This is a genomic window from Neobacillus sp. PVCKKU3, from assembly GCF_058323225.1.
Window position 1 is genome coordinate 1 of the sequence record NZ_JBLVQN010000011.1, and the last position, 56202, is coordinate 56202.

Sequence of the window (56202 nt, forward strand, 5' to 3'; positions counted from 1 at the left end):
GAGCCTGCTAATTAACAGACTCACTTAATTCGCGATTATTGAATTCTCTTATTTTTGATTCCAGCTCGTCAATCATCGTAATCAGACGGTCAATATCGTCTAAATCGGTATCTTCCGGGTCAATGGCTTCGAGAATGTCGAGAAACATATTAAGACGATGCTTTAAAAAGTCTAATTGGGAATTTTTATCATGAGTGGGACTGCCCATCGTAAATTCGCTCCTTTTTTTCAATTGCTTTTTTCATCCTAACCAAATTTCAGTGGTTTTGCAATCTTCTTTTTTTAAATGAAAACTCGCGATTGGCGAGTCCGTTAGTACGAAATTTCCTATTAGCTAAAAAAGCTCCTACCGAAAACATTGGCAGGAGCTTGTTCAAAATTAATTTAGCGTGGACGTTCGGAAGCGAGAAATCCAAAGGAAACATAGTCCTGCACAGGAATCCATGCACCAATTCCCTGTGAGGTGACGTTTTTGATGACGATGAATTTGCGGTTTCCTTTTAACATTAAGTAGACTTCACCATACGTTACTTTTCCTTTTTCATTCACGGCAGGCGCATAAGCATAAAGGTAACCAAGCCGGTTTGAAGGAATGTTATAAATGTGATCATTCTTTGTACCGGCACCGATAATTGTATCAAATGAGAGTGGCAGATTCGTTTTTTGCATTGCCTTTAAAAGAATCATTTTCTTCACGTCTTCGGCATTTGGAATTTTGGCCGTTAAACCGCCTCTGACAATTTTCTGCGCTTCCTGAACATATTTAATTTGATATGGAGCGTTGCCGCCGCGGTTATCAAAGTAATTCGTATTGATTTTTTGATACTCCCAATTCGTCGAGGTTTCCAAAGACTCATAGTTCAACGGCCACTGGCCAAGATAAATGATGGCGCGGTAGCCGACAGCAAAGGGTGTGCCGTTTATGCTTGATTCGTTAAGCATACGAATAAGGTCAGGGTTTTCAATTTTGACCTTTGAAGAATTTATAAGTTTTTTTGTCAAATCACTTGGCTGCAGAAAAGGCAAATCCTGAGTGGAATTAGGATATGTATTTTCCTTTGTGATATTCCTAACCGAGGATGGAATTTGGGTCTTTATCGGTTCCTTTTTTACAGCAGTTTTTTCAGAGAAAACAGACGGTATGAAAGAAATCATTAAAACAAAAATTAAAAGACCCGAGGCAATTTTTTTCAAAAGAAAAACTCCTTTCGCAAATAGCAAAAATAATCTGCTAGTAGTTTCTTCGGAGTTGGGCCATATTATCCATTGGCAAGTACTGCTTTTGCAAATTTTCTCAGTGTCCTAATTCTGTATCTATTTGCGCGGTCGAAAAGTAATAAAAATGTAATAATCTGAACATTTACAAAATTCTAATTAACAGTTATAATAAACTTAACTTTCAAAAAGGAGGGCTGCAATCAATCGGCATAGCTTACTTAGTTTTTAATTATTATTAAGGAGGTTGGGATACTCTTTTATATGCATTCAACAGTCGTGTTTTTCCTAAACTAAACATGAAGGTTGGTGGTTGATGGTCCCAAGTAAAAGCGATTGATGAAATACCCTATATGAAAGAATGATTGGTCCAAAACATAAGAATTACCCCGTATAATAAGAAAGACTCTAAGCCAATCGGCTTGGAGTCTTTTTAGTGCAAATGATTATATTAGGTAAAATCCAATCCCCATAATGACATAGGCGGCAAGTAAGGTCAGACCTTCGAACCAGTTAGTTTCACCATCGTTGGAAATGACAACCATCAATAATACCGATGAAACCATCGCGATTAGTTCCTGCCAGCTGAATAGTAACGGCATAGATTTTTCGTATAACAAGGAAATTAATACTAAAACCGGGGCAACAAACATCGCAACCTGCAAAGTGGAGCCAATGGCGATTTCCACAGCTACGTCCATTTTATTTTTAAAGGCCATTAACACCGCTGAGGCATGCTCTGCCGCGTTTCCGACGATCGCCACAATGATAATCCCAATAAACAGCTCCGACCAGCCAAAGGATTCCGCCACAAATTCGAAGGTATGAACGAGATTCTCGGAAATGTAGGCAACCGCAAGCGTTGCTATAAGCAACACCAGGATGGCTCTTCCTTTCCCCCACTCTGGCTCTTCATCATGATGCTGGGCCTCGTTATCACTTTGATAAACCCCACGATGCGTAACAAGCTTAAAAAATAAAGCTGCGAGGTAAAGCAGGATTAAAATAACCGAAATGCCGACACTCAGAGATAATTTCTTAGTATCATTCATATCCATTGAAAAAACCTCTGGAATAACAAATGCAATCATCACCGCAAACATTAGCAATCCGGAATTATGGCGGGCGTCATAGACATTAAACTTCTGCCGTTTGTATTTTAAGCCGCCGACAAAGAAAGACAGACCTGCCACGAGCAGCAAATTACCGAGCACCGAACCTGTCAACGATGCAAGGACAACCCCGACAAGCCCCGCTTTTAAGGCAAATACGGAGATAATCAGTTCGACAGCATTTCCAAAAGTGGCGTTCAACAGTCCGCCGATGCGCGGCCCAGCCACAATGGCCAAGCTTTCCGTTGCCCGCCCCATATAGCTTGATAATGCAATGATTGTTAAACAGTAAATAATAAATAGGATAATACTTGGCCAATGCATCAGTGTCCCAATAACTGAAACGGGGACCCCGATAAATGTCAGCAGCATGAAAATTTTATTTGTCACCGATTTCCCTCCATATATGTATATTTTAATCGCTTCTCTTTTTTATCTTTCTTTCCATTATGCCCAAATTTTTCAAACTAAAGATTACCATTTCAAGGAATGAACTTGCAACATTTTTCTTGCAAATAAAGCATAATCTGATTTACCATCATTAGGAAGAACGTCTGAAGTAGAGGAACATTCAATGAAAAATAATTATCGGTTTACAATCCTAGTCAGCATTGTGGCCATCTCGGGGTTCTCGCAGGGAATGCTGTTGCCGCTGATTGCTGTTATTTTTGAAAAAGGCGGGGTGTCTTCCTCATTAAATGGACTTAACGCAACCGCTCTTTACATCGGAATATTGTGTGTGGCTCCTTTTATGGAAATGCCATTACGAAAATATGGCTATAAACCAATCATTATTGTGGGTGGCGGGCTTGTGTTTACCGCGCTTGCTTTATTTCCGTTATGGAAGGCCTTTTGGTTTTGGTTTTTCCTAAGGCTGATGATTGGAATTGGCGATCACGCCCTGCATTTTGCAACCCAGACCTGGATTACCTCCTTTTCGCCGCCGGATAAACTAGGAAGAAACGTTTCCTTGTACGGCCTTTTCTTTGGCATTGGTTTTGCCGCCGGTCCCCTGATGACACCGCTGGTCAATCTAAATGAAGCTCTGCCATTTATAGTATCTTCCATTCTTTGCTTGGTCGGATGGGGATTTGTCTTTGTGCTAAAAAATGAATTTCCTGAACAGGAAGTCAAAATTAATTCTTTTTTTTCGACGGTCAAACAGTTTACAAAAGCCTTAAAATACGGCTGGGTTGCTTTTTTGCCTACGTTTGTTTATGGCTTCCTGGAAGCTTCTTTGAACGGAAGCTTTCCGATCTACGCCTTACGAATGGATTTAGCAGTATCGAGCGTATCCCTTGTTTTATCGGGATTTGCCATTGGCAGCATCATTACTCAGCTGCCATTAGGACTGTTAAGTGACCAATATGGGCGAAGGAAAGTTTTAATGACAGTTCTTTTTCTCGGCTTTTGCAGTTTTACAGCCGCCAGTTTTGTCGAGCATTCGTCATTTGGCTTATTCCTGACCTTCCTTGTCTCCGGCATGCTCGTCGGGTCTACTTTCTCATTGGGAATCAGCTTCATGGCCGATTTGGTACCGAGAAATTTGCTGCCGACCGGAAATTTACTATGCGGCATCTTTTACAGCCTTGGAAGCTTAGCCGGCCCTGTTATCGGCGGTCTATTCATTAAGTATTTTCAAAACGTCAGCTTCTTCTATATTATTAGTACGCTGTTGTTGTTTGTCTCCTTCACCATCTTTATGTTTGGAAAAAGAAACGTCTTTATTCCCCACCAAGAAAATTCTTAGCGCAAAACCGTATCCATCACATAAAATGTATGGTACAATGAAAATAAATAAGAATAATTCTAATTAGTAAGTTCTGCTGTCATCGCTTGATGACAGCTTTCGTGTTTTTTAGGGGTTGTGATTTTGATTATTTTTCTCAATTAGAATTCATTAAAGGAGGGTGAAAAAAATGGTTTCCGAAACAAAAGTTCTTACGAAGGTAATTCCAAAGACCAGTTTTTTAGAAAAAATAAAACCTCATGCAGAATTGATTGCTGCCGGGTTAAGTGGTGTCTTCATCCTTGCAGGCTGGCTACTCGATAAAAACGGGCAAGAAGCAGAATCAATTGTTGCTTATCTGCTCGCATTCGTCATTGGCGGCTTTGCCAAAGCAAAAGAAGGCATTGAGGCAACCTATGAAAACAAAGAATTAAACGTTGAAATGCTGATGATTTTTGCCGCGATTGGTTCTGCCATTATCGGCTATTGGACAGAGGGGGCTATCCTCATCTTTATTTTTGCTGTCAGCGGGGCAATGGAAACCTACACGATGAATAAAAGCCATAAGGAAATTTCCTCACTTATGGAGCTGCAGCCTGGAGAGGCCGTTCTGATCTCCGGCGGTTTAGAAAAGCTGGTATCGGTATCTGAACTTCGGGTCGGCGACCTGATTCTCATTAAACCGGGTGAACGGGTTCCGGCCGATGGAATGATTGTCAAAGGGCATACAAATATCGACGAAGCAGCGATTACTGGTGAGTCAATGCCTGTGTCCAAAGGCGAACAGGAAGAGGTGTTTGCCGGAACTGTAAATCTGTCCGGTGCTATTACTGTCAATGTTTCAAAGGAAAGCAGCGATACTCTTTTTCAAAAAATCATTCAGCTCGTGCAATCCGCCCAAAGTGAAAAGTCGCCGTCACAGCTTTTCATCGAGCGCTTTGAGGGAACATATGTTAAGGTCGTCCTGCTAGTAGTATTGGCGATGTTCTTCGTACCACACTTTTTGCTTGGCTGGGACTGGCACGAATCCTTTTACCGGGCGATGATTTTATTGGTGGTAGCCTCCCCATGTGCGCTGGTGGCCTCGATTATGCCTGCCACTTTATCGGCTATTTCCAATGGAGCAAGGCACGGAATATTGGTAAAGGGCGGGGTCCATTTGGAAAACCTCAGCCATTTGGGAGCCATTGCTTTCGATAAAACCGGTACTCTTACAAAAGGCAAACCGGTTGTGACAGAAGTGATCGTCAAGGATGGGCTTGATAAAGACAGCCTGATTTGGAAGGCTGCTTCGATTGAAAGTCACTCCAATCATCCGCTTGCACAGGCAATTGTGAAATATGCGAAGAAAAACGTTTCTAAGGAGTTATTTCACCCTGACAGCCTGGAGGACGTCCCTGGCTGGGGAGTTAAAGCTGTAGTAAATGGGGAACGGTGGAAGATTGGTAAAGCTGCGTTTGTCGGGAAAGAACTAACAGAGAAATTCGCAGACGGTCTTGCAAAAGATCTTGCGAGCCAGGGCAATACCCTTGTTTATGTGGAAATTGACGGAGAATTAAGTGCCGCAATTGGCTTAAAAGATGTTGTTCGCGAAGAAACAAAGCTTGCTATTGACCACTTAAAAAAACAAGGTATTCATACGATTATGCTAACCGGTGACAGTGAAAAAACGGCGAAGGCGATTGCCGCAGAAAGCCACGTATCGGAATACTTCGCCGAATGCCTGCCAGAAACAAAAGTGGAGTATTTGAAAAAGTTAAAAGACAAATATAAAAATGTGGCAATGGTCGGCGACGGTATCAACGATGCTCCGGCACTTGCCATCGCCAATGTCGGGATTGCCATGGGAGAAGGATCGGATGTGGCCCTGGAAACAGCAGATATTGTTCTTATGAAAAACGACCTGCCAAGGATTTCAGAAGCCATTCGGTTGTCACAGCGAATGAACCGGATCATTAAGCAAAATGTTGTTTTCTCGATTGCGGTCATCATGGTGTTGATTTCGTCCAACTTCTTTCAGATTATCGACCTGCCGTTTGGCGTCATCGGCCATGAGGGCAGCACGATACTGGTCATTTTAAATAGTTTACGGCTTTTAAAATAAGAATGCGGGCGCACTTCGCAAGTTAGGGCGCGTTAGCCGCAAGTGGGAGCCAGCCATCCACAAGTTGGGAGCCGTTATCCGCAAGCGACTTTCCGAAAATAGTCAAACATTAAGGACCGGGTACAAAAGTACCCGGTCCTTTTCTATAACTATAACCATTAATGGTATCCGTTTGACCCATTAGCGGATCCAGATGTTTTATTTCCTTTGCTGCCCTTGCCTTTTTGTTTCGTGCCGCCGTCTTTTTTTGTATGTTTTGTCATCGTCCAAACCTCCCTAGTAATGAAGTAGTCCCCAATCCTAGTTTGGACAGATAAACGGTTTTCATTAAGGTAAGTATTAGCAGTTAGAACGGTTTTCTTCACTGAAAAATGCATTTATTTCGCCGCCTAAAATGATGATAAAGGCAGAAATGTACAGCCAAAGCATCAACACAATAATTGCTCCAATACTACCGTAGGTAACCGAATAATTGCCGAAATTCCCCACATAGTAAGATAAACCAAGCGAGGAAATGATCCAGCCGACAGTCGCAAAGGCGGCACCCGGAAAGGCACTCCGGCAGCGCAGTTTAACATTTGGAGCTACCCAGTATAGTCCTGTAAAAATTAGAAATAAAATAATCGCGCTAACAGCCAGACTTAATGTATTCCAAAGTTTTAGAAATTCACTTGAATAGCCAAATTGCGAAAATAAAAACAGGCCTATTTCCCTGCCAAACACCGGCAATACGATGGCGACAATAAAAACGATTACCATTCCGAACGTCAGCAAAATGGCCATGCCACGCGAAACAATAAACGGGCGGCTCTCCTCAACATTATATGCCTTGTTAAAAGCCCTCATAATCGCATGAATTCCATTAGAGGACGACCAAATCGTCCCAATTACCCCGAAAGAAAGCAATCCGCCATTCCGGTTACTCATGATTTCACTTATATTTTTTTCAATCAATTTCATAGCATCTTCCGGTGCAAAGCCGCTTATGATCCCTAAAACATCATGTTCGTGAAAAGGGAGATAGGGCATTAGGGTAAAAATTACAATTAAAAGCGGAAACAGTGAAAGAAGAAAATAATAGGCTAACTGCGCACTCATTCCCGGAAGATCATCCTCGTCAATCCGGTGCCAAAGCAAGCGGATTAACGAAGAGCGAACATTTCCTTTGCCCTTCATTATCACTTCTCCTTTATTTATTTAAATTCTTTTTCATCAAAGATTTCCTCAACAAAGTCGGTATCCACATCATCTCTGAAAGTTTTCTTTGTCTCCCTGATTGTCTCGGTCACTTTAGGTGTCAAGTCGCGAAGCTCATCCACCTTATCCATGATATAGGAAATATCTTCCCCCGCCTGCTCGACGGTATCCATAATTTTCTCTGCCGTGTCCTTTACCTTCCCGACCATTTCACCCGGATGTCGGACAACATAAGACACCTTTCCGGAAACTTTGCAGGCGTGCTCCTTCATGATTTGACGGGTTTGTTTGTCGAAGAGACTAATCGCTCCGCCAGCAATGGCTCCAATCAGCATTCCCTGCCAAAATTTATTTTTTGTCATCTTAACCTCTCCTTGCTTAATCATAAAAATGAATGAAAATTATTCCAATGAATTTTCCTATCATTTATTTTGCTTTATCTAGAAAGGGTATGCAAGTCTGGCCCTAATTTTTCTGTGTTGACATCATTCAGTGAACATGAAAAGATGGACATATGAATTTCCGAAAGGGTGACCGAAAATGGATTTATCGTTGAAGTCGGTAGAAAATGTTGAATATATGATTGAGCAAATTAAAGAGAAGTTAAAGGTTTTGAATCTAGGCGCAATTAAACCTTCCCATTTTGATGAGGAAATGTATGAAGAGTTGAAAGAGATTTATGAAATGGTAATGAAAAAGAATTCCTTCAGCCCTAATGAAATGCAGGCTCTAGTTGAAGAATTGGGAAACTTGCGTAAAAAATAAAAACAGACCTCGTATGAGATCTGTTTTTTATTTTTTAATCTTGATCAGTTAAAATGATCACGCCATCTCTGGTGACGGCGATTGTGTGCTCATATTGGGCGGAATAGGTGCTATCAACGGTCCTTGCTGTCCATCCGTTTGAATCCATTTTGGTGAATAATAATCCGATATTAACCATTGGCTCAATCGTAAAGACCATTCCTTCTTTAATTCTTGGGCCTTTACCTGGCAAACCGTAATGCGGTACATCCGGCTTTTCATGAATCACTGCTCCAATCCCATGTCCGATAAAGTCGCGGACAACCGAGAGTCCTTCACTTTCCACATAAGTCTGAATGGCATGACCGATATCGCCAATCCGGTTGCCTGGAACCGCTTGTTCAATTCCCTTGTACAAGGCTTCCTTTGTGACTTTTAATAAATGCTTAGTCTCTTCGGAAACCTCGCCAACTGCGTATGACCATGCTGAATCAGCCAAGGCTCCGTTGTAATTAACAACCATATCGATTGTGACAATATCCCCTTCCTGCAGTGGTTCTTTTCTTGGGAAGCCATGGCAGATTTCATCGTTAATACTTGCGCATGTTGCGTATTCGTAGCCCTTATAACCTTTTTGTTCCGGAGTGGCATTATGCTTTTTTAAAAATCCCTCTACAAACTGATCAATTTCCCAAGTGGTAATCCCTGGCTTAATCATTTTGGCAATTTCTTTGTGACAGGCAGCGAGGATTTCCCCTGCCTTTTTCATTGCTTCGATTTCTCGTTGTGACTTTAAGACAATCATGTAATGTTCCCCTGCCTTTTTGAATAAATTTTTTGTCTGGAGACTTATTTGTGGGAATCCTGGTATATAAAAACGATTACTTTATGACATTTTTGGCAACACTTTAATATTAACGCTAACGGACTTATTTTTCAAAACTACTTTCTCAATATAAAAATTAATTATGCAAATTTCGATAATTTGCCATATTCCTTTGTTCTTAATATGGTACTCTCAAATTCTTTTTGATAGAATGATGTTATAAATTATTTTTAGGTGTGTGAGAATCCATGATAGGTGACCGCGTAAAGAAATTCCGCCAAGAGAAGAAGATGTCACTTTCTGAATTAGCAGAGCAGGCAGGAGTTGCAAAATCCTATTTAAGCTCGCTTGAGAGAAACCTTCAAAAAAATCCGTCCATACAGTTTCTTGAAAAGATTGCCGGAGTATTAAACATTCCAGTTGAGCATTTAATACATGAGCAGATTGACAAGACGGAATTGGACAACGATTGGATGAATTTGGTAAAAGAAGCCATGACCTCCGGTGTTTCAAAAGATCAATTCCGCGAGTTCTTGGAATTTAATAAATGGCGGAACAATCAAAATAACTAATATGAGCAAAAATAAAGCACCCTACAGAATGATTAATTCTTGTAGGATGCTTTTTGCTTTTGATATGTATGAAACTGTTCAGATTTGTTGTTACCGCTAAGGAAATTTCGTATTTCTTCTACCGACAATCCAATTTTCTTAGCTTCCATAATTAGTGTCAGCCATTCTCTGTCAATCTTTTCCATTTGCTGCTCTATTTCCATTTTCATTTTAACATCCTCCTAAAATACATAACCGTATTTCAGGTAGCCCGGCCATCATAGCTTCTCTCTATTTCCACCGTAGATCCTCGGCTTTGCGTCCCTGACTTTCACCAGGTTTGCCTTTTCTGAAATTTCCTATTTTTTATTAGTCCTTAAATTATAGGTCTAAATTCACATTATTATTTAGTAAGTTCATTATATCTAGTCCTTTTTTAACATAGTGTTAGTTTTTGTCAGCGTTTTTCATATTCTGAACTTCCTTGTTAGACAAATTTAGTCAAGTTTCCACAACTTTTCCTTCAATTTCCATTCCTTAAAAACGGAATATAAAAATAACAGAGCATTTGAAGTCGAATATTCTCCTAATTTGTGGGAAGAAAATTTTTCCTTCTTTATTTTTTCCCTGATTTTATGACGAAAACATTTGTCTAATTTGTGACGATTAGCATATAATATTAACAATGTAATAATACACAGAATATTGTTAATATTCAAAATAAAAAAATAGAGGTGATAGGCATTGACCATTGTTCATGTGTTAAACTTTTCAATCCCCATTGCTTTTATGGTATTTGCAGGTTATTTCTTAGACCGCATGTGCAAGCCTGCTAAATTAGAAGAAAAAGCTGGTGAAGAGGAATTGTAAAAATTCTCTCCTCGCCAGCTTTTTTTTTGCTAATCAGAATTTATTTAAACCGTTTTTCTACCTTTTGTTCGTAATTTTTGAAAATGGACGAATTTGTTTTCGCCCCGCGTTTTGACATCAATTGATTAAAGCGAAGTAGCTTTTCATTTAACCTTTTTTGCAAATCTTCTTTCTCACCGCTGTCGTCACATTTTTTGATGAGATCCTCGATGGTCATCATCTCTTTGCGTAAATGGTTTTCCTCTTCTGAAAAGCCTGCATTTTTCATGATTTTGTAAGCCATGCGCAGTTCTTCTGGAATACCTGATAAATCTTCAAGCTTCAGGGGTTTTCCATATCCAGGAAGATTATCAAATTCCCCATCATTGTATGCTTTTTTAATCCGATCTTCTGAGACAATATGAAACATATCCATGTTATTGCCCTCCTTTTTAGCATACTCACTATATTTATTATAACAAAGGTCCATTTTGGTTGAAAAATAAATCGGTAATGATTTCAGCTTTATTGGGGCATGCTACAAGCGATAACGAAAGGAGTGTTAGACTTGGCACGTGGAGAACATTTTAATCATAAAAACAAAAACCATCCGGGTGAATTCCCCAAGAACACCATGACCGAGAGTCATGCTGAGCAGGCAATTGGGGATGAAGAATTTATTGTCACCCAGGAGGCCTTTAAAAATAGAATTGAGGAAGAGGACACGCGGCAGGATACCGCCCGCCTGCTTCCTGAGCAGACAGAGTAAAAGGCGTGAAGAGTTTTCACGCCTTTTTACTCTGTTTATTTTTCGAAGCTTAATTTCTTCATAAACTGAGAAAACTCCACAGTTTTCAGCCATTCTGCCAGTCTTTCGATATCCTTCGAGAAGATGCGGTCCTGCTTAATGGATGCCACCTGCTCCCGGCCTTTTTCATAGAAGTTCTTCGTATGGGTCGCCATTTTCTCTATACCGCGATATTCGACGGCCTGCATGGCGCAAATCATCTCAATCGCAAGGACCCTGCGAGTGTTTTGGATGATTTGATGGGCATGCCTTGATGCTATCGTCCCCATGCTGACATGATCCTCTTGGTTTGCCGATGATGGAATGGAATCCACACTTGCTGGATGTGCCAAAGTTTTATTTTCTGAAACAAGTGCAGCCGCTGCATACTGCATAATCATTGCCCCTGATTGCAGGCCTGGCTGCGGGCTTAAAAACGGCGGCAGATCGCTTAATTGTGGATTAACTAACCGTTCCACACGACGTTCCGAAATATTAGCAAGCTCTGCTACTGCGATTTTCATAAAGTCCATTGCAAATGCAATTGGCTGCCCGTGGAAGTTTCCCCCGGAGATGACCTTTTCCCCATCATCAAAAATTAGTGGATTGTCAGTCGCCGCGTTCATTTCAATTTCCAGCTTTTCTTTTACATAATCAAGCGCCTGCCAGGAAGCACCTTGAACCTGCGGGATACAGCGAAGCGAGTAAGCATCCTGAACCCTCAGTTCTCCCTGCATCGTTGTTAATAAGCTGTCACTCAAATAGCGGCGGATTCTTGCTGCTGTATCAATCTGCTGCTGGTAGCCTCTGGCCACTTGAACCTCTTCTGCAAAAGCATCGAGAATTCCATTTAACCCTTCAATCGTCATGGAAGCAATCAGTTCGCTTTCAAAAGCAAGCTGCTCTGCTTCTAGGTATCCGACGACCCCCATAGCTGTCATGGCTTGCGTTCCGTTAATGAGAGCAAGACCTTCTTTAGCCTCAAGTGTTAGCGGGAAAAGACCTTCCTGCTGAAGTGCAATGCTTGCTTCCACACGCTCGCCCTTATAGAATACTTCGCCTTCACCTACAACAACTAATGCCAAATGGGATAAAGGCGCCAAATCCCCGCTAGCACCTAATGAACCCTGCTGCGGAATAACCGGAATAATGTCTTTGTTAGCCAGCTCAATCAGTCTTTCAATGACTACCGGACGAATGCCTGAGTAACCTTTTAATAGGGCATTGGCACGAAGAACGACCATTGCTTTTGACACCACTTCTGGGAATGGCTCCCCTACTCCACAGGCATGCGAGCGGATTAGATTCAACTGCAGATCCTGCACATGTTCTTTATCGATAAGTACATCGCTGAACTTTCCAAACCCGGTATTGATTCCATAAACCACTCTACGCTCAGAAACAATTCTTTCTACCGCTTCCCTGCTCTTGGCTGCTGCCTCCATGCTTTGTCCCGAAGCGCCAACCTTTTGGCCACGGTACAATACTTCCTTCATTTGCTCCAATGTTAGACTGTTACCTGTTAATGTGATCATTTCTCTCCACTCCTCTATTACTTTAGTAAGATAAAGAAAGAGGCTGGATTCCATTTCTGATTAGATTTGGAATCCAGCCTCTTTAATAAACGTTATAAAATTTTGAACGGCTCTTCGGCGCTGCCTCATGAATTTCCACCCATTCTAAAAATTATTATTAGTTTGATAATATTTTATGTGACAGATACCTTGCCTGTCAACTAAATTTTCTGAATTTTAGCACATTATCACTTTAGCAGGATAATGAATGAAAGAGGCTATTCACAAAGAAATTTAATCTTCTTGAATAGCCCCTTAAGTATGGTGTTAATCAAACTTCAACCCTTTTAACGCGTCAGCCAACGCACTATTCAAAGGTTCTTCCTCTTTGTGCTGGTTTTTTAAATATTTTTGTACTGTTCGTTTATCCACTTTCCCGACGGATTCTTTTTTCCGGCGTTCTTGGAAAACAGAAAGTTTTTCACGATATCCACATTTACATGCGAAGGTTTGGCCCTCACCCTCGCCACGCAGCTCAAGTTTTTTATGGCATTGTGGACAGCGTGCGTTTGTAACACGTGAGACATTTTTACGATGCCCGCATTCCCGATCTTGGCAAACGAGCATTTTTCCCTTTTTGCCATTCACTTCAAGCATTGGTTTTCCACAGTCAGGACAATTTTTTGTAGAAATATTATCATGCTTATATTTTTTATTACTTGCTTTAATTTCAGCCACGATTTCTTTCGTGTAGTTTTTCATTTGGCTGATAAACACTTCTTTTTTCAACTTGCCATGCGCAATTTGATCAAGCTTTTGTTCCCACTCCGCTGTTAAAGCAGGGGATTTTAGCTCTTCCGGCACTAAATCCAGCAACTGCCGGCCTTTGGAAGTAATATGAATGTCTTTGCCTCGTTTTTCGATTAAGAACGAGTTGAATAGCTTTTCAATAATGTCAGCTCGTGTTGCAACAGTTCCCAGTCCACCCGTAGATTTTAATGTTTCTGCGAGCTGTTTATTGTTTGTTTCCATGTACTTTACAGGGTTTTCCATTGCCGAAAGTAATGTCGCCTCATTGAATCGAGCTGGCGGATTTGTTTGTCCAGCCGTTTGTGCGATAAGTTTCACCATTAATGTATCGCCTTTTTCGATGCGAGGTAAAATCTGTTCTTTCAAATCATCTGACGCATCGTCATCTTCAAAGCGGTTATTGTAAACTTCTTTCCAGCCACTTGAAATAATCGTTTTTCCGCGAGCAACGAAGTTCTCATCACCGATTTTGGCCCGCAGCGTTAACTGCTCGTACTCGAATGCCGGGAACAATACTGCTAAGAAACGTTTTACGACTAAATCATAAATTTTACGCTCTTTATCTGTGAAGGCTGAGAAGTTTACATAGCTTTCTGTTGGTATGATCGCATGATGATCTGATACTTTGCTGTCATCAACATAAGCCTTAGAAGTTTTTATAGGCTTACTTAAGACCTTATTAGCTAATGGACGATATTCACCTATTGCACATGCTTTCAACCGTTCAGGGAGTGTTCCGACAATGTCAGAAGAAATGTAGCGCGAATCAGTACGAGGATACGTTAGAACTTTATGCTGCTCGTACAGCTTTTGCATAATGTTTAACGTTTCCTTAGCAGAGTAGCCAAAGATTTTATTCGCATCGCGCTGCAATTCTGTTAAGTCATAAAGACCCGGAGAAAAAGATTTCTTAGGCTTTTTCTCAATTTCCGTTACAATAGCGTTTTGTTTGCCAAGCTTTTTGACAATGGCCTCAATTTTTTCTTTATCGAAGCTTCGGCTGTTTCCTTTTGCATCCTGCCAAGTCAGCTTTAGTTGGTTGGATGTTTGGGCTTCAATGCCGTAATAGGATTGTGCTTTGAAGTTTTTAATTTCGTCCTCACGTGCTGCAATTATCGCAACAGTAGGTGTTTGTACACGTCCGCAGTTTAGTTGAGCATTGAACCTGGTCGTTAAAGCACGTGTTGCATTCAGCCCAATATACCAGTCAGCTTCTGAACGTGCGACAGCTGAAGCATATAAATTGTCATAAGACTTACCAGGCTTCAGGTTTGCAAAACCATCTTTAATCGCTTTATCAGTAACAGATGAGATCCATAGACGTTTTATAGGTTTATTGACTTTGACTTTATCAATAATCCAACGTGCAACTAATTCTCCCTCTCTCCCTGCATCCGTGGCCACGACTATTTCGTTGACATCATTTCTAGTCAGTTGACTCTTAACGGCATTAAATTGTTTCCCGGTCTGCCTAATGACTGTTAACTTCATACGTTCAGGCAGCATTGGCAGGTCTTCTAATTTCCATGTTTTATATTTCACATCATAATCTTCTGGGTCAGCAAGCGTGACAAGGTGTCCTAGTGCCCAGGTAACGATATATTTCTCGCCTTCTAGATACCCATTTCCTTTTTTATTACAATTAAGCACTCGTGCAATATCACGTGCGACAGAAGGTTTTTCAGCAATTACAACACTTTTTGCCATATTTAAAACATCCTTTCGAATTACAGTAAGTTAAATATAGCATACGTCTCTAATGGATTCAGTAATTCCGAAACTTCAATTACATTAATGGTAAGCAATGATGGGAAAGCTGTCTCTTTTTTTCTTGTATTCCCTTCCACTTGAATAGTATGATAAATTGGCACGATTTTTGGAAATGGAGATTTTTGAATGCGGATTAGAGATTGGGATATGAATTTGAAGGTTCGCCTGTTCGGTGAGGCGGCCATGAATATTACTTATTGGATGTTCTTTCCGTTTTTGTCGATTTATTTTGCAGAGGAATTCGGCAAGAGCAAAGCTGGTTTGTTATTGGTTTTTTCACAAATATTTGCGGTGGCAGCTAACCTGTTGGGCGGCTACTGTGCCGACCGATTTGGGCGGAAACGAATGATGGTTCTCTCTGCCATTGGGCAAGGATTTTCATTTTTAGCTTTTTCAGCAGCCAGTTCTCCCTGGTTTCAGTCCCCAATACTTGGATTCGCAGCATTTGCGGCGGCCGGTGTTTTCGGCTCCTTTTATTGGCCAGCAAGCCAGGCCATGGTTGCTGACTTAGTGGAGGAAAAACATCGCAGCCAGGTATTCGCCATATTTTATACATCTATCAATATCGCAGTAGTCATCGGCCCTATTTTAGGCGGGATTTTTTATGCTCATTACCGCTTTCAGTTATTGCTTGCTGCTGCGATTGTTTGTATGATGCTTGGCATTATTTTAGCAAAATTAACAAAAGAAACAGTGCCCGTTCAAAAAACTTCAGCTTTATCCGTCGACGGAAAATGGTACTATTTTTTAATCAATCAATTTCGGGACTATGCAATAATTGTACGGGATAAAACATTTCTCCTGTTTATCGTGGCGGGGGTTTTAGCCGGCCAAACGTTTATGCAGTTGGACCTATTGTTTCCAGTGTATATGAAGGATGTTGTTCACAATCAAAATCTACTTTCTTTTGGGGATTGGTCATTTAAGGTTGGCGGTGAGCAGGCCTTTGGAATGGTGCTTGCCGAGAATGGCCTGCTGGTTGCGTTATTAACTGTCATCGTGACCAAATGGACAGCTAATTTTAATGAAAGAAATATTTTCGTATTATCATCGGTTGTATACGGAGTTTCATTGATTCTGTTTAGCCAAACGCAGTGGATTTGGGGATTGATGTTGGCAATGGCGGTATTTACCTTTGCAGAATTGATGGGTGCAGGTCTCCAGCAAAGCTTTGTGTCCAAACTTGCCCCCGAACATATGCGGGGCCAGTACTTTGCGGCAGCGAGTCTGCGGTATACCATCAGTCGAACTATCGCCCCGTTGTCCATCCCGATGACCGTTTGGATTGGATACAACTGGACATTTTTTGTATTACTTTTGCTTACACTCCTTAGCGCCTTCTTTTATTGGCTGATGTTTTATTCATTTGAAAAAGAATCTATTAAACTGGGATCCTAGCTTAGCAGGGTCCCTTTAATTATTGTTCAAAATTCAGACAAAAAATTGTACTAAATTATTCACAATTACCCCTTTTAGTATTATACTTAGAGTGTAAACATTACATATTTCAAAGGCGGTGGACAAAGTGGAATTGTCAACATTTATGGCTCCCACTTCATTGTCAGGCATTATTACATTTATCGTTTTATTTTCCGCAGGGGTATATTTTAATATAAAAGTTTATGGCAGCAAACTGCAGTAGGAACACTATTCCTGCTGTTTTTTTTTGCTTAAAACACTGCCCCTCTATCATTTTCTTTTTCAAAATAAAAACGCTACAATAAAGGAAGATTCTGATAAAGGAGATTATACATATATGAGTCATTTTCAAACTAACCTTGAAAAATACGCGGAGCTTGCAGTTAAGGTCGGCGTCAATATTCAAAAAAATCAAAGCCTATTGGTCAACGCTTCCTTAGACGCAGTCGAGTTTGTCCGCTTAATCGTTAAAAAGGCTTATGAAGCGGGCGCCCGCAATGTCATTATCAACTGGGCCGATGATGTGGTTACAAGAACCAAATATGAACTGGCACCAGATGAGGCATTCAACGAATACCCGCAGTGGCGGGCTAAGGAAATGGAAGAATTGGTTGAGCAGGGTGCTGCCTTTATGTCAGTGGTGTCTTCAAGCCCAGACTTGCTAAAAGGAGTTGACCCGCAGAGAATTGCCAACTTCCAAAAGGCTGCCGGAAAAGCAATGACTAAGCATCGTCAAGCGATTCAATCAGACAAGGTCAGCTGGACTGTCGTTGCCGCAGCGTCCCCTGCCTGGGCTGCCAAAGTGTTTCCGAGCGAACCTGCCGAAAAGCAGGTTGAAAAGCTTTGGGATGCTATTTTTAAAGCAGTCCGTGTGGATGCTGAAAACCCGGTCGAAGCTTGGAAAAAGCATGATGAAACCCTTCATGAAAAAGTCACATACCTCAACGAAAAACGATATTCAAAGCTTCATTACAAAGCACCTGGCACAGACTTAACAATTGAGCTGCCGAAAAATCATCTGTGGGTTGGCGCAGGCAGTGTCAATGAAAACGGTGTAGAATTTATGGCCAACATGCCAACAGAAGAGGTCTTTACGGTTCCATTAAAAACTGGTGTAAACGGCACCGTCACAAGCACGAAGCCGCTCAGCTACAGCGGAAATATCATTGACCGTTTTTCAATTACCTTTGAAAACGGCAGAATTGTCGGGGTAAAAGCTGAGGAAGGCGAAGAAGTTCTGAAGCATCTTGTGGAAACCGATGAAGGCTCCCACTATCTTGGTGAAGTGGCACTAGTTCCGTATAACTCGCCAATCTCCCAATCTAACATTCTTTTCTTCAACACATTGTTTGATGAAAATGCCTCAAACCATCTTGCCATCGGAATGGCATATTCTTTCTGTATCGAAGGCGGCAAGAAAATGTCTGCCGATGAATTAAAGGAAAACGGGCTAAACGAGAGCATTACTCACGTTGATTTCATGATTGGATCGGCTGAAATGGACATCGATGGCATCACCGCAGATGGACAGACAGAACCTATTTTTAAAGCAGGAAATTGGGCGTTTTAATCCAATCAAAAATCAAAAATGAAAGAGCAGGCACTCTAAGGCCTGCTCTTTCTCTATTGACTATAAATAACCGTACCATCCGGCTTTTTCATAATCTCATCACGCATTTTGGTTAGCTTCGAAACAGGATCATTCGGAATCAGTATTCCCAGCAACTTTGAAATTCCTAGTGTGTTCAATAAGCTTTCTTCTATTTTTACCAATTGGTTAGTCAGAGTCGTGTCTGCCGGACATACCTGATTTAGGTCGACCTTTTTCGTTAATGCCTCATCGATTAATTGCAAGCCCAGTTCCTTCGTGATCACACCGTTTGCAGACTGAAGCTTTGAACAAACCGTCTGCACCGTTTGATTTGCCGTATTAACCGTACCGTTTACAACCGGTTCTAGCGGTTTGATGACAGGTTCCAACTGCTGCACGACCGGATCAAGCGGTTTTAGTGCAGGCTTAAGTGGATTTAAAGCTGGTTCCAGCGGCTGCAATACTGGATCCAAGACGGTCTCTACAGGTTTCAAAACCGGGTCTAGTACATTAACAATCGGGTCCAGCGGTTTTAAAACCGGCTCTAATGGCTTTGTCACTGGACTTAGCGGGTCCGTGATTCCACCAATTACGTCCTGAAGCGGGTCAGTAAATTTTCCAACCAGATCCTCTGAAGCCCCAGCAGTGTTACTATCAGCACAGGTAAGCGGCAGGTGTCCCGACATGATTTTTTCAATTTCCTTTTTCAATTGCTCCAAAGGAAGCATGCTTAAATCTTGAAGGATTTGCAGCTGACCCGGCTTTTCAGGGCCAGCTTTCCCTGAAACCGTTTTTAGTGTCAATTGATTGATGACGCTGTCATCTGATTCCATAAAGTGAGCCACCATCGTAACATTTTCCATCCCTAGCTGCGGGACTGTTTCTGCCGCATGAATACAGGCTCCTTTAAAGGAAATGGCCGAGATATCAACTGTCATTCCATATACGGTAACTGGTCCTTTTGCATTTAAGACAATGCTTATTGGTCCGTTGCCGGAATTAACCCACTTTGTTAATTTCATTCCATATATCGTGGCCGATTTATATTTAATTTGCAGCATTGGCTTTTTGTCGGTTGCGGATGTTTCTCGCTCTACAATGGAAGCTGACATCCCAGTCCCAACCACTTGGTCTGCCTCAATGATAAAGCCTTCCATATCGGTTGTTGTTTCTGCCCTAGCACCGTAACTAAAAGAGAAGAACGAGAAAAACATGATCGCAACACTGCAGCTTATCAAGAAAAATTTGTTTTTCCACCACATAATTTGGTCTCCTTTAGAAGGTGAAGGTGTGTTGAACGGTTTCTTCGACACCGCTTGACCTTGTAGACTTCACTTTAGCCGGTCCCAAGTGCCATGCTGTCAAGAGCGAACCTCCGATAATTCCAAAGATTGTTCCAAAGAGAAACCCGCCTAACGCTCCAATTACAGATAATATCGATAGGAATATTGTAAAAATCCCTAGAATTCGTGACGCATTAGGGAAAAATAAGGAAATGATTCCGATTAACGTTATCATCCCGCCAAATAATAAACCAATAACGGCAATCGACCCAGGAAGGAAGGTACTTAAATATAAGTTTAACGGTACCCATAAAATCATCAGCCCGCTTATAATTGTTAGCATGGCACCCCAAAACGGCCGCTGTTTTCGCCATTTTTTCATACTAATTCCCTCCTTATTTTTTAATTCTTTCTACAGTCAGCTTCATACCGTTCATATTTATCGTTTTCTGAAATAGATAATGAGTTTTTAATTTGGCATGCTCTAATGTGATAGTGGATGATTTTTGCAGGAATTGCTTTTGCCAGTCATCACTGTGATTCTCCTCGAGAACTAGGTTCTGGAACTTGGCATCTGCTTCAATTAGGCCGGCATCGTGCTGCAGTCCACTGATTTGAACTGGCTTGGAAGCCTGAATTTTGACTCGTATCCACTCACTGCCTACCTTAAAATCCTTGTATAATTGCAAATTGGTAATCGTTAAATTTTCAATAAGGTTTGTTCCTTGCGGTGCAGAATCCTCTGAGCTTGTTTCCCCCATCTTTGGATAGAAGGTATACCCTGTGCCTTCTAATTTATCAAACTCAACATAGAAATCACCTACACCCGCAATTGGCACTGCATAAGCGACACCAGAAATGCCGAATGACACTAACAGCAGACCGAGAGCTAAAAACCCCGCTGTCAATGCTGACCAGAAAGCTTTCTTACTAATTGTCCCTTCAAGTTGAACTGGATTCTCCATAAAAACCCTCCTACAATTCCGAATATTTAAATAATAATCACTTACTTTACCTTACACTTCTTTTTAGACAACTACAATCACTGAAAATATCGGAAATTTATAAGGACCCCCGTCAAATGTCGGGTGAATACTACTAAGGGCGTATTGGAAATTTTTCCAATCCATATTATTATATAAATATAGATTGTCCGGAGGTGGAATCTTTATGGAAGAAAAAGTGGAGCGGCTCTTATTAAAAGGACTTTCCATTCTTTTCGAGCTAAGTTCACCCTTTTTAAAAGAGTGGAAGATACTTATGCCTTCATTAAAATATCGCAATCAAAGTTTAGTTGATGAAATTGATGTCATTATTCAGTTTGCTATTAAAGATGTATTTCAAAATAAAAGCCATAATGCTGATTCTTTTATCCTATCCTTGCTTGCCGAATGGCAAAAGCGTTTTTCTAGCAAGTATGATGAATATGAAGCCCTTTCTCTTGTCACAACCATTGAAAATATGTTTCACAAGCTTCTGGACAGAAATCCAGAGTCCACATTTCTTGACCATCAGGCTATCCAAGCTTTTTTCATTAGAATACTAGACCAGGCACTTCTCAGTCAGGATATGGAATCCCGAAATGACAACAGCGCAAAAATCATTATTGAAACTAATGTACTCCCTATGAAGTGGGTTGCCATTGTAAAAAAAGACAAAGAAGAGTATGCCATCGATAGCGTTGTCTGTTCCGATGAGAATCCAGTAGACGGTCATTTGCTTGAAATGTGTAAAAGCTTAAAGGCTCGGAAAATTGGCCACCTATCCATTGCAATTGAAAGATTAATAGGCCAAAACTCGGGTGATTCCCCCCTTATCCAAATTCCTTGCTTAAATGACACCCTGCTTATTTGCCTTGAGAATGAGAGTTTTCAAGTAAAAGAACAGCAAATTGATTTTATTAGGGAAATGTATCTTCATCAGCTAAAGCTTTACCATTTGGAAAGCAAAATTGATTGGAAAAATACTTCGCTTTTATTTTTACAGCACCTGCTTCTTTCCCGCAGTGCAGGCGATGCTGTTAATGCAATTACGACAGGCCTGGTTGAATATATGCCGTTCGAACGCTGTGCCTTATTTTTATACAATCAATATGAAGAAAAAGGGATTGGTGTTTCCGGACATAATGTCAGCACGTCGTCTGTTCAGCAAATAAGGGAGGAGATTTTTAAACTTCCCCTAATTAAAAAGTATATAAATTCGTTAACTCATTCACAGCCTCTCTATTTTTCCAATGCCGCAGAAGTGCTGCCAGAAAAATATATTCATGAATTTAAACTTCGCTCGTTAGTTGTGCTGCCTATTTTTGTTCCGACAAAAAACAAACTGATTGGAATCGCCATCCTGGACCAAGGGGAATATTCTGATTTTCTTGTGTCAAATCAAACCTTAACCACACTGATTAAATTTGGCCATTACGCTGGGGAGTTGTTGTTTTCCATTTGGGATGAGGCACTCCAGCAGTTCGGAAGCTTCGATACACTGTTAACACCTCGGGAGAAAGACGTGCTAAAGCTGATTGCCGAAGGGGCTTCCATTAGTGAAGCGGCTAAGGAGCTCCATTTAAGCAGCTACACAGTGCGTGATTATGTATCTGTTATTATCCAAAAACTCGAGGCAAAAAACCGAACGGATGCGGCTGTTAAAGCAATCAAAATGAAGTTGATTTCATAGGGCTTTTGTCTCTGTTGCAGATGAACTCCATTTATGGTTACAATTATATATTAGACCGTTTTATGGAGGTAGAAATGTATGTGGAATGAGTTTAAGCAATTCGCAATGAAAGGAAACGTCATTGATTTGGCAGTCGGTGTGATTATCGGCGGGGCGTTTGGGAAAATCGTCTCATCATTAGTTGCCGATGTGATTATGCCCTTAATTGGATTAATAACCGGGGGCATCGATATCAAAAGTCATATGATTAAGGTTGGAGATGCTAAGCTAATGTACGGCCAATTTCTCCAAAATGTTCTCGACTTTTTTATCGTTGCCTTCACGATTTTTCTTTTTATCAAGTTTTTAAACCGTTTCAAGAAGAAGGAAGAAGTAAAAGAACAAGCACCGGTAAAAGTAGACCGCTCAGAGGAATTGCTTGCTGAAATTCGCGATTTGCTAAAAGAAGACAAAGTTTTTTTACGAAAAAATGAAACTCCTTGACCACTTGTACGTATATCTTAATGTAAGCAAATTATTTATGAGGTGAAGATAAATTGTATAATACACAAACTTCGACTGAAATGATGCCATCGGTATTACGGACGTTTGCGTTATCCCTTGCCATTGCCTTTGTCGGAACGATGGCCGGTGTTTATGTTCCGCCTGCCTTATTTATGCCATTAGCAATTTTAGAATTCATCATGATTCTTGCAGCTGTTTTCTTTAGAAGAAGGAAAGCCATCTCTTACTCTTTCCTTTATGTCTTTACATTTATTTCGGGAATCACCCTGTATCCGATTGTCGCTTATTACGCAGCAACTGCCGGTGCCAATGTTGTTGTCATGGCGTTTGCCACAACAACCGTCGTATTTGGCGGGATTTCCATTTATGCGGCTAAATCCAAACGGAACTTCTCGTTCCTAGGCGGATTCCTGCTCGCTGCTTTGCTTGCGTTAGTAGCAATATCAATTTTCAACATTTTCTTCCCATTAAGCTCTACTGGAATGCTTGCCTACTCCTTCATCGGGGTACTGGTTTTCAGCGGATATGTCCTTTTTGACATCAGCCGAATGAAGCATTACGGTGTACGCCCGGAAGATGTTCCAATGATGGCGTTAAGCCTGTACCTAGACTTTGTCAACCTATTCATCAGCATCCTGCGTATTTTCGGGATTTTGAATAGCCGCGACTAATTAAACTAGAAAAGGAGCTTGGTCCAGTGACCAGGCTCCTTTTTCATTTATTAATGCTCCATTGTTTTTGGAAGTGTCCCTTTCATAAAAAATGTAAGGCCAATTTTTTTGCAAACAGTAGCATAATGCATCAAGAACAATAACACCGAGCCTGTATTCATGCCAATAATGACTCCATTCATTCTCCACTCATACATCGAGCCAAGCCAAAGAATCAGAGCAAAGCCAATGACCGTCGACCAAATAATATGGAAAAACGCCTCTTTAATCATATCAAGTCCAATCATAAACGCCTGAAGCGGCATGATGAAGTAATGGAATAAGAAAAACGGCCAGAGCAGCTGAAGATAAATAGCCGATGTTTCTGATTTAAAAAATAAAGAAGTTAACTCGGGTGCAAAAAAGTAAAAAATCGTAACTGCCGCAATGCCGTAGACGAAGGTAAGGACCATTACCTGCTGAAGCATCTTTCTAAGCGATGAGTAATCCCGGTCGGAATGGGTTTTTGAGACGGCCGGAATAAGTACGATCAGCAAGGAGTGGGCTATAAACGCCGGGAAAAAGCCGATCGACATCGCCACTCCCATCAGCATCCCAAACTGCTCCGTTGCCGCTGTGTGAGTAAGGCCGGCATGGACAAGGGCCGCTTTGATAATGAAGGGCTGGATGGCACCCGTAAAAGCCGAAAACAAGCGCATGCTAGTGGTTGGAATAGAGACCGCCATTAAATTTTTCCTGACAAGCTTGCGATTGAGATTAGAAAACGGCTGGCGTTTCACGTGGTGATATTGAATCATGAACATGTAAATTAAATAAAGAAAGACGACAACTTCACTGCCAATCAGCGTCCCAAGGGCCACTAGCAAGGAGGTCTCAGCGTTAAATTCAAAAAAGCGGAACAGCGCAAACAAAAGCCCAAGCTGGACAGCTTTCCTGAGGAAATTAGAAATCGCAATCTTTCCCATTTGCTGCTTGCCCATAAAATAGCCTCTGGCAACAGAGGTAAAGGAAATCACCGGTATTAAGAGGAGCACAAGCCACCTGATGTATGGATGGTAGGTATCAAATACCGGGATAAACGGTATCAGCGCGGTTCCTGCCAGCAATAAGATACTTGTGAAGACAATTGTAAGTGTTATCGCATGATAGAGGATATTCCGATGATATCGTTCTTCTCTTTCCGCGACAAATTTCGAAATTGAGACTGGCAATTCAAAACTAGAAAGCAAGACAATGAGAAAAACGGTCGGAAGAATAGACATATACAGCCCGAGACCATGGGAGCCCAATTCCCGCGCCAGGATCATATTAACCAAAACTTCAATTCCTTCACCTAAAAAAGCGGTTGCCGCCAAAAAGAAAATACCCTTGTAGTAAACAGCCATTTTGGATTCCCCTTTATCAATCTCACTTTTATAAACTTATGAGACAAGTTCTCGGATTAGTAGGGGATTTTTTCGGCGAATAAAAAAAAGGGCGCGTGGCCCTTTATGCTGTTGTTGTTACTGTTCGTTTTCTAATAAACCAAGTCATGAGAATAATGACGAGTACCAATGCTATTTGGGTTATGGTCGTTTCCATAGTAGGGTAAAGCCCGAGCCAATCAATAAACGGCAGGTTTTGAACCGTACTAGTTGGCAGGATGTTGGAAATTTGCAAAGCATGAATGCTGATTCCAAGAATTTTAAAGGCCAAGAAGTAGATTAAGATAGTAGCCACTTTAAAAAATAGGCTGATCGGTATTTTCACGCTGTAGTGAATAATCGCAAAGCCTACAACAGCGAGAATGGCAATGGCCAGCACGACACCAATCACAAGCTGCTGCAAACTGATATAAGGAGTTATTCCAGCATAGAAGATAATCGTCTCTGCCCCTTCGCGGAATACTGATAAAAAGCTGATAAAAGCAAAGGAAATAAGACTCCCTTTGGCAATCGCCTGCTGCATCTGTTGGTTAATAAACTTATTCCAACTGCCGATACTTGATTTATTATGCAGCCATGCGCCCACTGTTAGCATCATGACCACAGCCACTACTCCAGTAATTCCTTCGATATATTCCCGGCTCGAAGCTGCTGTAATGTTTGAAAAAATGATATTGATAATGACCGCCAAAACCGCACTCGCCACAATCCCAGCTGCTACTCCGCCCCAAATCCACTTTTGTTTCGCTGTCTGGCCCATTTTCTTTAAAAAAGCTAATAGCGTAGTAACGATTAATAAGGCCTCCAGCCCTTCACGCAATAGAATCAAGGCAGCATCCCATAAGGAATAGTCCATTTTGCTGGTTAAAGGCGCCAACCGCTCATTAAGATCCTTTACAATGTCCAGCGCTTTTTGGGAATCCACTGTTTTAGAGTTTAAAATACTGATGGCTGTTGGAACTTTCGTTTCGAGGTCGCTGTAAAGCTTACTGTCTCTTGTTTGCACATCGCCTTCGACCATCGGCCAGATAGTAAGAACTTCATTTAATTCATTTGAGGCCAGCGGATATTGGTTACCTGCAATCTGTTTTTCTGCTTTAGTTAATAGATTGGCTAGGTCCGTTAATGTGTAGCTCTCATTACCCTGTTTAGGAGTCTTGCCAGCTAAAAAATCCTCAACCTCCTTTTTTAGAAGCTCTAGATTTTGTCCTGCCTTGTCAAGATCGGCCGGCTCTTGGGTAATCCCAATCCGGATAAGAGCCATATATTTTTCAATGTTCCCGTACGCAGTAATACTTGAATCATGAACAATTTTTTCCGATGCAGTCCACTGATTCATGAGAGTCTGGTATTGTGCTTTTAGTCCCTCTGAGTTCCCCTGTGTGATGGACTGCTGAAATTTTTCAATCTGCGGCAGCATCGCTTTTACCTTTTCTTTTTCCTTGGCTTTGTCAACCGGGTTCTGTTCCTGATCGTATTTCACGACAGAACCGGAAAGAGTAGATAGGCTTTTCGAAAGCGTTTCTAGATCTACATTCTTGTTTTTTAGCAGGCTCTGAACCTCTTTAAGCTCTTGATCCACATTTTTCGCCTGTTTACTATCCGTCTTCTTTAAGGAATTCCACTCCGATGCAAATGATTCAATGTTTTTGGAAACTTCAGCAGTATCACCTGCTTTTGCCTTCATAAGGCTGTCACCAATCAAAACAAAAAGCTCATCATGATTTTCTGCTGCTGTTCCATGATAGGCTGGCTGGAAAAATAAAACCAACGCCAATATTAGTAAAAATGGTCTCCACATGTTAAGCCTCTCTCCTTTAAAAACGGAAAACATTAACGAAAAAGTGTTTCTCCGATAAACCCGCCTTGTTTGCATCCTGGTAAACAAGCAAAAATGGCACTGCCGCGGTGGGTGGTATATTCATTTAATTTATCCATTTTCGCAAGCCGCTCTTGAATCGGGATAAATTGCTTGCTTGGTTTCCGCTGAAAACAAATGAACAATAGTCCTGCATCAAAGCTTCCCGTTTTCATATCCATGCCATTGGAATAAGAGTAGGCCCGGCGAAGAATTTGCTGAGTACCGTCCCCGTGTGAAAGGCGGACGTGTGAATCCGCCGGGATGTAATATTCACCCTTATCATTCTTTTTCTTTAAATCCAGTTTTTCAAATTCCTTTTTCTGGCCAAGCGGTGCTCCATTGTCCCGATAGCGGCCAAAGGTATTCTCTTGTTCCTTTAAGTTCGTACGGTCCCAAACCTCGATATGCATTTCAATTTTCCGGACCACCATGTAACTGCCGCCTGCGAGCCAATCCGGTCCATCTTCAGGCTGAACCCAAACCTGTTGATTCATTTGGTCCCCGCTGCTCACATCCGGTTTTACCGATCCATCCTTGAAGCCAAACAGGTTCCGCGGAGTTTCCTCTTTTGGATCAGCTTGCTTCGAACGCTGGAATCCTGGCTGTGCCCATCTTAAGGTTGCTTTCCCTCTGGCAATCCTAATCAGATTGCGAACCGCATGAAAAGCGACTTGCGGGTCATCTGCACATGCTTGGATACAAAGGTCGCCTCCCGTCCATTCCGGTTCTAATGCATCGAGCGGAAATTTCGGAAGGTCCGTTAACTCTGCTGGCTGCTTAGCTTTGAGTCCAAAGCGGTCTTGGCCGTCCTTTTGAAAAAGACTTGGTCCGACACCAAAGGTAATTGTCAGGTTTGATGCCGATAAGCCCTCCGCTTCCCCGGTGTCTTTTGGCGGTAGGAATTCATTGCTGGTAAGATCCCCAACAGGTTTCCCCTCTGTCATTAATGACGCTGCCTGTGACCAGTACTTAAAGAGTTTAGCAAGTTCCTCTTTATTAGCGGCTGTGACATCTAGGGCTGCAAAATAAAGATGGTTTTGCGATTTCGTTGTAATGCCGCCTTGATAATTTCCATAAAACGGGACAATTTCAGCTTTGGCAGTACTTGTTGCCTCTCCCTCACTGATGGACAGGATGCCTCCTAATCCGGATGCTCCGATGAGAACCCCTACACCGCCGGCTCCTGCTGTTTTCAAAATATCCCTGCGCGTAAATTTCTGACTTGTCATAGGTGATTCAGTTTTTGACATGTTAGGATGCCTCCGTTACGACTCCGATTTGGGAAAGTGGTTCAGCAAGGGCGTCAATCGCCTGGCTAAGCCCTTTCACTTCCTCCTGAGATAAATCTGTATAGACCTTATATCCGGAATCTTGTTTATGTTTGTTTAATAGATTGTAAACATCCGCAAAACGTTCTTCGATTTCCTTTGAAACGTCCGCATCTTTCTTTTCTAACTCTGGTTTTAATAGCTGATAGATTTTCTCCGCCCCCTCCAGGTTCGCGGCAAAATCATATAAGTCAGTGTGAGAATAACGGTCTTCCTCTCCAGTAACCTTGGAAGTGGACACTTCATTTAAAAGGTCGACTGCACCAGTGATTAACATTTCTGGTGTCACCTCAACCGTTTCCACTTTAGCTCTCAATAGATTTACATCCTTCATCAACTGATCGGCATATTGTTCATAGCCTTTTGTTGTATTTTCAATCCATAATCCTTTTTCAATGCGGTGATAACCGCCCCACTCTGCTTCAGGTACATCGCCCTCACGCGCATCAATTTTTGGATCAAGGTCACCGAACACCTCTGCAATCGGCTCCGCCCGTTCATAATGCATGCGTGCAGTTGGGTAAATCTCCTTTGCCTTTTCGATGTCACCGCTTTTAACAGCCGTCGTAAAGCTCTCAGTAGCCTTAACAAATACCTCTATTTCTCCGATTGCGTATTTTCGGTACTCATCAGTCACTCCTTTTAGGGCTGCTGATTCGGTTTTCTTTGATTCTTGTGGTTTTTGGGCCGCTGTTTCCTCATTAGGTTTGCTGCACCCAAACAAAAGACTGCTTGAGATTAATAGAATTCCAGATACTTTAAGTAATTTCATATTTATGTAATCCTCCGATATTCATTTAGAATGATAATCATTATCACTGATAATTATAATAACAGCAATTGAGAAAGATTTTCAATTGTTTTTTATTAAAAAATTTGAGAATGGTTCCGCTCACGACATAATTTGGCCGCCTCACGACAAATTTTCGAACCCTCTCTACATAATTTCCAGCCCTCACGACAATTTTTGGAACAATTTGGATCCCCTATCACAAAATAAAAAAGACTCCCCATTTAATGGAAAGTCTTATCGGTAATTATTGAATTAACGAATGCTTAAACGCATAAATAACCGCCTGAGTGCGGTCCTGGACATTGAGCTTGCTTAAGATATTGCTGACATGTGTTTTGACCGTTTTCAAAGCGATAAAAAGTTCGTCAGCAATTTCCTGATTGGTCTTGCCCTGGGCCATCAAAAGCAAAATTTCCAGTTCGCGGCTGGTTAGGTCCTCATGGGGCAGGTGCTGGCTTTTTTGGCGCATTTTCACCATCATTTTTCCGGTTACTTCCGGCTCAAGAACGGTTTGGCCCTGGTAAGTGGCACGAACAGCATTAGCGATTTCACTCGCTTTGGAGGTTTTCAACATATAGCTCGTTGCCCCAGCCTCCAACGCAGGGTATACTTTTTCATCATCCAAGAAGCTGGTCACGATAATGATCCTGGCTTCCGGCCACTGTTCGATAATTTGCCGTGTGGCTTCAATTCCATCCATTTCCTTCATGACCAAATCCATTAAAATGATATCCGGGCGCAGCTGCAACGCCAGCTCCACACCAGTTTTTCCATTATCCGCCTCACCTACAACCTCAATATCAGGCTGGGCTGAAAGATAAGCGGACACCCCAATTCTCACCATTTCATGATCATCGACAAAGACTACTCTAATCATCCGCACCCTCTCCATTACTCATCACCGGGACCTTCACTTCTAGCCTCGTCCCTTTATTTTTCATACTAACAACCTTTAGCGTACCGCCAACTTCCAGCGCCCGCTCATGCATATTCTGCATGCCATAAGAGCCGGCCTTCGCAGATTCAATCTCAAAACCAATTCCATCATCGACCACCCTCATGATAATCAGATGGTCTCGCTTAATTAACAGCACATCCAGTTTTTTCGCCTTCGCATGGCGCAATGTATTGGAAACCGATTCCTGAAGAATCCGGAAAAGATGATCCTCAACCCCCTTATCAAGCGGAAACTCCTCTACCTTCCACTGAATATCCATCGTTACCTTTTGCCTTAATTCGAGCAGCAGCTCCTCAATTCCTTCCTGGAGTGATTTGTTCTTTAAGGCAATCGGACGCAGATGGAGAAGGAGTGCCCGCATCTCAAGCTGGGATTGATGAATCATTTCCTCCACCATTTTTAACTGTTTTGACTCAAAGGATTCCGCAGATACTTCCCTCGTCTCATTGATGGCTGACATCATCATCGAGGCTGCAAATAGCTGCTGGCTGACGGAGTCGTGTAGTTCTCGTGCTAACCGATTCCGCTCCTGTTCAATTATTTCCTGAATGCGCGCTTCCTGGTCCTCCACCTTTTCAGTGGCGAGACGCTGTGAAAGCTTTGCCTGTTCCGCCAGCTGTTTGCCGATTTTTTCAATTCGTCCGGCAATCGCCTGCATTTCTGCCACCGGCTGCTTGCCGGTTACATCCGTATGCCTTCCCTCCTCCAGTTGATGGAGGGAGTGTTCAATACTGTGAAACTGCCTTCTCCAAAAAAGACCCGTCACAGCACCAAGCAGAATCCCGCCAGCAATACTGAAAGCGGGAACAAAAATGGCAATCGGAATATCCATGAAATTTCCCGTCCATAATTCCGACCAGTCTTTCAAAGGAAAAACTATCGTAAAAACGGCAGTAATTATAATCGCCAAACCTAAGGCAAAACTGATACTCCACATAATCTGACGTCCTGTTGCACTCATATCCGGCTCACCTCTAAATTCCCGACGATGAGCGAAGTAAAGATTTTCACCTTGTGCTCGGCCTCTTCATAACCCGGTGTTTTTAATTGAAAAATCTGGTTAAACATTTTTGCTTCATGATGATCAAATACCGCTGAGGAACCAACCAGGCAGGAATGCTGGACACTGACGTCTACCTCATACGGGACGAGAATCTGCACATTCCCAATCAGGTTTCGGATAAATATGACCGTTTCCCCTTTGGGCAGCATCGTATAGCTAAGGTCAATGATTGTGTCGCCGATACCGGCCTGGATATTGATATCATTCCATTCATAAACACCGACCGGCGTTTTTTGCTGGCCCAACAAGATATTCTCAAATAATGGCTTTGTTTGAATGAGCATTTCTTCTTTAGACGTTTTTTCCGTTTCGATAATTTGCAGGTCAATCTTATTAGGATTCTTTTTCGAGGTTATAAATTGTATAAAAAAGTGCAGTAAGATTGCTAATAGAAAAAATTTAAAAGTCATCATGTTTAAGACGCTGATGACAAAGAAAATGATTCCGCCGATGAAAAGCAGTTTGCCAGACTTTTTACCAGACCTTTTACGGCCCAAATAAACCATACCGCCTGCGATAAATAAAGAGAAAATGAGCCCGCTGTTGAAAAATAATATTTCTAAAAGCAATATGACCACGCCGACAAGCATCAGCCAGCCTAGATAGTCATTTTTTACATTTTTAAACATCGGTTCACCTCTTCTCTTGTTTTATGTATAGTCAAAAGGCGTAGGACCCTACGCCTTCTTTCATAAGAATACCATGTTTTGGTTAAGAAATGGACTTGCTTTCTTCCAATTTTATGTTTTTTTCTAGTTCGGCAACCCTTGCGTCAATTGTGCTGCGGTAATAAGAGCTGTTCACCTTGTGCTCAAGGCCATCAAGATAGTTCTCAATTTCCTTGAAGCGGGAGAAAGCTTTATCCGAATAGGTATTTGAGTCTAACACCTGATTCATGCGCTGGTTAGCACGCGTGACGTTCTCACGGCCCATTAGTTCCATCCGGCGAAGCTGCATGTCTTTCAGCTTATGCTTCATTTCTTCATATTTTCTTTCCAATTCCCCAAGCTGACCTTTTACCTGGTCAAGTGAGGCACTTAGGCGCTCGGCACGGGCAGCATATTGCTGGAATTCGCTTTGAGCAAATTGATATAACTCTTCCTCGCCGGCTTTCGCAGCCACTTCTGCTTGATACTTTCTTTTCGCGGCCATTTCCGAAGCCTGATGGAGTTCTTTTGTAAATTCATCCCGCAGGCGGTACTGGCGCTCGACCAGTTTTCTTACCTTTTCAGTTTCCTGCTCGCTCGCGCGGAGATATTGATTTAGCAGGGCAATCGGGTTTTTGTTTTCCTTTTGGTCAAGTGCCTCATGTAAATCGGCTAAAACAGTGTTTTTAATTCTTGTAAATAAGTTGGTCATGATCATACTCTCCTTTATTATTAGTTTTTGTTTAGATCGTTCCATTGTTTTTCAAAATTAATGAATGGATCGGATTCTTCCTTAAACTTGATGGTTTTGTTTTGATTCCATTTTTTGTAGATGATATATAGCACATATGCTGCGACGGCACCGATGATGGCAGGTACATTATGGAAAGCTGCCATCAGGACGATGAATCCGATAATCCCAAGACCTATTTTTGCCCAGATGGAATCTGCTTTTAAAAATTGCTTTGCTATGAAGTAAAGAAGCACTAGGCTGACCACTAATCCTACCATTGGACCGATAGTGGAAAGTAACACCACTGCGGCGATACCCCCCGCAACCAATAAACCAAACTTTTTCATTTTGTTGTTCACTCCCTTTCTTTATCTTGATTTCATCTTACCTTTTTCTCATGGTTTCCATAATTGCGCTAGAGCTTGATTTTTAGATAGGTCTCGAGTCTTAGAAAGGGTCGGCCCGAAGAAACATAAAGAAAACTCGCCGATTGGCGAGCCCCAAAGGGCGAAGACAGAGGCGTAGTTGCACTTATGCGTTAAGAAAGTATAAATTTGATAAAATTTATACTTTCTTATTAGCCAAAAAGGGTCAGTTTCTTTTGAAACCGACCCTTCTTCCATGTTATTTAGATATAAACATTTGCACCCAATAATGCCCGTACGAACCGCCCTTTGCGTAACCAACACCGATATAAGTGTTAGAGCTTAAAATGTTGGCGCGGTGCCCAGAACTGTTCATCCATGACTGTACCACAGATGCCGGTGTTGTCTGCCCTGCAGCAATATTTTCGGCTGCACTGCGATAGGAAATTCCAAAACTCTTCATCATGGTAAACGGACTGCCATAGGTAGGACTTGTATGGCTAAAATAACCCTTGTCCCGCATATCCATCGCCTTATAGCGGGCAACCCGTGACAGCTCCCAATCCGCGGTCATCGGCTTTAAGCCATTTTTCGCACGCTCCTGATTGGTCAATTGAATCACTTGGTTCTCAATCGATTTTACCCCGCCTAAGTCCGGTATCGTTACCTTTTGGCCAGGATAAATGAGAGCCGGATTTTTAAACTGGGGATTGGCAGAGATAATTTCCGAAAGACCTACCTGATACCTGACTGAAATTTTCCAAAGCGAGTCTCCCGGCTGAACCGTATAAATTTGCTGGGCAAAAGACACGCTTGGGATACAAAATAGAGCTAGCAAAAACAAGAAACTAAACCATAGAGATTTTTTCATTTTACACCTCCTCCGAATATAGATTTTTGATTTCAGGCTCAAAATATACAAGGAAGGATAAATATAATTTAAAGCCGATGCTACGAGGCTTGTGGAGGACTAACAACGAGTGAAAGACATTTCCTGGATGACTTATATTATGTTAATTTTGGCGAGCTATCGTTTTACCCATTTAATCGTTTTTGATAAAATTACCGAATCGATTCGCAGGCCATTTATGAAAAAAGTAGAGGTAAAAACGGAGACCGGGGAGGTACATACCAAAGAAGTCCCAAAATCCCTGTTTGGTTACTTATTAAAGTGTTATTGGTGTGCCGGTGTCTGGAGTGCGATTATTCTGGGAGGCGCCTATTTGATTTTTCCCAAAATAACTTTAGTTTTTATTTTTATTTTTTCCATTGCCGGAGGCCAATCCATTATTGAGACGTTTGTCGGCGTCAACATTAAAAAAGTTGATTATTATTCAGAGTTAAAGAAAAAGGATAATTAGCAAGATTATTTCCCCTAGCGCATATATTTTTAAAAAGATTTTAAGGGGGAATATTGTGGGTGTCTGGTGGGTTACGACAATTGGCGTGGTGATTTGTCTTGGTCTTGCAGGTGGTGTATTGGTTCACTTTTTAAGAAGTGCCTTAGATATCGAAGACTCGACCCGTATAGATAAAATCGACAGCAATAACGAAACCCAATTTACAGACAAGTCTTAAATGATGATATTCGCACGGACCCTGTTTACGCAGGGTTCTTTTTTATTTAGCTTACATTGATTTTTCATTTTAGGAAAAATTAAACAAGAGATTATTTTGGTAATGGAGGGTATTTATGAGTTCTAATAAAGTTCCAAGATTTCCAAAGCCTTATTGGCGGGAAATCGAATTGCCTTCTTTTGAAGCCTTAAATGAAGATTTGTCTGTTGATGTGGCTGTGGTCGGCGCTGGAATAACCGGTATCACCGCCGCCTATTTATTGACACAGGAAGGCCTTAAGGTCGCAATTTTGGAGGCCGGCATTGTGTTAAACGGCACTACAGGGCATACGACCGCTAAATTAACGGCCCAGCATGACATTATTTATGATGAATTGATTAGTCATTTTGGGGAGGAAAAGGCCCGACAGTATTACGAATCGACCTCTTCGGCTATTGAGTTCGTCGAACGGCTTGTAAACGAAAAAGGAATTGACTGTGATTTCAGCAAAGAAGATGCCTATGTGTATGCCACTACAGAGCAGTCGAAAAAGAAGCTAGGAACCGAATCTGAGGCCTACCAGCGCTTGGGGATTCCTGGCACGTTAAAGGATACAATACCCTTCAATATTCAGGTAACAGGAGCTTTGGCCATGCATAACCAGGCCCAGTATCACCCGTTGAAGTTTTTGCGGGCACTTTTGGATGAAGCTGTGAAGGCCGGCTGTCAGGTTTATGAACATACGACGGCTTGGGATATTGAGGATGCGGAAGGTTCCCAGCCTGTGGTGGTAACCAAAGGCGGCAATCGTGTATCGTGCAAGCATGTGATCATGGCTTCGCATTTTCCTTTTTACGATAAACCGGGGCTATATTTTGCAAGAATGTATGCGAGCAGATCCTACGCCATTGGAATCAAGCCAGCTAAAGAGTATCCCGGCGGCATGTATATTAGCGCCGACGACCCGCCCCGCTCCATCCGTTATACGCCTATAGATGGGGAAAAGTTGATTATTGTGGGCGGTGAGAAGCATAAAACTGGCCAGGGCGAAGACACGATGAAGCATTTTGAAGCTTTGGAGGCCTTTGCTGAAGAGGTATTTGGGATCAAGGAGTATGCCTACCGCTGGTCCGCGCAGGATTTGATTACCTTGGACAAGGTACCATATATCGGCCCGATTACGGAAGACCGGTTGAATGTTTTGCTGGCGACCGGCTTTAAGAAATGGGGTATGACAACAGGTATTTTTGCCGGTCATCTGCTCCGGGATTATGTATTGGGCCGGGACAATCCTTATAAAGACCTGTATTCACCGCATCGGTTCCAGGCAGACCCTGAATTAAAAAATGTCATTACGACGAACTTGGATGTGGCCAAACACCTTATTAAAGGGAAAATTGAATTTGTTCCGAAGGATGCAGATGAGTTGGTTGCTGGGGAGGGCTGTTCCGTCATGTTTAACGGGAAAAGGGCCGGAGGCTACAAGGATGATAACGGCAAGCTTTTTGTGGTAGACACAACCTGCACCCATCTCGGCTGTGAATGTGAGTGGAACCATGCCGAAAAGACCTGGGACTGCCCATGCCACGGTTCCCGCTATTCCTTTAAAGGCGAAGTGATCGAAGGTCCGGCCAAGGAAGGACTGGAATTGCTGTCGGAAGGGTGAATTTAGGTAAGGGAATGCTACTTTTAATAGGGGTTGGAAAGTAAATAAGGAAATCTTGAAAGTATTTGGCGAAAATGTGTAAGTAAATTCAACAGAGTGGAAAGTAACGGTTCAAAATCGGAAAGTAAACACACCAAATCGGAAAGTATTCCCATAAAAATGGAATTACTTTAAAAATAGGTAATTAAAATGATACCTGAGCCAGGCTCTCCGCCTGGCTTTTTAACTGTATTTAGGGTGTCCCTTAAAAAAACGCCTCCCAGTCGCTCAAGGGAGGCGTTTTTATCTCAATTATCTAGGGTTCCCGTGCGGACGGTTCTGTTTTAAAGCTTCGCCAGTTTCAAATTCAACCAATTCAGAGCTTGTTTTCATGGCTTTCTTGCGGTTGTTATTACGCTGGGCATTCGCGTTGCCGAGTTTCGTTCTACCCACACTAATCAGCTCCTTTTTTAAAAAGTCATTGATAGTATGAGTGAAAACAAAATGACTTATTCTAAACTTAAAACAGGTACTTTTCTTAATTTTGTCAGCTGTTCGAAGGCATAGGCCACCTCAATCAAAACCGGTTCACTGTAGGCGGTTCCGGCAAACGTGATCCCCACCGGCTCACCACTAACAGTAAACCCAGCCGGCACAGCGATGGATGGATAGCCCGCTTTGGCGCTAATGTGCGACCCTTCATCACCTGGAAATACAATTGCATCCAACCGATATTTTTCCAAAGCATAATCAATTCCTTGCTTGGTCGAATGATATAAGTCGAATTCCAACGCATCAACATAAGCAGACTCTGTTAAAGATCCGCTTGTCTGTTCAGACTCCAGCAGCACTGCCTGGCCATATTTCAGCATTCGCTCTTCATCCGCATGGTTAAACGCAATCAAGTCGCGCAAGCTGCGAACTGTAATAGATGGGTGTAAACCATTCAAATAGGCATTCAGGTCTGGCTTAAATTCATAGTTTAACACATCATATTTCCATTCCGCTTTGGCGCAAGGAATTTCAATTTTTTCCACCACTTCCGCACCAGACGATTTCAAAGCCTCCACCGTTGCCTGAAAGACTTCTTGCTTTTCCTTTGTTAACAGCTCAAGGAACCCATCAACAGCGATGCCAATCCTTTTACCTGCCAAACAGTCCTTAAGAAGACCTTTTGAAAAATTGACCCCGGCCAGCGGATTAGTCAGCGTAATTGGGTCTGCCTCATCTCTTCCGCATAAGGCGCCCAGGAGAATAGCAGCATCTTCGACCGTTCTTGCCATCGGTCCTGCCGTATCCTGAGTATGGGCAATTGGAATAATCCCCCGCCGGCTAATCAAACCGACTGTCGGTTTAATGCCGACTAGCGAATTCTGACAGGAAGGATTTAAAATTGACCCAGAAGTTTCCGTCCCAACCGCGGCTGCAGCGAAATTGGCAGCCACTGCAGCACCCGATCCCGAACTGGACCCGCCGACATCAAATTTACCTGGGCCATATGGATTTAATACCTGCCCACCGCGCGAGCTGTAGCCGCTTTTCATTCCATACGCCATGAAATTGGCCCATTCCGTCATATTTGTTTTACCAAGAATAACCGCACCGGCTTTGCGTAATTGCTCGGCTACATAGGAGTCCTTCAAGGCAATTGAATCCTTTAAAGCTAGCGACCCGGCACTGGTATGCATTTTGTCATGAGTGTCAATATTGTCCTTTATTAAAATCGGAACGCCATGCAGCGGACTGCGCGGCCCCTTCACTTTTCTTTCTACATCAAGTGCTTCCGCTATCTGTAAGGCATCTGGATTTATTTCCAGAACCGAATGAATCTCCTTATCATAAACTGAAATCCGTTTTAAATATAACAGGACCAATTCCTTGGATGTAAGCTCGCCGCTTTCTAATTTTTCTTGAATTTCACTAATGGTAACTTCCTCAAGCCATTCTTCAAAAAACTTTTTTAATTTTGGACTTTGCATCACGTTTCCCCTCCAATTTCACCTCTTATTATTCAAGAAAGTTACCTAAAATCCTTTTCCATTATGAAAAAAAGGCTGTGGAAAATCCACAACCCTCTAACGCCGCAGCGTCTGCTGCTCCGCCACGATTTGCCCTCCATAGAAAATTCTTTTTTCAACCGACACTTTTAATTCTCGGCCATACTGTTTTAATTCCCGCTCTTCCCGGTCTGTTACCAGTGAGATGACCATGCCATCCGCTCCCATCCTTCCGGTTCTGCCGGCGCGGTGGATATACTGGGTAATATCTTTTGGCATGTCAATCTGGACAACATGAGTGACTCCCTGAATATCAAGCCCTCTTGCCGCCACATCAGTCGCAATCAGCATTTTCAGGTTTCCATCGCGGAAAGCCTTCAAAACCGCCTGACGGTCCAGCTTTTTCATTTCACTATGTAATATTCCAACTGAAAGTTCTTTAAAATCGAATTTTTCCTTCAGCACCTCGAGTTCGCCGATATCATTGATAAAGGCAAGCGACTTGCTGCCTTCAAGGCGGGCTATTTTTTCAAGCAATTTGATTTTGTCACGGCGTTCGCAGACAAAATAAACATGCTCAACCTTTCCACTGGCTGAAGCCAAATCATTCCGGGAAACTCGTAAAAATTCCGGCTCTTTTGCTAATTCCTTAGCAGTCTTTTCGACCGCAGGCTTCAGTGTCGCAGAAAACAACACGACTTGCCGGTCGGCCATCGTGGATTTCACAATAGTTTGCACTGAACCCAAATGCTCATGAATAAGCAGCTGGTCGCCTTCATCCAAAACAATCATTTTGACTTCGTGCATTTTCACTTTTTTCTGCTTAATTAATTCGAGCAGCCGTCCTGGCGTAGCAAAGATGACATGCGGGCGCTTTTTTAATTTTTCAAGCTGGCGTTTCAGGTTGGCCCCGCCGATAATCGATGTGCCCCTGATGCCGCTGCCTTCGGACCATTTCTGGAATTCTTGAAAAATCTGCATCACCAGCTCCTGGGAGGAAGCCAGTACAACCGCTTGAAGGGACTGCGCATCAGCATCTATTTGATTGAGCAATGGCAGTAAATAGGCTAGAGTTTTTCCGGTTCCCGTGGGCGATTCGGCAATCACATCTTTTCCCTCTAGAATTAATGGAACAGCCTGTTCTTGAACGGCGGTGGCAGTTTGAAATCCAGACTTTTCCCATGCCTCTTGTAAAAATGGCTTTAAATTATTTAACATGTTGTACTCCCTTTTCTAAATCATTTTTCATGTTGTATTTGATACTAACGTAATTAGTTGCAAGTGTCTAGTTGGCAAAGGTTAGGCTGAGGTATTGAGATAGAGGAGAATCCATGCCATATGGAAAATTAGCACAGAAAAATAAAGAACACAGGCGGAAATTAAAAGGGTTCGAACCCTTCCCTTTAAGGGATTAAGATAATATAAACCAATTAACAAAAGGGGAAGGAAAACTTTAATCAGGTAAAAATACTCCCAGCCTTTTTCAATTACCGCCTTTATCAGAGGATTTCCCTCTTCCACGACTCCTAAAGATATTCCGAAATGTGTCAAAAGCGCATCCAACGTCCCTGCACCCAACAAGAAAAAGCAAAGCCTCACATTAGCCCCCCTTTCACTATACAGTCTTTCTACAAAGTAATATGCCGATACGTGATATATATAAGGACAAAGATAAATTTATTATAACAGATAAACGAACATTACGTTCTTAAAATAGAACAACATATTGATAAAATGTATTGATAGATATCACTACAAGCATATTAGAAACCAGATAAAATGGAATTAGAAATGGTCGATTAAGGGGTGAAATTAGAATGTGCTGTGAACATGGCTGCTCACATGAAGCTTCATGTCTCATGTCTGTACCTGTTTTTAAAGGGTTGAATGAAGTAGATCGGCAAATTTTGCAAAAGGTAACAAGGAGCCGATCCTTCAGTAAAGGGGAATTCATTTTTCGCAATGGAGAACAATCTGAAGCCTTATTTGTAGTTAATGAAGGATTGATTAAATTAACTAAAATGTCTGCGGAAGGAAAGGAACAAATCGTACGTTTGCTGTTCCCGGGGGATTTTTTCGGGCTGTTTTCATTATTGAAAAATGATAAGCATTATGTAGATGCGGAAGCTGCCGGGCCCCTTACTGTTATTTGTTACATTGATAAAAAGGATTTTGTGAAAACAATGGAAAGTAATGCGGATTTGTCCTATCGCTTTTTGCTTGCCCTAAATGACCGGCTTTTTGAAGCAGATGAATCTATGGGACAATTAAGTCTAATGGAAGTGGAACAGCGTCTGGCCAGAGCCTTGATACTATTTCATGATAAACAGCGGACTGAAGGTGGGGCATTTACGCTTCCCATCACAAAAAGGGATTTAGCGAGTTATATAGGCACAACTCCAGAATCGGTCAGCCGTAAGCTTTTGGCGTTTGCGAAGCAAAAGCTGATTGTGCTGGACGGTCCAAGGCAAATTCAGATTCTGGAGCTGGAACAACTTAAGAAAATTGCCGAAATCTCTTAAAACTCATCAAGTTTGACGGACATGAGGCGGACATGCATTGGATCAAGCTCATTCACAATGACATTCATCCCCAAGGACTGCAAATTCGCAATAAGCGGTTCCGCCCGAAATGGCAGATGAATCTCAAAAATAGTTCCGATGGGGGCTGCTTTAATAAAATTTAATATTTCTCGGCGTGGATGTTCCCCCTTCGCAATTCGTTCCCGGACATCCATGACCGCTTTCTTATCAACTATCTCAAACATAATTCGCGCTCTCCCTTATATTGAATTAAAAAGTTATTTGCCTCATTAGCACTAAGTGGCTTACTATAATAAAACCCTTGAACCCCATCACAATTTAGCGTTTTAACCTCATGCAGTTGATTCTTGGTTTCTACCCCCTCCGCAATAACCTTTAAGTTAAGCGAATGGGCCAAGTTGGATATAGCATGGGTTAAGGCCTTGCTGCTCGGATTGGTGTCAATATCAAGGATAAATGACCGATCAATTTTTAAACTATCCAGCGGTAGTCTTTGTAAATACTGCAAAGAGGAATACCCTTTTCCAAAATCGTCAATAGCAATTTGAACGCCCAGTTTTTTTAAGCCTTTTAATGTTTGGGCAGCTGAACCCAAGTCATACATCATCATGCTTTCTGTTATTTCTAGTTCCAGACAGTCCGGAGGAATATTAAATTCGCCCAATAAATTTTGGACAGTTTCCGCAATGTCATACTGCAAAAATTGCTTGGCGGATAAATTCACTGCAACCTTTACATACTGGTTCCTTATCTTGATCCACTGTTTTATTCTTTTGCAAGCTTCCCTTAACACCCAATAGCCAATTGGTACGATTAATCCTGTTTCTTCAGCAATTGGAATAAATTCAGACGGAGGTATATTACCAAGCTCGGGGTTTTTCCATCGCAATAATGCCTCCATTCCAATCACCCTATTTTCCTTTAAATCAATTTGAGGCTGAAAATGGAGCTGAAATTCTTTATTCTCCAATGCACTTCGCAGATGATTTTCGATCATCAGTCGTTCATACATTCCAGCTGTTATATCATGAACGTTTGATTTCCCTTTACGCTTTGCCCGGTACATGGCATTATCCGCATTGACCATTAATGTCTCCATGTCATCCCCATCATAGGGGTAGAGACTGACACCGATGCTTGGTGATATATAGATCTCCGTTTCAAATAATGTAAATGGTTTATTGAATAAGCTGATTAGTTCCGTTGCATGAGCATCTACATCTGTTTCTAGGCGCAGGCTCCAATCTAATAAAATGAATTCATCTCCTCCCATCCGGGAAGCCATTTTCCCGGAACCGGCAAACTTCTTTAATCTACTTGCAACCTCTTTTAGTAATAAATCCCCATAAGCATGACCGAGTGTGTCGTTGATAAATTTAAACCGATCCAAATCAACAAAAAATAGGGCGAGCAAAGAATTGCTGTTGTTAGCTTTTTTAATCTCCCGCTGTAAATACTTTTGAAATAAATAACGATTCGGCAGCAAGGTTAAAGGGTCAATTCCGCTCGTCTGAATTTCCTTTAAGACTAATCCCAGCATATTAGATTCTTCAAACGGATGGATGACCAGCCATTTCGGCGTATCCAGCCCTTTTTTAGTTTTTAAATAAATCAGACTGCCTTCAGTTTCTACAGAGGATTGGAAGGACGGCAGAACCTTATTTACGTCATCGCCGACTAATTCGGATGCTGAGTATCCACTCACCTTAAGAAAGCCTTTGTTTAAAAAAATAATCTCTCCATCCTTTTGGATGATTAGAATCGGCATATGGAACTGATTCAATATTTCTGTATTCATTTTGTCGATACCAACAATCCTCCTTTGATAGAAGTATTTGAGACTAGTATATCGTTTTCTTCAACTAACCTAATTGATTTAAATCAAGGACAATTTATTTTTTTTAGATAAACTTATGTGCAAATAGAAAGTTATAAAAAGGGTGATTTCATCAATGGAGCTATTTACATATGAAGACATGAAGAGGATTGATCGAAAAACATTAGGAAATTTTGTTCCCTTAGAGTTGTTTCGATCTGTGCGTTTAATTGGGATGTATCAGGGTTTACCAATGAAAGGAAAAAATACAACCTTGACTGTAGGCAGGAAAATTGGACAGAGTTTGCCAGTCAGTAATCTTGCGGAGGCACTTTCTTTTTTTGAGGCATTAAAAATTGGTATTCCTAGCATTATCGAAGCTTCCGAGAAAGAAGTCCATATAAAAATTGAAGATTGTTTTTGCAAAGGACTGCCTGTTCATCCTGGAAATAAAACATGTGATTTGGAAGGAGCCATCTTAGAAGGGGCAATCTCCCGATTTTATGATGGAAAAATCATGGTTAACGAAGTGAAATGTAATGTCAGCGGGGATGAACATTGCGAATATCGAATTAAACTTCTAAGCAATCCGACAGATAATTTGACATGTTTGTGAACAATGCTTTCAAAATAATATTCATGGGAAGAAAAATGATAGAATGAACAACAAGGAAGTTTACAATATAATGGAGTTGAAAATAATGATTAAAAAAATCTCCTTTATGGTATCTATGTTGTTTTTTCTATTAGGAACCAATGTATTTGCACACTCCCATTTGGAAGATTCCTCTCCGAAAAATGGCGAGGTGGTAACACAGGAACTTAAAGATATTACCCTTACCTTTGAAACTAAATTAGAACAAACCAGCAGCTTTTCATTGAAAAATCAAAACGGTACGGAAATCCCTCTGACACAGGTTACTGTTGATGGCAATAAATTAGTGGGAACGCCAACGGATAAATTAGAAAACGGCGGATATACTGTACATTGGAAGATTATCGGAATTGACGGACATTTATTAGAAGGCGATATTCCATTTACGGTGCAGCTCCCTGAGATTCAAAAAGCTGCTGCTTCAACAGAAGGCACTTCTACTGAGCAAGCATCAACAGAAAAGGCAGACAAAACTGCCGATACTGCAGCAAAAGAACAGAAAGCTAAGAGTGCCGCTGTTATGGCTAAGAATGTTGAAACAGACCAACCGACCTTTAAAAACTATGTGATCCCTGCCTCAGTCGGCCTTTTAATTGTCGTCGGTGCGGGAAGCTATTGGTTACTCTATAGAAGGAAGCGTGCTTAATGTTCATAGCAAATGTCCTTAGCGAAGCCTTACTTTATTTGTGCTTTTCCTTATTGTTAGGAAGTTTTATTGTACAGCTTGTTCCGGAAACGGCTCGGCCTCAAATAAAAATCCCAAAAGGTATACTGCTTACAGCAACTCTCGGAGTTGCTTTTCTTTCGTTTGTTCCGGTTTTAAAAATCATTCTTTATTTGTATAAGGACCTAGGGGTAGGTATGACCATTAAATCCGTGCTCCTCAACTTTGAGGTTGGGAAGTCTTGGGTTCGTACTGGTGTGATCAGCTTTATTCTGTTGATTTTTTTAATACCTATCCACCTTGAGAAAAAGCGAATCTTTTCCTTGATAGGGCTTATCTTTACCATCATTTTAATTAATGTGCGAGGCTCAGCGAGTCATGCCAGCTCCATTGCGGGATGGCAGGGTTATTTCACCCATTCGACCCATTTTCTTACCGTTTGCACATGGATAGGAATTCTCGTAACGGTCGGCTGGTTTTCAAAAAATCATGATAATTGGAAGCGGTTCTTAAAGTGGTTTACCCCCGTGGCCGTCATTTGTTTAGTCCTGATTGCCCTGACAGGATTTGACCTGATGAGCTATACGATGAATGAAGGGGACTATGTCAATTCGTGGTCTTTATCTTGGGGACAAGCACTTCTGCTTAAACATTTAGCCATTGCTCCGCTTTTGGCATTTGCTTTTATTAACAGCATCCTGATTCGGAAAAAACTATCAAGTGACGCGGCATTTAATCCGCTTCCTTGGGTGAGACTTGAAAGTGTTGTCGTGTTACTGATCTTTTCAATAACAGGGGCACTTGGCCAGGAATCGCCTCCGCATAATATCCAATCAACGCTTTCCGAGTCTGGTTACTCACTGCTCTTTACCTTTTTTCATGATGGCAAGGTTACATTTCCGCTGCATTTTTCACCAGGTCTCATGTCAGTTGGGCTTTTCATATTAGCATTCATTTTTTTGGGAATGATCGTCTTAACCTTTACCAAAAAGGCGGCAAAAATGATGTCCATTATCATGAGTATCCTATTTATCCTTGCTGGATATTTAGCTTTAATGCTGGCTGTTTAATAGCCAAAATAAAATGAGCGTGAACCTCTGAATGTGGTTCACGCTTTTTTTTAATGGCCACCGCTTCGCTCATGGCTTACTGATAAGCCAACTGCCGCCTCATTAGCGGCAATCCGCATATCCATAAAGCTTTCCTCCACGTAGGCATGTTCGATAACGTCCTTGTATTTTTTCTGAATTTCCGGCAGGCGGACCTTTAAAGACGGGGTCAGTTCACCATCATCAACTGTCCACTCCTTACCAATAATGACAGCCTTTTTTGGCTGTTCATACTTGGCAAACTTTTTCGTGAATTTGGCCACTTCCTTTAATAACAAGTGCTGCACTTCCGGCTCCCTTAACAGCTGCTCGATATTTCCGGAAAGCCCTTTCTTTTCTGCCCATGGCAAAAGATTCTCCAGGCTTGGGGTGATTAAGGCAATGACATACTTTTTGTCCTGGCCAACAAGAACTGCATTAGATATATAAATACTTTGAGTCATCGCATTTTCAACTGGCTGCGGGGCGACATTCTTTCCTGTCGTCAGGACAATAATCCGTTTTTTTCTGTCGACAATTTTTAAATAGCCTTCTTCATCGATACTGCCGATGTCCCCGGTTTTAAACCAGCCATCTTCGAATACCTCTGCGGTCGCTTCTTCATTCTTGTAATAACCCTTCATAACACTTGGACCTTTGACCAATACCTCACCATCCGGAGCAATTTTTATCTCCAAATTCGGAAGCGGTTTGCCAACAGTCCCTACCTTGGAACGGACCATCGGATTTGTACAGACAACAGGCGCCGTTTCCGTCAGACCGTAGCCTTCAAGTGCCGGAATATCGACAGCCCAGAAGAACTTGCCAATTTCCGGATTTAAAGCACCTCCTCCAGAAATAAGCCCTCTTACTCTGCCTCCAAGCTTAGCTTTAACCTTTTTGTAGACAAGGGCATTGGCAATCTTCCAGCTGCGCTTGATTTCTTTAGGCAGGAAGCCTTCTTTCATGAAATCATCAAAGCTTTTGCTTAAATAATGCTCGTATTTTTTCAAACCCACTCCAATTGCCCATTTAAATATTTTCTTCCGTAATGGCGTACCGGATTCGACCATTCTCTGGGCAGTTGCATAGACTCGTTCAAACAGAAGAGGTACGCTGACTAACACAGTTGGCCTGACCTCCAAAAGGTTTTCTTGAACCTTTTCGATTCCTTCAGCATAAGCGATGGTTGAGCCGACTGATAATGGCATAAATTGTCCGGCCATCCGCTCAAACACGTGCGATAGCGGCAAATGGGAAAGCATCACATCGGATGGTCTTGCCTCAAGCACCCAGAATTGAACTCCTTCGATGTTAGCCAGTATATTGCCGTGTGATAGCATTGCTCCTTTCGGGTTGCCTGTTGTTCCTGACGTGTGGATAATCGTGGCGAGGTCGTCCCTGGTCAATTTATCCCAAATTGATTCCCAATTATCTAACGGGTATACAGATCCAAGTTGGGCCAAATGCTGCAGTGATAGAAGGGTGTCTGTTTCGGTGAAGTTCTTAGGTGTGAAGATAAGCGCCGTTTTCATGGGAACGCTCCCATTTTGAGGCACCTTTTTTAAATAGTTTTCATCTTGAACAAAAATAAAGGTGCAATCAGCATTATTTAATATATACTCGACTTGGTCATTTGGAAGCGTTGAGTGGATGGGCACGCTGACAGCCCCCAGACTTAAAATGGCCAAATCAGCTACCGGCCAGTAGGGGTTATTTTCTGATAATATTGCAATCTTATCATTTCGTTTTACTCCAAGATGGGCAAGGCCTGCTGCCACCTGTTTCACTTTTTCCCAAAAGGTAAAATAGCTGATTCCATGCCATTTCCCATTCTGCTTCCATAAAAATGCATCCTTATCAGCGTAGCGGCGGGCAGTGCGGGCAACGACTTCCACTAGATTATTCGCCTTCATTGGCAACCTCCTATCAAATTTAGATTTTAAAGAAAACCCGGTAAATTACCGGGCCGCTTAATCTTACAAACTGTCTTTTACGTTATATTGACGAAGAATGCTTTCAATCTTTAAGGCCTTACCCATATCCCCTTTAATTTTCAGCTTGCCGGTCATGAATGCCATCGTGCCGTTTAATTTGCCGAGCATGAATTGGTGGAAACTTTTCAAAGACATAATTAAAGTACAGTCCGCAGGTGTTACAGAGCCTTCCTTGACCGCTGACTTGCCATCCTTAAATTGAATCTGGTATGTGCCGCCATCATCGCCGGTTATGTCAAATTGATAGGTTGCTTGGAAGCCTTCAATCGGACCGGAATTCCCATTTAATGTTTCTTCAATTTTTTTCATTAAATCTGCTAAAGAATATTCTTCAATTGTTTTTGACATGATTAATCCCTCCTAAAATAGATATAAAGTATTAGCGGTCCGGAAGCATTATTGGTATCATATTCTTCTCCGCCCAGAAGGTTCTGTTCTGTGTCAAAGCAGTCTTTACATACCATCGTTATATTTAAAAGAAAATGACCCCCATTTGCCTCCTTTAAATGGATAGTGCTGAATTTTCAGATATTTTTATGATACCAATACGTACTCGTATTGTCCAATAGAAAAATTTCGATACTTTTCGACATCCCCCTATGAATATGTTGTTTTCCTCGGTATTCAGGCAAGAATGCCAAAAAAAAGCACCCGTTAATTGGTTAAATTAACGAATGCTGCGATGACTATTCGGTTGAGAAGCCGGGCTAAATCATCATAATGGTAAGGACTGTCATCCTTTCCTTTATAGTTTTGTACAACTACTTCATTTATGGCTCCAATCATGGCCTGGGATACGATATGCAGTTCTGTCTCGGAAGCAGTTTCAGGAAGGTAGCCTCGGACCGTTTGAAACATCAGCTGCGCAAAGCGGCGGTGGGCCTCACTTCTGGCCATCTCTACGTCTTGGGAAACACCGACTGACTCCACAAGCATTAAATTGGCCACTTTTACGTCAGTAAAACATATCTCGATATAGCGGCGGATTCCTACGTACGCCTTATAAGCTGTCCGGGTTTCTTTGTCAATGGCCAAGTTTACCTCTTGAAGTATTTCGGTTGCCACCACGTCAAAGAGGCTGGACAATAATTCTTCCTTGCTGTTGAAATGCTGGTAAAAGGTTGTTTTGGAGACTCTTGCCATCTCGACAATATCAAGAACTGAGGTGTTTTTATACCCCTCATTGGTAAATAGAACTAGTGAGGAATAAAGGATTTTTTCCTTCGCTTCCTTTGGCATTTCCGTAACAAAAAGCATCAATAAATCAGTCCAATCTATTTAATACCTGTTCATATGAGTTGTCTTAATTTTAAAAGATATTTTTCTATTTAACAAGAAACAGTTTTTCAAAAAAGACGGGCCTCTTAGTGGCCAACATAGTTCGCATCCGGAATCAATTGCTGCCATTCTTTATAAGTGATAATCGTGTCCCAGTGGCCGGTTATTTTTGCAACAACAACTACAATGAAGAATAGTGCAAGAAAACCAACAGGTATAAACCATTTATTTACTTTTTTGTTCACTACAGTCATGTTCAATGTATCCTTAATAGGGCAGGCCTCCACACAGGACATGCAGGCGTTGCAATTTGGAGATGCCACAACCTTTTTTGTATGAACCTTGATTCTTTGCGGACATACCTTTGTACACATTTCACAGTTCGTACAGGTATCTTCATTACGGCGCACCTTTGTAATTCTGAACAGGGAGCCAAGGCCGATCATTGCGCCATATGGGCACAGGAAACGGCACCAGAAGTTTCTGAAGAATAAGGACAGGACAAAGATCACTAAGATGACCTTCAAAGCAAAACCGCCGATGTTTAAAAAGAACAGCAGCATTTTTACATCAGAAATTTTATTATACGGTTCATCTAAAAATGCCTTTGCCTCAAACGTCGGCATCGCAAGAATCATACTGATGAAAAAATACAGGAGTAAATATTTTAACGGAGTTAAAATCCAAGTCAGCCAAGTTGGTATCTCAAAATTCTTTTTAAAAAGCTTTCGTCCAAACCAAGCTGCTATTTCACTGACGGTTCCAACCGGACAGAACCAGCTGCAAAACGATTTGCGAAAGATAAGCCCCGATCCGATAAAAAAGGCAAATAAGACAAGTCCGGCCGGGTGAATCATATCAAATTCGCCGCTTGTCAGCCAAACCTTCAACGCTACCAAGGCGCTGATTGGAAGAAACCCCTCGACTGCCGATGGACGCTCAACAAAAGGCTTTTCCCCAAGCGTTTCAAAGTGCATATAAAACTGATAGAATCTTAGTCCAACGTATAACAAAAATAACAGGAAAATAGCTTGAACAGCATATCGAGTTATTTGAACAGGCTTTCGTTTCAACTGTTTCCTATACCAGGCTTTTGACTTCATAAAGTTCCCTCCGTTCCTCATATCTTAACTATAAGGAACAGGAAAATATGGATATGTGATTTTAATCATCGCATTTAGGTAATTCATAAAGCTGTCAAATTAGCGACTAAATTCCGTCAAATAATTTTTTTTTAAAAAAGTACTTGAAATATTATGGAAGTATAATATAATCAATCTATAAAATTTATTTCGACTTTTTAGAAACTTCAAAATTGATGACGAGAAGAGTAGCTTGTAATTCTTAGACTTTAGAGAGCCGGCGGGTGGTGAAAGCCGGTGTCAGGACGCAAGTGAAAATCATCTCCGAGATGCAGGGCTGAAAAACCAAGTAAGCTCTGCCGGACCGCCTGCCGTTACAATAGGACACGTATGATGGTACGTTGATCGAGAGCCGCAACTGTTTTTTTGTGTTGCGGAAGTAGGGTGGTAACGCGAGCATGCTCGTCCCTATCCATAGGGACGGGCTTTTTGTATTGTTTTTAGAAAATCGTCAAAAGGGAGAGAGAATTATGAAAAAGAAAGACACACTATTTGTTGGACTCATGCTATTTTCAATGTTTTTTGGTGCGGGCAACCTCATTTTCCCACCCTTTTTGGGAATGGGCGCAGGAACTTCCTTCTGGCCGGCGATTACCGGGTTTGTTGTAACAGCGGTTGGATTGCCTTTACTTGTTTTGGTTGCAATTTCCCTTGTAAAGGACGGCGCTAATACTTTAGGGAACCGTGTTCATCCATGGTTCGGGACCATTTTTACAATCGTTGTCTATTTATCAATCGGACCATTCTTCGGGGTTCCACGCAACGCCAACGTCGCTTTTGAAATGGGCTTCAAGCCGTTTTTGGGAAATGTATCTGTCAGCCAGACCGTTCTATTGTTCGGCTTTACAGCAGTATTCTTTTTACTTGTTTATTTATTAAGCTTAAATCCATCAAAAGTGGTCGACTATATGGGCCGCATCATAACACCGGCATTATTATTGTCAATTGTTGTTTTGTGTGTATTAGGATTTGCAAAACTTGATAAACCGCTTCAGGCTCCGTCTGAAACGTATCAAACAGCGTCCCTTTTCAAAGGCTTTATCGATGGTTATTCCACCATGGATGCCTTAGCAGCGCTAGCGTTTGGGATTGTAATTTTAACTGCCTTGAAACAAAAAGGTGTAACTGAGAAGAAACAATTAACGGCTTACACTCTTAAAACGGGTATGGTTGCTGGTGTGGCACTGGCACTTGTATATGTTGCTATCGGGTTCCTTGGTGCAAAAATGGCGGCTTATGGAACATTTGATAACGGTACAGCATTGTTATCAACTGCTTCTACTATTGTCTTAGGCAGCAGCGGCAAGGTTCTGCTTGGTCTAATTTTTACACTCGCCTGCTTTACAACCTGTGTCGGTTTGACAATCGCTTGCGGTCAATATTTTTCAAAAATACTGCCAAAGCTAAGCTACCGTTTTGTCGTAACTGCTGTAACGATTCTTAGTTTCTTGATTGCCAACCTAGGCTTGAACCAAATTATCGCCGTTTCTGTGCCATTCCTTGTAATGGCATACCCATTAACAATTGTTCTTGTCGTACTGGCATTCTGCCATCGCCTGTTCGGCGGTTCCCATAAGGTATACGCGGGAGCCATGCTGCTCACTGGACTTGTCAGCCTGTATGACGGCTTAAAAATGTTTGGTCTTGAGTCGAGCGTTCTAAACCATGTAATGAGCAATCTTCCATTTGCCTCCGTTGGTTTAGGCTGGGTTGTTCCAGCTTTGGCCGGTGGTTTGGCTGGGATTGTTTTAGAAAAATTAAGTCGTTCATCCTCTTCGAATGAGGAATTACAATTAGAAAAAGCTTCATAATTATAAAGTAGATGCCAGCGAACCTTAGATCGCCGGCATCTTTTTTTCCCTTAACCTTCTTTATACCTGTTTTTTCGGATGAAATGATAGGAACAATGGAAAAATATCAGTATTTATGTTATGAATAATAAGTAGATACGATGAGAGAGGTTGAAAAGGATGGATAATCAAACATCTAACTTTATTAAGGATATAATGATAAAAGATTTGGAATCAGGCAAGCACGACAAAATCGTGACCCGCTTTCCGCCTGAGCCAAACGGCTATTTACATATTGGCCACGCCAAATCCATCATTTTAAATTTTGGCTTGGCGGATGATTTTAACGGACTGACTAACCTGCGCTTTGATGACACGAATCCTTTAAAAGAAGATATTGAATATGTAAACTCTATCAAAGAGGACGTCAAGTGGCTCGGCTTTGAATGGGACGACTTATTATTTGCCTCCAACTATTTTGAGGAAATGTACAACCGCGCTGTCCTGCTAATCAAAAAAGGGCTTGCTTACGTTGATGACTTAAGCGCAGATGAAATTCGTGAATACCGAGGAACACTAACTGAGCCCGGTAAGGAAAGCCCGTATCGGGACCGTTCCATCGAAGAGAATCTTGACTTATTTGAACGGATGCGTGCTGGTGAGTTTAGTAACGGTGAAAAGGTGTTACGTGCGAAAATCGATATGGCTTCGCCAAATATTAACCTTCGCGACCCGGTTATTTACCGTATTTCTCACGCCACACATCATAATACAGGCGATAAATGGTGTATCTATCCGATGTATGCATTCGCTCATCCGCTCGAGGATGCGATTGAAGGGGTTACCCACTCTATCTGTACGATTGAATTCGAGGATCAGCGTCCACTTTATAATTGGGTTGTTGAACAATGTGAGATGGAGAACACACCGCAGCAAATCGAATTTGGCCGCTTGAATTTAACCAATACTGTAATGAGCAAGCGGAAGCTGAAGCAGCTAGTTGATGAAGGGTTTGTTGATGGCTGGGATGACCCGCGTATGCCGACCATTTCCGGAATGCGCAGAAGAGGCTTCACCCCTGAGTCGATCCGGGCGTTTGTTCGTGAAACGGCTGTTACCAAAAATAATGCTACAGTTGATGTGGAAATGCTCGAGCACTTCGTCCGCGAGGATTTAAAATTAAAGGCGCCACGGACAATGGGTATTATTAATCCATTAAAAGTGGTCATCACCAACTATCCAGAGGGACAAATTGAGCTTTTGGATGCAGAAATCAACCCGGAAAATCCGGATATGGGAATGCGGAAAATTCCATTCTCCCGTGAGATTTACATTGAGCAGGATGATTTTATGGAAAACCCGCCAGCAAAGTACTTCCGCCTCTTCCCTGGCAATGAGGTCCGTCTGAAGCATGCGTATTTCATTAAATGCGAGGAAATTGTCAAGGATGCAGATGGCAAAGTGGTTGAACTGCGCTGCACCTATGATCCTGAAACAAAGAGCGGTACGGGCTTTACTGGCCGAAAAGTAAAAGGAACTATTCATTGGGTCGAAGCGGCACATGCCGTTCCTGCTGAGTTCCGTCTTTACGAGCCGCTGATTTTAGATGAGACAGAGGAAGATGAAGGCGCGACTTTCCTTGATAAAGTGAATCCAAATTCGCTGGAAGTGCACCAAGGCTATGTTGAGCCAAACATGAAGGAATGCCAGCCGCATGACAAATTCCAATTTTTCCGGCATGGTTATTTCAATGTTGATCCGAAGGATACTGCGTATGGAGAAAAGCTTGTGTTTAATAGGATTGTTTCCTTGAAGAGTTCGTTTAAACTTTAACAATAAAGAGGCTGCCCCGCTTTTCGGGGCAGCCTTTTATATCATTCTGATTATTTGATTCGCTGATACAACCGAAGAATCCGCTGATATACTTAAACCCACAATCTTTAATCCTTAGATATCGGCACTTCCAGAATGATTTTCGTGCCAATCCCCGGTTCAGTATTAATTGACAAGGTGCCCCCGACTGAACGAGCCCGTTCATCCATACTGAACAGCCCAACTCCTGGAGACTGGTTCCCGAGATCAAACCCTTTCCCCTTATCTTCAACCATTACCCGGACAACATTGTCCATTTCCCTTACTGTTACGGAAGCATCTAAAACCTCGGCATATTTCCGAATGTTTGTCAGTGCTTCCTGGATTATTCGGTAAATCGTTAATTCAATGCTGATGTCAAGGCGCCGGTTTAACGCGCAATCGAAATAGACGTCAATATTATAATGATTGGAATACCGAGAAAGATAAGAGCGAATCGCCGGAATTAAACCTAGGTCATCCAAGACAGAAGGCCTCAGTTCCCAAGAGATTTCCCGAATTTCTTCAATTAATTGGGTAGCTTCCTCCTGCATCTGCTGCAAGAGCGGATGGTCCATTTCCGACAAAAGGCGGTTAATGGTAATCAGGTGACTGTAGAGGTTTTGTCCGATTCCGTCATGAAGATTCCGTGAAAAACGCTTTCTCTCCTCCTCTTGGACATCGATAATCCGTGCCATCATTTTTTGCAGTTCCTGCTCGACCCGCTTGCGTTCAGTAATTTCATAACGTATTGCCAAATACTGATACGGTCTGCCCTTATCATTTAAAAAAGGAACAATCGTCGTATCGACCCAATAATAGGTCCCGTCTTTGGCTTTATTACAAATCTCGCCCTTCCACACCTGACCGCTGCCAATTGTTCTCCACATCTCTTTAAAAAATTCTTTTGAATGATGTGCCGAATTGATGATACGGTGATCCTGCCCAATTAGTTCTTCCCTTGAAAATTTAGATATTAGGCAAAACTGGTCGTTAACATATGTAATCATCCCCCTCGCATCGGTGATGGCAACAATTGAGGAGGCATCAAGGGCAAATTTGTAATCCGTCAATTCATTTCTTGTTTGCTGTAAATCCTTGTCCATTTCCATCCCCCGCATCAAAATAAATGCTCCTTTAATAGCTGTTCGAGAGCTTGGGCAGATTCAGCCACCTTTTCCTGCTCCTCTTCTGCAAAGAAGTACTCCTCTCTTTTTCCGATAAGGAGCACTCCCTTTGGTATGCCACTAAAAAATAAAGGGACCGCATAGGTAGCCACAAGTTTTTCAGCAAGATTAATGGGATAATCCGTCACTTTTCCTATGATGGAGTTTGGAAAATTTGTAATCATCATAGGGCTGCCGCTTGATATAATTTTTCCTGCGATTCCTTTTCCGAAACGGACCGTTATTCGTTTGTATTTATCGTTTAAATTTCCGGAAGCGTAATGCCACCTGACATCAGGACCTGATTCATTTTGCAGGGCAAGCCCGACAAAATCGCAGCCGATCTCAGCTCTTAACCGCTCACAAATTATAAACAATTCTGGGAGTTCCCTTAACTCTGACATCTACGCACGTTCTCCTTAAATGCCATATCCCAATAGCCCCTTCCTAACGGCATATTCGACCAGCTCAGGCCGGGTTTTCATTTGCAATTTTTCCATCAGATTGCTTTTATGGGTTTCGACCGTTTTGACACTGATGACCAACTGTTCGGCAATCTCTTTATTAGAGTATCCTTTGGCAATAAGAGTAAGCACTTCTTTTTCCCGCTCGGACAACAGATTGTACGTATCATTGCCATCCTGTTTTACGCCTGCTAAGTATTCCTCCATCAGGCGTTTTTGTGCGGACGGATGCAGGTAGGCATCTCCTTTAGCCACAGATTCAATTGCCGACATTAATTCATCATGCGGGGCGCTTTTTAAAATACAGCCGCTGGCGCCGCCTTGGATGGCTCTGAACAGGTATTCTTCGTCATCATGCATCGTTAAAATTAAAATATTCACTTCAGGCATTTGCTTTTTTAATTCCATTGTTGCGGTAAGTCCGTCTTTTCCATGCGGCATGCTTAGGTCCATGACAACCACATTCGGTTTTAGCTTCAACGCTTTTTTGATGCCTTCATTGCCTTCAGATGCTTCTCCGACTACTTCCATTTCAGGATTCGTTTGCAGCAGCATTTTCAGGCCGCTTCTTACCACGGCATGGTCATCTACCAACAGGATTCTTATCAATGTAAACTCCCCTTTAATTCGATAATGGAAGAGATATTTCTATCGATGTTCCTTCTCCTATTTTAGAGGATATCACACACTTACCGCCAATCAGAAGCATTCTTTCCTTCATAGCCGCGAGCCCCGAAGAAGGTTCATTTCCTTGGAACTCTTCAGGCTGGAATCCTTTCCCGAAATCACGGATGGTAATCTTTAGTTCAGATTCTTTCCAGAAAAAATTCATTTTTACAATGGCTGTATCTGCATACTTTGCAATATTGGTTAATGCTTCCTGACATACACGAAATACGGCAATCCGTTGTTTTTCCGAGATTAATTTTCCCTCACCGCTGGACTTTAACTCCACGATTATGCCAAATGTGGAGGTATAACATCCAATATAGCTTTTCATGGCCGGTAACAATCCAAGTGTTGTCAGGGCAGGCGGATGGAGTTCGACGGAGAGCAATCTAAGTTCCTGGATTGTTTTTTCAATCAGCAGGTTCATTTCCCTCATGTAGCTTTTCTTAGACGAGTCCTGTTCTCCTGATGCGAGAAACTGTAAGCCTGTTAAAATACTATATAAGTTCTGGCCAACCCCTTCATGCAGTTCATGCGCAATTCTTTTGATTTCCTCTTCTTGGGAGTCAATGATATATGTGCAAACATTAGGGTTTGTTCTTAATGAATCCATTTTTACCTGCCCTCCTGTCTTCTAATTCTCAATTTAAATATATCTCGAGTCTAATTTTAAACCTATTGGTGATTTAAAAAGCTTATAAAAAAAATTCAGGTTCTCCTAGAAGACCTGAACCTTTTTAAACGTATAGGTTAAACCACTTTCCTCATCGGCAGCCGACCACAAACCAGCAGACTCCGTTACTTGGCTTGCCAAAGGCACTGCCAAAAAGTAAAAATCATCAAAATAGAAGCGGAGATGGGTACCATCCGGGCAAAGCTGAACCTTTTTTATCAATTTGCTCACCACAGGGGCCTGGTCCCCGCCCTCCCGGTCCTGAATGGCAATTTCAACTTCAGCACCGGCGAAACGCTCCTGTATTTTCTTGATATCAATGGACGCCACAGCTATTACATCCTCTCTCAACAGGGTAGATGAACATCTTGTAGCCTTGCAGGTACTCCCAAAACTTCTCTCCCGCGTTTTCCTCGATAAACTTAATCGTTTCGTCCTCGGACACCCAACTGCTCATCCCTTTAATTTCAGCAATCACCATTTCGGCACCTTCAATGGCCTTTTCTTCGAGATACCAATTTAAACGTTTCTTGGCAAACAGCGATTTCAGCAGTTCGTCAATCTCCCCAGAAAATCCACCGGCCCTCGGGCGAACAAAGCAGAAATCAATATACGTTTCACTAGTCATTGACATTCACACCTTTTTTATAAATGATGAATGCAACTGGGAATAAGACAACATTCAC

At 41.9% G+C, this 56202-nt stretch carries 60 protein-coding genes, 1 riboswitch and 1 other annotated feature (1 of these 62 only partly in view); of the genes, 20 read left to right on the forward strand and 40 right to left on the reverse strand.

From position 1 onward, the window contains the following. Positions 1–7 precede the first annotated feature (7 nt). The 3 genes from ACNQGS_RS09455 to cax all read right to left on the reverse strand — a co-directional run bounded on the left by ACNQGS_RS09455 (position 8) and on the right by cax (position 2717). A complete protein-coding gene (locus tag ACNQGS_RS09455) occupies positions 8–208 on the reverse strand; it encodes an SE1561 family protein (RefSeq protein WP_213146575.1) in 201 nt (66 codons plus the stop codon). A gap of 176 nt (positions 209–384) precedes the next feature. After that, complete coding sequence (locus tag ACNQGS_RS09460; protein ID WP_423801158.1) at positions 385–1194, reverse strand: YfkD famly protein; 810 nt, start codon at positions 1192–1194, stop codon at positions 385–387. Positions 1195–1661: 467 nt separating this feature from the next. Beyond that, complete coding sequence (cax, locus tag ACNQGS_RS09465; protein WP_423801157.1) at positions 1662–2717, reverse strand: calcium/proton exchanger; 1056 nt, start codon at positions 2715–2717, stop codon at positions 1662–1664. 184 nt (positions 2718–2901) lie between these two features. Between cax and ACNQGS_RS09470 the strand changes: the two genes are divergently transcribed. Both ACNQGS_RS09470 and ACNQGS_RS09475 read left to right on the forward strand, forming a co-directional pair. Further along, positions 2902–4077, forward strand: coding sequence for an MFS transporter (locus ACNQGS_RS09470; protein ID WP_491487101.1), 1176 nt, complete (start codon positions 2902–2904; stop codon positions 4075–4077). A 169-nt stretch (positions 4078–4246) separates the two neighbouring features. Then, on the forward strand, positions 4247–6160 hold the full coding sequence (locus ACNQGS_RS09475; RefSeq protein ID WP_491487102.1) for a heavy metal translocating P-type ATPase: 1914 nt from the start codon (positions 4247–4249) through the stop codon (positions 6158–6160). Between the two features lie 339 nt (positions 6161–6499). On the opposite strand, the gene ACNQGS_RS09480 is transcribed toward ACNQGS_RS09475, so the two are convergent. Beyond that, on the reverse strand, positions 6500–7336 hold the full coding sequence (locus tag ACNQGS_RS09480; RefSeq protein WP_491487103.1) for a YihY/virulence factor BrkB family protein: 837 nt from the start codon (positions 7334–7336) through the stop codon (positions 6500–6502). 17 nt (positions 7337–7353) lie between these two features. Then, positions 7354–7719: a YtxH domain-containing protein gene (locus ACNQGS_RS09485; RefSeq protein ID WP_491487104.1), complete on the reverse strand. Its 366-nt coding sequence runs from the start codon at positions 7717–7719 to the stop codon at positions 7354–7356. A 178-nt stretch (positions 7720–7897) separates the two neighbouring features. Here ACNQGS_RS09485 and ACNQGS_RS09490 point away from each other — a divergent pair, with 178 nt between their 5' ends. Next, positions 7898–8122 (forward strand): DUF1128 domain-containing protein, encoded by a 225-nt coding sequence (locus ACNQGS_RS09490; RefSeq protein WP_213146570.1) that lies wholly within the window; start codon positions 7898–7900, stop codon positions 8120–8122. A 34-nt stretch (positions 8123–8156) separates the two neighbouring features. On the opposite strand, the gene map is transcribed toward ACNQGS_RS09490, so the two are convergent. Further along, positions 8157–8906 (reverse strand): type I methionyl aminopeptidase, encoded by a 750-nt coding sequence (gene map, locus ACNQGS_RS09495; protein WP_491487105.1) that lies wholly within the window; start codon positions 8904–8906, stop codon positions 8157–8159. Between the two features lie 269 nt (positions 8907–9175). Here map and ACNQGS_RS09500 point away from each other — a divergent pair, with 269 nt between their 5' ends. Continuing rightward, the gene (locus ACNQGS_RS09500) at positions 9176–9499 is read left to right on the forward strand and encodes a helix-turn-helix domain-containing protein (protein WP_491487106.1); all 324 of its coding nucleotides are present in this window, start codon (positions 9176–9178) and stop codon (positions 9497–9499) included. 32 nt (positions 9500–9531) lie between these two features. On the opposite strand, the gene ACNQGS_RS09505 is transcribed toward ACNQGS_RS09500, so the two are convergent. Beyond that, positions 9532–9708, reverse strand: coding sequence for an anti-repressor SinI family protein (locus tag ACNQGS_RS09505; RefSeq protein ID WP_491487107.1), 177 nt, complete (start codon positions 9706–9708; stop codon positions 9532–9534). Positions 9709–9740: 32 nt separating this feature from the next. Then, a riboswitch (cyclic di-GMP riboswitch) is annotated at positions 9741–9833 on the reverse strand. Positions 9834–10222: 389 nt separating this feature from the next. Between ACNQGS_RS09505 and ACNQGS_RS09510 the strand changes: the two genes are divergently transcribed. Next, the gene (locus ACNQGS_RS09510) at positions 10223–10348 is read left to right on the forward strand and encodes a hypothetical protein (RefSeq protein ID WP_277398290.1); all 126 of its coding nucleotides are present in this window, start codon (positions 10223–10225) and stop codon (positions 10346–10348) included. 40 nt (positions 10349–10388) lie between these two features. On the opposite strand, the gene ACNQGS_RS09515 is transcribed toward ACNQGS_RS09510, so the two are convergent. Then, a complete protein-coding gene (locus ACNQGS_RS09515) occupies positions 10389–10763 on the reverse strand; it encodes a DnaJ family domain-containing protein (RefSeq protein ID WP_491487108.1) in 375 nt (124 codons plus the stop codon). A gap of 123 nt (positions 10764–10886) precedes the next feature. Here ACNQGS_RS09515 and ACNQGS_RS09520 point away from each other — a divergent pair, with 123 nt between their 5' ends. Beyond that, positions 10887–11096, forward strand: coding sequence for a hypothetical protein (locus tag ACNQGS_RS09520; RefSeq protein ID WP_307852093.1), 210 nt, complete (start codon positions 10887–10889; stop codon positions 11094–11096). A 35-nt stretch (positions 11097–11131) separates the two neighbouring features. Here ACNQGS_RS09520 and hutH read toward each other — a convergent pair whose 3' ends face one another. Together hutH and ACNQGS_RS09530 are read right to left on the reverse strand one after the other, a co-directional pair. Continuing rightward, a complete protein-coding gene (hutH, locus tag ACNQGS_RS09525; protein ID WP_491487109.1) occupies positions 11132–12649 on the reverse strand; it encodes a histidine ammonia-lyase in 1518 nt (505 codons plus the stop codon). A gap of 306 nt (positions 12650–12955) precedes the next feature. Further along, a complete protein-coding gene (locus ACNQGS_RS09530; RefSeq protein ID WP_491487110.1) occupies positions 12956–15145 on the reverse strand; it encodes a DNA topoisomerase III in 2190 nt (729 codons plus the stop codon). Between the two features lie 189 nt (positions 15146–15334). Between ACNQGS_RS09530 and ACNQGS_RS09535 the strand changes: the two genes are divergently transcribed. Together ACNQGS_RS09535 and ACNQGS_RS09540 are read left to right on the forward strand one after the other, a co-directional pair. After that, entirely contained in the window at positions 15335–16606 is a 1272-nt protein-coding gene (locus ACNQGS_RS09535) for an MDR family MFS transporter (RefSeq protein WP_491487111.1), read from the forward strand. Between the two features lie 358 nt (positions 16607–16964). Next, positions 16965–18197, forward strand: coding sequence for an aminopeptidase (locus tag ACNQGS_RS09540; RefSeq protein ID WP_491487112.1), 1233 nt, complete (start codon positions 16965–16967; stop codon positions 18195–18197). A gap of 53 nt (positions 18198–18250) precedes the next feature. On the opposite strand, the gene ACNQGS_RS09545 is transcribed toward ACNQGS_RS09540, so the two are convergent. The 3 genes from ACNQGS_RS09545 to ACNQGS_RS09555 are packed head-to-tail and all read right to left on the reverse strand — an operon-like array spanning position 18251 to position 20466. After that, complete coding sequence (locus ACNQGS_RS09545) at positions 18251–19480, reverse strand: hypothetical protein (protein WP_491487113.1); 1230 nt, start codon at positions 19478–19480, stop codon at positions 18251–18253. A gap of 13 nt (positions 19481–19493) precedes the next feature. Beyond that, on the reverse strand, positions 19494–19883 hold the full coding sequence (locus tag ACNQGS_RS09550) for a DUF6114 domain-containing protein (RefSeq protein ID WP_491487114.1): 390 nt from the start codon (positions 19881–19883) through the stop codon (positions 19494–19496). Positions 19884–19896: 13 nt separating this feature from the next. Continuing rightward, the gene (locus ACNQGS_RS09555; protein WP_491487115.1) at positions 19897–20466 is read right to left on the reverse strand and encodes a DUF6230 family protein; all 570 of its coding nucleotides are present in this window, start codon (positions 20464–20466) and stop codon (positions 19897–19899) included. A gap of 205 nt (positions 20467–20671) precedes the next feature. Here ACNQGS_RS09555 and ACNQGS_RS09560 point away from each other — a divergent pair, with 205 nt between their 5' ends. From ACNQGS_RS09560 to ACNQGS_RS09570, 3 genes are all read left to right on the forward strand, one after another. Beyond that, positions 20672–22174, forward strand: a complete 1503-nt coding sequence (locus ACNQGS_RS09560; RefSeq protein ID WP_491487116.1) for a response regulator transcription factor — start codon at positions 20672–20674, stop codon at positions 22172–22174. Positions 22175–22252: 78 nt separating this feature from the next. After that, positions 22253–22657, forward strand: coding sequence for a large-conductance mechanosensitive channel protein MscL (gene mscL / locus ACNQGS_RS09565; protein WP_423801143.1), 405 nt, complete (start codon positions 22253–22255; stop codon positions 22655–22657). An 80-nt stretch (positions 22658–22737) separates the two neighbouring features. Further along, on the forward strand, positions 22738–23349 hold the full coding sequence (locus ACNQGS_RS09570; RefSeq protein ID WP_464494441.1) for a Bax inhibitor-1/YccA family protein: 612 nt from the start codon (positions 22738–22740) through the stop codon (positions 23347–23349). Between the two features lie 50 nt (positions 23350–23399). Here ACNQGS_RS09570 and ACNQGS_RS09575 read toward each other — a convergent pair whose 3' ends face one another. The 10 genes from ACNQGS_RS09575 to safA form a co-directional block, all read right to left on the reverse strand. Continuing rightward, entirely contained in the window at positions 23400–24734 is a 1335-nt protein-coding gene (locus tag ACNQGS_RS09575) for a polysaccharide biosynthesis protein (RefSeq protein WP_491487117.1), read from the reverse strand. 103 nt (positions 24735–24837) lie between these two features. After that, on the reverse strand, positions 24838–26574 hold the full coding sequence (locus tag ACNQGS_RS09580) for an FTR1 family iron permease (protein WP_491487118.1): 1737 nt from the start codon (positions 26572–26574) through the stop codon (positions 24838–24840). A gap of 32 nt (positions 26575–26606) precedes the next feature. After that, positions 26607–27884, reverse strand: a complete 1278-nt coding sequence (efeB, locus tag ACNQGS_RS09585) for an iron uptake transporter deferrochelatase/peroxidase subunit (RefSeq protein WP_491487119.1) — start codon at positions 27882–27884, stop codon at positions 26607–26609. A 1-nt stretch (position 27885) separates the two neighbouring features. Continuing rightward, complete coding sequence (efeO, locus tag ACNQGS_RS09590; RefSeq protein ID WP_491487120.1) at positions 27886–28734, reverse strand: iron uptake system protein EfeO; 849 nt, start codon at positions 28732–28734, stop codon at positions 27886–27888. 265 nt (positions 28735–28999) lie between these two features. Beyond that, positions 29000–29632, reverse strand: coding sequence for a response regulator (locus tag ACNQGS_RS09595; RefSeq protein ID WP_213146556.1), 633 nt, complete (start codon positions 29630–29632; stop codon positions 29000–29002). Continuing rightward, positions 29625–30674 (reverse strand): sensor histidine kinase, encoded by a 1050-nt coding sequence (locus ACNQGS_RS09600; protein ID WP_491487121.1) that lies wholly within the window; start codon positions 30672–30674, stop codon positions 29625–29627. The genes ACNQGS_RS09595 and ACNQGS_RS09600 overlap by 8 nt, the downstream gene beginning before the upstream one ends. After that, the gene (liaF, locus tag ACNQGS_RS09605) at positions 30671–31405 is read right to left on the reverse strand and encodes a cell wall-active antibiotics response protein LiaF (RefSeq protein WP_491487122.1); all 735 of its coding nucleotides are present in this window, start codon (positions 31403–31405) and stop codon (positions 30671–30673) included. The genes ACNQGS_RS09600 and liaF overlap by 4 nt, the downstream gene beginning before the upstream one ends. 82 nt (positions 31406–31487) lie before the next feature. Beyond that, positions 31488–32135: a PspA/IM30 family protein gene (locus ACNQGS_RS09610; protein ID WP_491487123.1), complete on the reverse strand. Its 648-nt coding sequence runs from the start codon at positions 32133–32135 to the stop codon at positions 31488–31490. Positions 32136–32155: 20 nt separating this feature from the next. After that, the gene (locus ACNQGS_RS09615) at positions 32156–32503 is read right to left on the reverse strand and encodes a lmo0954 family membrane protein (protein WP_378587157.1); all 348 of its coding nucleotides are present in this window, start codon (positions 32501–32503) and stop codon (positions 32156–32158) included. Between the two features lie 277 nt (positions 32504–32780). Next, on the reverse strand, positions 32781–33392 hold the full coding sequence (gene safA, locus ACNQGS_RS09620) for a SafA/ExsA family spore coat assembly protein (protein WP_464493075.1): 612 nt from the start codon (positions 33390–33392) through the stop codon (positions 32781–32783). 109 nt (positions 33393–33501) lie between these two features. On the opposite strand from safA, the gene ACNQGS_RS09625 reads away from it, so the two are divergent. From ACNQGS_RS09625 to ACNQGS_RS09635, 3 genes are all read left to right on the forward strand, one after another. Next, the gene (locus tag ACNQGS_RS09625) at positions 33502–33882 is read left to right on the forward strand and encodes a DUF1360 domain-containing protein (protein WP_491487124.1); all 381 of its coding nucleotides are present in this window, start codon (positions 33502–33504) and stop codon (positions 33880–33882) included. Between the two features lie 55 nt (positions 33883–33937). Then, positions 33938–34099, forward strand: a complete 162-nt coding sequence (locus tag ACNQGS_RS09630) for a hypothetical protein (RefSeq protein ID WP_213146549.1) — start codon at positions 33938–33940, stop codon at positions 34097–34099. A gap of 115 nt (positions 34100–34214) precedes the next feature. Continuing rightward, positions 34215–35744 carry an FAD-dependent oxidoreductase gene (locus tag ACNQGS_RS09635; RefSeq protein WP_491487125.1) on the forward strand — a complete coding sequence of 510 codons (1530 nt, stop codon included), beginning with the start codon at positions 34215–34217 and terminating at the stop codon, positions 35742–35744. A gap of 291 nt (positions 35745–36035) precedes the next feature. Here ACNQGS_RS09635 and ACNQGS_RS09640 read toward each other — a convergent pair whose 3' ends face one another. The 4 genes from ACNQGS_RS09640 to ACNQGS_RS09655 all read right to left on the reverse strand — a co-directional run bounded on the left by ACNQGS_RS09640 (position 36036) and on the right by ACNQGS_RS09655 (position 39319). Further along, entirely contained in the window at positions 36036–36176 is a 141-nt protein-coding gene (locus ACNQGS_RS09640; protein ID WP_213118169.1) for a hypothetical protein, read from the reverse strand. Between the two features lie 56 nt (positions 36177–36232). Then, entirely contained in the window at positions 36233–37702 is a 1470-nt protein-coding gene (locus ACNQGS_RS09645; protein ID WP_491487126.1) for an amidase family protein, read from the reverse strand. 96 nt (positions 37703–37798) lie between these two features. Then, positions 37799–38938, reverse strand: coding sequence for a DEAD/DEAH box helicase (locus ACNQGS_RS09650; protein WP_491487127.1), 1140 nt, complete (start codon positions 38936–38938; stop codon positions 37799–37801). A gap of 81 nt (positions 38939–39019) precedes the next feature. Beyond that, positions 39020–39319 carry a DUF5658 family protein gene (locus ACNQGS_RS09655; protein WP_491487128.1) on the reverse strand — a complete coding sequence of 100 codons (300 nt, stop codon included), beginning with the start codon at positions 39317–39319 and terminating at the stop codon, positions 39020–39022. Between the two features lie 218 nt (positions 39320–39537). On the opposite strand from ACNQGS_RS09655, the gene ACNQGS_RS09660 reads away from it, so the two are divergent. Further along, a complete protein-coding gene (locus ACNQGS_RS09660; RefSeq protein WP_491487129.1) occupies positions 39538–40242 on the forward strand; it encodes a Crp/Fnr family transcriptional regulator in 705 nt (234 codons plus the stop codon). Here ACNQGS_RS09660 and ACNQGS_RS09665 read toward each other — a convergent pair. Beyond that, a complete protein-coding gene (locus tag ACNQGS_RS09665; protein WP_491487130.1) occupies positions 40239–40487 on the reverse strand; it encodes an amino acid decarboxylase in 249 nt (82 codons plus the stop codon). The genes ACNQGS_RS09660 and ACNQGS_RS09665 overlap by 4 nt on opposite strands. Then, on the reverse strand, positions 40475–42061 hold the full coding sequence (locus ACNQGS_RS09670) for a putative bifunctional diguanylate cyclase/phosphodiesterase (RefSeq protein ID WP_491487131.1): 1587 nt from the start codon (positions 42059–42061) through the stop codon (positions 40475–40477). Before ACNQGS_RS09670 ends, ACNQGS_RS09665 begins: the two co-directional genes overlap by 13 nt. A gap of 154 nt (positions 42062–42215) precedes the next feature. Here ACNQGS_RS09670 and ACNQGS_RS09675 point away from each other — a divergent pair, with 154 nt between their 5' ends. From ACNQGS_RS09675 to ACNQGS_RS09685, 3 genes are all read left to right on the forward strand, one after another. Then, on the forward strand, positions 42216–42695 hold the full coding sequence (locus tag ACNQGS_RS09675; RefSeq protein WP_491487132.1) for a V4R domain-containing protein: 480 nt from the start codon (positions 42216–42218) through the stop codon (positions 42693–42695). A gap of 85 nt (positions 42696–42780) precedes the next feature. Continuing rightward, the gene (locus tag ACNQGS_RS09680; protein WP_423801129.1) at positions 42781–43380 is read left to right on the forward strand and encodes a copper resistance CopC family protein; all 600 of its coding nucleotides are present in this window, start codon (positions 42781–42783) and stop codon (positions 43378–43380) included. Continuing rightward, on the forward strand, positions 43380–44468 hold the full coding sequence (locus ACNQGS_RS09685; RefSeq protein ID WP_491487133.1) for a copper resistance D family protein: 1089 nt from the start codon (positions 43380–43382) through the stop codon (positions 44466–44468). Before ACNQGS_RS09680 ends, ACNQGS_RS09685 begins: the two co-directional genes overlap by 1 nt. Positions 44469–44518: 50 nt before the next feature. Here the strand turns inward: ACNQGS_RS09685 and ACNQGS_RS09690 are convergent, their stop codons facing one another. The 4 genes from ACNQGS_RS09690 to ACNQGS_RS09705 all read right to left on the reverse strand — a co-directional run bounded on the left by ACNQGS_RS09690 (position 44519) and on the right by ACNQGS_RS09705 (position 48864). Next, the gene (locus ACNQGS_RS09690) at positions 44519–46402 is read right to left on the reverse strand and encodes an AMP-dependent synthetase/ligase (RefSeq protein WP_491487134.1); all 1884 of its coding nucleotides are present in this window, start codon (positions 46400–46402) and stop codon (positions 44519–44521) included. Between the two features lie 63 nt (positions 46403–46465). Continuing rightward, complete coding sequence (locus ACNQGS_RS09695) at positions 46466–46831, reverse strand: SCP2 sterol-binding domain-containing protein (protein ID WP_491487135.1); 366 nt, start codon at positions 46829–46831, stop codon at positions 46466–46468. 306 nt (positions 46832–47137) lie between these two features. Continuing rightward, positions 47138–47740 carry a TetR/AcrR family transcriptional regulator gene (locus ACNQGS_RS09700; protein WP_491487136.1) on the reverse strand — a complete coding sequence of 201 codons (603 nt, stop codon included), beginning with the start codon at positions 47738–47740 and terminating at the stop codon, positions 47138–47140. A gap of 107 nt (positions 47741–47847) precedes the next feature. Beyond that, positions 47848–48864, reverse strand: a complete 1017-nt coding sequence (locus ACNQGS_RS09705; RefSeq protein WP_491487137.1) for a 4Fe-4S binding protein — start codon at positions 48862–48864, stop codon at positions 47848–47850. A gap of 206 nt (positions 48865–49070) precedes the next feature. Beyond that, positions 49071–49316: a binding site (T-box leader), on the forward strand. Between the two features lie 57 nt (positions 49317–49373). On the opposite strand from ACNQGS_RS09705, the gene brnQ reads away from it, so the two are divergent. Together brnQ and ACNQGS_RS09715 are read left to right on the forward strand one after the other, a co-directional pair. Beyond that, positions 49374–50714, forward strand: coding sequence for a branched-chain amino acid transport system II carrier protein (gene brnQ / locus ACNQGS_RS09710; protein ID WP_491487138.1), 1341 nt, complete (start codon positions 49374–49376; stop codon positions 50712–50714). 159 nt (positions 50715–50873) lie between these two features. Next, positions 50874–52526 (forward strand): glutamine--tRNA ligase/YqeY domain fusion protein, encoded by a 1653-nt coding sequence (locus tag ACNQGS_RS09715; protein ID WP_213146538.1) that lies wholly within the window; start codon positions 50874–50876, stop codon positions 52524–52526. Positions 52527–52633: 107 nt separating this feature from the next. Here the strand turns inward: ACNQGS_RS09715 and ACNQGS_RS09720 are convergent, their stop codons facing one another. The 7 genes from ACNQGS_RS09720 to ACNQGS_RS09750 all read right to left on the reverse strand — a co-directional run. Continuing rightward, positions 52634–53650 (reverse strand): PAS domain-containing sensor histidine kinase, encoded by a 1017-nt coding sequence (locus ACNQGS_RS09720; protein WP_491487139.1) that lies wholly within the window; start codon positions 53648–53650, stop codon positions 52634–52636. A gap of 14 nt (positions 53651–53664) precedes the next feature. After that, positions 53665–54114, reverse strand: a complete 450-nt coding sequence (locus tag ACNQGS_RS09725) for a GAF domain-containing protein (RefSeq protein ID WP_491487140.1) — start codon at positions 54112–54114, stop codon at positions 53665–53667. A gap of 15 nt (positions 54115–54129) precedes the next feature. After that, on the reverse strand, positions 54130–54783 hold the full coding sequence (locus tag ACNQGS_RS09730) for a response regulator (RefSeq protein WP_277398200.1): 654 nt from the start codon (positions 54781–54783) through the stop codon (positions 54130–54132). 13 nt (positions 54784–54796) lie between these two features. Beyond that, on the reverse strand, positions 54797–55456 hold the full coding sequence (locus ACNQGS_RS09735) for a sensor histidine kinase (protein WP_464493060.1): 660 nt from the start codon (positions 55454–55456) through the stop codon (positions 54797–54799). Positions 55457–55561: 105 nt separating this feature from the next. Continuing rightward, positions 55562–55846 (reverse strand): hypothetical protein, encoded by a 285-nt coding sequence (locus ACNQGS_RS09740; protein ID WP_491487141.1) that lies wholly within the window; start codon positions 55844–55846, stop codon positions 55562–55564. Next, a complete protein-coding gene (locus tag ACNQGS_RS09745; protein ID WP_491487142.1) occupies positions 55833–56144 on the reverse strand; it encodes a hypothetical protein in 312 nt (103 codons plus the stop codon). Before ACNQGS_RS09745 ends, ACNQGS_RS09740 begins: the two co-directional genes overlap by 14 nt. After that, on the reverse strand, positions 56137–56202 hold the final stretch of the coding sequence (locus tag ACNQGS_RS09750; protein WP_213146534.1) for a hypothetical protein. Its footprint extends 126 nt past the window's final position; 66 of the gene's 192 nt are visible here — the last part of the coding sequence; its start codon lies beyond the right edge, outside the window — the gene reads right to left on this strand; it ends in the stop codon at positions 56137–56139. Before ACNQGS_RS09750 ends, ACNQGS_RS09745 begins: the two co-directional genes overlap by 8 nt.

Excerpts from the sequence above, each read along its gene's own strand:
- ACNQGS_RS09455 (WP_213146575.1), bottom strand. The coding sequence starts at position 208 with ATGGGCAGTCCCACTCATGATAAAAATTCCCAATTAGACTTTTTAAAG.
- ACNQGS_RS09470 (WP_491487101.1), top strand. The coding sequence starts at position 2,902 with ATGAAAAATAATTATCGGTTTACAATCCTAGTCAGCATTGTGGCCATC.
- ACNQGS_RS09475 (WP_491487102.1), top strand. The coding sequence starts at position 4,247 with ATGGTTTCCGAAACAAAAGTTCTTACGAAGGTAATTCCAAAGACCAGT.
- ACNQGS_RS09480 (WP_491487103.1), bottom strand. The coding sequence starts at position 7,336 with ATGAAGGGCAAAGGAAATGTTCGCTCTTCGTTAATCCGCTTGCTTTGG.
- ACNQGS_RS09485 (WP_491487104.1), bottom strand. The coding sequence starts at position 7,719 with ATGACAAAAAATAAATTTTGGCAGGGAATGCTGATTGGAGCCATTGCT.
- ACNQGS_RS09490 (WP_213146570.1), top strand. The coding sequence starts at position 7,898 with ATGGATTTATCGTTGAAGTCGGTAGAAAATGTTGAATATATGATTGAG.
- map (WP_491487105.1), bottom strand. The coding sequence starts at position 8,906 with ATGATTGTCTTAAAGTCACAACGAGAAATCGAAGCAATGAAAAAGGCA.
- ACNQGS_RS09500 (WP_491487106.1), top strand. The coding sequence starts at position 9,176 with ATGATAGGTGACCGCGTAAAGAAATTCCGCCAAGAGAAGAAGATGTCA.
- ACNQGS_RS09505 (WP_491487107.1), bottom strand. The coding sequence starts at position 9,708 with ATGAAAATGGAAATAGAGCAGCAAATGGAAAAGATTGACAGAGAATGG.
- ACNQGS_RS09515 (WP_491487108.1), bottom strand. The coding sequence starts at position 10,763 with ATGGATATGTTTCATATTGTCTCAGAAGATCGGATTAAAAAAGCATAC.
- hutH (WP_491487109.1), bottom strand. The coding sequence starts at position 12,649 with ATGATCACATTAACAGGTAACAGTCTAACATTGGAGCAAATGAAGGAA.
- ACNQGS_RS09530 (WP_491487110.1), bottom strand. The coding sequence starts at position 15,145 with ATGGCAAAAAGTGTTGTAATTGCTGAAAAACCTTCTGTCGCACGTGAT.
- ACNQGS_RS09535 (WP_491487111.1), top strand. The coding sequence starts at position 15,335 with ATGCGGATTAGAGATTGGGATATGAATTTGAAGGTTCGCCTGTTCGGT.
- ACNQGS_RS09540 (WP_491487112.1), top strand. The coding sequence starts at position 16,965 with ATGAGTCATTTTCAAACTAACCTTGAAAAATACGCGGAGCTTGCAGTT.
- ACNQGS_RS09545 (WP_491487113.1), bottom strand. The coding sequence starts at position 19,480 with ATGTGGTGGAAAAACAAATTTTTCTTGATAAGCTGCAGTGTTGCGATC.
- ACNQGS_RS09550 (WP_491487114.1), bottom strand. The coding sequence starts at position 19,883 with ATGAAAAAATGGCGAAAACAGCGGCCGTTTTGGGGTGCCATGCTAACA.
- ACNQGS_RS09555 (WP_491487115.1), bottom strand. The coding sequence starts at position 20,466 with ATGGAGAATCCAGTTCAACTTGAAGGGACAATTAGTAAGAAAGCTTTC.
- ACNQGS_RS09560 (WP_491487116.1), top strand. The coding sequence starts at position 20,672 with ATGGAAGAAAAAGTGGAGCGGCTCTTATTAAAAGGACTTTCCATTCTT.
- mscL (WP_423801143.1), top strand. The coding sequence starts at position 22,253 with ATGTGGAATGAGTTTAAGCAATTCGCAATGAAAGGAAACGTCATTGAT.
- ACNQGS_RS09570 (WP_464494441.1), top strand. The coding sequence starts at position 22,738 with ATGATGCCATCGGTATTACGGACGTTTGCGTTATCCCTTGCCATTGCC.
- ACNQGS_RS09575 (WP_491487117.1), bottom strand. The coding sequence starts at position 24,734 with ATGGCTGTTTACTACAAGGGTATTTTCTTTTTGGCGGCAACCGCTTTT.
- ACNQGS_RS09580 (WP_491487118.1), bottom strand. The coding sequence starts at position 26,574 with ATGTGGAGACCATTTTTACTAATATTGGCGTTGGTTTTATTTTTCCAG.
- efeB (WP_491487119.1), bottom strand. The coding sequence starts at position 27,884 with ATGTCAAAAACTGAATCACCTATGACAAGTCAGAAATTTACGCGCAGG.
- efeO (WP_491487120.1), bottom strand. The coding sequence starts at position 28,734 with ATGAAATTACTTAAAGTATCTGGAATTCTATTAATCTCAAGCAGTCTT.
- ACNQGS_RS09595 (WP_213146556.1), bottom strand. The coding sequence starts at position 29,632 with ATGATTAGAGTAGTCTTTGTCGATGATCATGAAATGGTGAGAATTGGG.
- ACNQGS_RS09600 (WP_491487121.1), bottom strand. The coding sequence starts at position 30,674 with ATGAGTGCAACAGGACGTCAGATTATGTGGAGTATCAGTTTTGCCTTA.
- liaF (WP_491487122.1), bottom strand. The coding sequence starts at position 31,405 with ATGTTTAAAAATGTAAAAAATGACTATCTAGGCTGGCTGATGCTTGTC.
- ACNQGS_RS09610 (WP_491487123.1), bottom strand. The coding sequence starts at position 32,135 with ATGACCAACTTATTTACAAGAATTAAAAACACTGTTTTAGCCGATTTA.
- ACNQGS_RS09615 (WP_378587157.1), bottom strand. The coding sequence starts at position 32,503 with ATGAAAAAGTTTGGTTTATTGGTTGCGGGGGGTATCGCCGCAGTGGTG.
- safA (WP_464493075.1), bottom strand. The coding sequence starts at position 33,392 with ATGAAAAAATCTCTATGGTTTAGTTTCTTGTTTTTGCTAGCTCTATTT.
- ACNQGS_RS09635 (WP_491487125.1), top strand. The coding sequence starts at position 34,215 with ATGAGTTCTAATAAAGTTCCAAGATTTCCAAAGCCTTATTGGCGGGAA.
- ACNQGS_RS09645 (WP_491487126.1), bottom strand. The coding sequence starts at position 37,702 with ATGCAAAGTCCAAAATTAAAAAAGTTTTTTGAAGAATGGCTTGAGGAA.
- ACNQGS_RS09650 (WP_491487127.1), bottom strand. The coding sequence starts at position 38,938 with ATGTTAAATAATTTAAAGCCATTTTTACAAGAGGCATGGGAAAAGTCT.
- ACNQGS_RS09660 (WP_491487129.1), top strand. The coding sequence starts at position 39,538 with ATGTGCTGTGAACATGGCTGCTCACATGAAGCTTCATGTCTCATGTCT.
- ACNQGS_RS09665 (WP_491487130.1), bottom strand. The coding sequence starts at position 40,487 with ATGTTTGAGATAGTTGATAAGAAAGCGGTCATGGATGTCCGGGAACGA.
- ACNQGS_RS09670 (WP_491487131.1), bottom strand. The coding sequence starts at position 42,061 with ATGAATACAGAAATATTGAATCAGTTCCATATGCCGATTCTAATCATC.
- ACNQGS_RS09675 (WP_491487132.1), top strand. The coding sequence starts at position 42,216 with ATGGAGCTATTTACATATGAAGACATGAAGAGGATTGATCGAAAAACA.
- ACNQGS_RS09680 (WP_423801129.1), top strand. The coding sequence starts at position 42,781 with ATGATTAAAAAAATCTCCTTTATGGTATCTATGTTGTTTTTTCTATTA.
- ACNQGS_RS09685 (WP_491487133.1), top strand. The coding sequence starts at position 43,380 with ATGTTCATAGCAAATGTCCTTAGCGAAGCCTTACTTTATTTGTGCTTT.
- ACNQGS_RS09690 (WP_491487134.1), bottom strand. The coding sequence starts at position 46,402 with ATGAAGGCGAATAATCTAGTGGAAGTCGTTGCCCGCACTGCCCGCCGC.
- ACNQGS_RS09695 (WP_491487135.1), bottom strand. The coding sequence starts at position 46,831 with ATGTCAAAAACAATTGAAGAATATTCTTTAGCAGATTTAATGAAAAAA.
- ACNQGS_RS09700 (WP_491487136.1), bottom strand. The coding sequence starts at position 47,740 with ATGCTTTTTGTTACGGAAATGCCAAAGGAAGCGAAGGAAAAAATCCTT.
- ACNQGS_RS09705 (WP_491487137.1), bottom strand. The coding sequence starts at position 48,864 with ATGAAGTCAAAAGCCTGGTATAGGAAACAGTTGAAACGAAAGCCTGTT.
- brnQ (WP_491487138.1), top strand. The coding sequence starts at position 49,374 with ATGAAAAAGAAAGACACACTATTTGTTGGACTCATGCTATTTTCAATG.
- ACNQGS_RS09715 (WP_213146538.1), top strand. The coding sequence starts at position 50,874 with ATGGATAATCAAACATCTAACTTTATTAAGGATATAATGATAAAAGAT.
- ACNQGS_RS09720 (WP_491487139.1), bottom strand. The coding sequence starts at position 53,650 with ATGGACAAGGATTTACAGCAAACAAGAAATGAATTGACGGATTACAAA.
- ACNQGS_RS09725 (WP_491487140.1), bottom strand. The coding sequence starts at position 54,114 with ATGTCAGAGTTAAGGGAACTCCCAGAATTGTTTATAATTTGTGAGCGG.
- ACNQGS_RS09735 (WP_464493060.1), bottom strand. The coding sequence starts at position 55,456 with ATGGATTCATTAAGAACAAACCCTAATGTTTGCACATATATCATTGAC.
- ACNQGS_RS09745 (WP_491487142.1), bottom strand. The coding sequence starts at position 56,144 with ATGACTAGTGAAACGTATATTGATTTCTGCTTTGTTCGCCCGAGGGCC.